Genomic DNA, 54,833 nt, shown 5'->3' on the forward strand with positions numbered 1-54,833 from the left:
TGATCGTCACCGACAGCTACGGCGCGAGCCTGCAAATGACGCTGCTCAACAAGCTGGCCGGGATGGAGAACCAGTTTGTCGCGGGCATGGCGGGCGACTTCGCCAACTCGCATTTCACGCAGGCTTCACAAGACGCGCAGTTCACTGACTCACGGGCGACCATAGGCATTGGTCCCTATGAGTCTCAAACCGATGCAAAGACGCGCAACGCCAACTATGGCGTGTATTTCGAAGATACGTTGTCGATCACGCAGCAGTGGTCCATGACACTGGCAGGACGTTATAACTGGTCCAAGTCCGTCATCGGCGATGAAAGCGGTGTACAGCCGCTGCTCGACGGCAGCCATACTTTCTCCCGCTTCAACCCAGCGGTGGGCATTAACTGGAACCCGACCCCCACCTTCACCGCCTACGCCACTTATAACGAAGGCATGCGCTCGCCGACCGCGATCGAACTTGCCTGTGCCGACCCGGCCGCACCCTGTTCCTTGCCGAACGATTTCATTGCGGACCCGTCGTTGCAACCGGTGATCTCGAAGACCTACGAGATCGGCGCGCGAGGCCAGCTTGGACATGGGACCTCATGGAGCGCGGCGCTCTACCGGACCACACTCGACAACGACATCCAGTTCGTCAGCAGCAACGGCGCAGCCAGTACGCTGGGCTTTTTCCAGAACGTGGGCAAGACGCGCCGGCAAGGGGTGGAGCTGGCCGGGCGCACACAGTTCGGACCACTGGGCGTGGCCGCGAGCTATAGCTACGTGGACGCAACGTATCAATCTGCATGGACCGAAAGCAGTTCCAGCAATTCCAGCGCGGATGCCAACGGCAATATCACCGTCAAGCCAGGCGACCGCATTCCCGGCATTCCGCAAAACACGGTCAAGTTGCGGCTTGACTATGCGGCCACGCCGAAATGGAATGTGGGGACCAACCTCACGTATCGCGGCAGCATTTTTGCTCGTGGCGACGAAGACAATCAGGATGTGAACGGTTCAGTAGCGGGTTATTTCCTGATCGATCTCGACACCACCTACAACATCACGAAGCAGCTACAGGTGTTCGCCAGCATCACGAACCTGCTCAACAAGCGTTATGCGAGTTTTGCGATCCTTGGAGAGAATGACTTCGACGGCCCGAACCATACCTTCAACGGCGCCAATCCGGCCAATGAGCAGTTCCTTGGCATCGGCGCGCCGCGGGGAGCGTGGGTGGGACTGAGGTATGCGTGGAAGTAGGTTTTGTTTCGCACCGGGTTCTTGCGACTTGCTCCCGGTGCGAACGAGACTGGCGTGCTACTCAATCGACCCCGCGCTGTGCGGATACGTCACGATGCCCCACGCGAGCGGCAGTCCTTCAATCTGCTTGACCGGCTGGTAGCTGGTGGCGTCGATGACATACACGGCGTTCGACCGGCCGCATGCCAGCATCAGCTTCGAGCCGTCGGGCGTGAAACTGAAGTGCCAGCAACGCTGGCCCACCGGCACATCGGTTACATGATCGAAGGTCTTGGCATCGAATACCTGCAACATCTTGCCGCGCGCCGCCGCGACCATCAGGCGCTTGCCGGCGGGGTCGAACGCGACACCGTAGGGTCCCATCTGCGTATCGACACTCTTGATCACCTTGAAGCTGCGGGCGTCCAGCACGACGAACTTGTTGGTGTTCTCAAGGGTGACCACGTATTGCCTGCCGTCAGGCGAACGCTTGATGCCGCGCGGGCGCGATCCGTGGTCCAGCTTGAGCGTGCGCAGCGGCGCGCCGGTGCCGACGTGATACACCGAGACCGTATCGTCGCCCTCGTTGGTCACCAGCATTTCCCGGCCATCGCCGGAAAACTCCACGCCCTCCGTCTCATGCCCGCTCTTCACCGAACGGATTACCCGGAGACTCTTCAGGTCGACAATCGCGATCTCCGCCGGCGGCTCATTCGCGTTGTCATCGTCCTTTCCCGCGCCCGGAGGACCGCCTTTGTCGGCCCCTGGTGCGGCTCCTGGCGCTCCTCCTGATGCACCGGGCGCTCCCGGTGCTCCTGACACGCCCGGAGGCGGCCCACCGCCCTCGCCCGGCTCGTAGGTCACGTAGGCGTACCCGCCATACACCCGGACAAACTCCGGATTCTCGCCGATCTTCACCCGCCGCAAAACTCGGCCGGTGGCTGTATCGACTTCGGACAGATCACCTGGTTTCTTGTTGGCCAGCAGCAGCCGGCGGCCGTCGGCCGTCAGGCTCAAGCCGCGGGGGCCATCGTCGCCGAACGAGAACGTCTTCGCGAGTGTCATCTGGTCGAGGTCGATCACCCCAACCCCTGCCGTCTCGCTCGTTACGTAAGCCGTCGGCGCCGCCCACGCCGGGCTCGCGCCCAACGTGATGCCAGTCGTCACCACCGATGCGAGCGCCAGATACGCCGTCGCCTTTTTCAGATGCATGTTCGTCTCCGCCTATTGTTCTTTGCATGGTGCACCGGATGTCCTCGGACATCGCGGACCCAAAGGTCAACTTAGCCCATGATGGCGGTACTTGACAACGGCTCGGGGCGGGAGATTCTCCCGAAAGCGTTTTCCAAAAGCGCGTCCGCGGGTCTAGCGAGTCGCGTCGGGGTCGTCGGCGAGACGATCGACCAGCGCCTTGACGCCGCGACGCCACGACAAATCCGTGTTGCCGCGAATATCGACCGAGCGCTCGAACACGGTCTTGCCCGACTCCACCTCTTCCACGCGAAGATTGATGTTGATGATCAAGTTGCTGACTTTTTGCACCCAGCACACGCCGACACGCTCAACGCCAAGCTTGCGTCCGACTTGCCGCTCGCAGCCGTTGCACGCGTTCATATTCTGCGCCGCAGTAAGTTGCGTAATCATGGCGCTCGCAGGCGCGTTATCGACGACACGAAAAAGCTGGCGGTCACGCAACCGGGCTCGCAGATCATCGCTGATCAGGCTAATGCGAGCCTGCTGCGTGCGGTTGGTATCGGCGTCGTTGTAAGAGGCGTTATCGTCGATGAGCGTGCAGTCGATAACAGCAATCGACCGCGGCGCAGCCATCGCCTGCGATCCGGCAGTTACAACGGCAAGACATAGTGCGACATTGCGCAGAACACACAATGTGCGCCGCGGCCCATGATGTAAAACGCTTCGCAACTGCAGCATGGCTGTAGATATCCACGAGTCGATGATGCGATCCTCCATGGAGCGGCCCTTTACATAGTTATCCGGATCACATGGTCTAGCCAGTCACCGCTCGTTTCGCGCCAGCATGTGAAGCCGAACTGCTCACAGTCTGACGCCGCCTTAAACTTAAGCCCCGTAAACTCCGCAAACCCCACACAGGAAGAAACCGCCAGGTCAGCAGCAGCAACGCAAGCAACGCTGGACACCAATTAAGATTGGTCGCCGCGGGCTCCCGGTGCATCAACTGTGGATCGAGCATGGCATGGGTCAATGCTTCGGCCCCAAACAGCCGCTGATACTTGAAGCCGATCCGTGATGCGACCGACGCAAGGTACTCGCCCCGCAGTTGCGACAACTCTTCGTGGCTTTCCGCTGTGGTCGGCTTGCCTGGTATGGTCGGGACCTGGATCACGTCATCGGCGTGCCAGAATCCCACCCTGTTGCCGTTGGCATCGGTCTTTGGAATGTTGGCGGGCTGGTCCCCGCCCACGCCAATTAGCCAGCCATGAACCTTTCCGCTAGCCAATTCACGCACCCGGTCATTTGATGGCAACACGGGTGGCGCTTCCTGACCATCGGTCACGAAGATCACTGCGGTATCCGGCCCGACTTCCTGCGCTGTGCGCACCGCCGAGTAAATCCCACCCTCAGCCACGCGGCTCCAGTTTGTCCAGCGCATGCGCCCATCAATTTCATTTAACGATGACAGCAGCGTGTCGAAATTGCTGCACACCTCAACGGGCGGCAACAGCAGTAAAGTGCGCTGTCCGGTAAACACGCTCCATCCGACCTTCGATCCGCAAGGCAATTTCCCCAACGTTTCGCGCGTGGCGGCACGGGCGAATTCAAGCCGGCTAGATGGCGCATCGTTCGACCCCACGTCCTCGGTGTCCATACTTTGCGTAATATCGAAGGTGACGATGTAACGCGCGGTATCGCGCGGCAAAATGACGGGTGGCATCACAAGCGCGGCGACCAGCAACAGCAGCGCGAGCACGACCGGCCACTGTTGCGGGCTGAAGAGACTTCGCGCAAGGCTTCGCCCATGTGGAGCGGTTTTCACGGCAGATCCTCAGCCTGAGCCCCGCGCAACTTGACGTCGTGTTGCTCCTTGACATCCGGCTCGTCGGCGCTCCCGGTCTCTTCCGGAGCGCGCCACAACGCGCGTTCGAGGTTGTAGCGCGCGTCCCAGTCACCGGGCGTCGCGCGCAGCAACTGGCGGTATCGTTGCTTCGCCTGTTCCAGTAAAGGCAACGATTTGACAGGACCGGGATTTCCCTCGCCGGTCGCCTGACGTAGATACATATTGCCCAGGTCGAAAACCGCGGCATGCGCCAGGTCGCTGCTGGCGTCGTCTTGTATCAGTGCCTCATAGAGCCTCTGTGCGTCCGCGTAAGCGCCCGCTTTCGACAGCGCCATCGCACGGGCCAATCGAGCTTCGGGGAGATCGGCTAGATGGGAAGACGCGCTGGTCATGGCATCTGCTTGGGCAACAGCCTGGCGCACATCTTCAGCATGCTTCATGCGTAATCCTCCATCCGCCACTACGGCCGCACAAGCCAGCGCGACAAGTCCGAACGCGATGTGAGTCCAGGAGCGTCTCATGCCCAACTCCTGACCTGAACCAGATGCAACGCGAGCAGGAAAGCGCAGAAGACCAGCGCGGCCGCAAAGCAATAAGGACTGCGGTCCTGTCGCGGCAACTGCTCGACAAACGACACCTGATATTTTTGCTGCCGGTTGATATCGGTCATCGCGGCGGCCATCGCATCGGCATCGTTTGCTTGATAGAGGTGATACGGGGACTTCAACGTGAGAAAAAAACGGTGCAGCTCGGCCTCGGCGGAGGTATCGTTGGCGGCGACCGCCCGCAGATCAGGGCTGTATACGCCACTGCGCAAGTAGATGAAATACAGGTCGACTTGATTGCGCGCGAGGCCTTCTTCTATATCGCGACGCGCTTGCGCGTCGAGTCTTGCGCCGCCGTCCGAGACAAGGACGATCGCCCGGTGGCCGTCGTAACGACGTCCGTCAAATTGTCCGATCGCTGCGCGCAAACCGCGATCGAGCTGCGTGTCTGCCATGCCGCGGCCAATGCCCGTGCCGGCTATCGCATCCTGAATAATCGCATGATTCGCCGTGAAGCGAATGACCGGTATAGGGCTGATGCCGAACATCATGAACGCGAACCGGTCGTTCGGACGGTCATCGACGAAACGGGTTATCGCCCGGCGAGCGACTTCATTCTTCGACATGCCCCGCGAGTCGATGGGCTGCCGCCCCATCGTGTCATCCATGCTGGAACTGCGGTCCATCAGGATGAGAATTTCGGCACCGGTGCCGGTGTGCAGAACATGCATATTGGAACGGCCCGGGCCTGCAAGACCGATGACAATGGCAAGTATCGCCAGCACCGCGCAGCCTCGCCATACCATCCCGACGGCACGTCCGAGCCGGTCGACCGGCAGCCATCCGATATATGAAAAGCTCAGCGCATCACCGCGTCGACGCAGCAACGGAAGGCATGCGAGCGGCATTAGGGCAAGCACGTAAGGATGAGCGAAGTCGATAGGTGAAGTCATTGCTGCTGACGCCTCTCCACGCGATAGAGCGCGCGGCTCAAGTCGAGCAGGGGGAAGCTTTCATCAGCTGAACGCGAAGCAAAGAAACGCTCGCCCGAGTGCTGGTAGAAGCGTTCGAGCTGCGGCTGCAGCGCTTGCAAATGCGGCGCTCTTGCAAGCAGGCTCGGCAGTGAACCGGCGTGCACGACCTGACCCGCCGTCTCGTTTAATGCACGATGCAGACACAGCCATCCGCGCGCATTTTTATCGGACTGAGATGACTCCAGGCGCTGCATCTCCATGTACGCCCGGGCAAACGGCAAGCGCGCCGCTTCGCGTGTGTTACGCCATTTCCACCAGCCGAACCAGGCGGCAAGCGTCAATGCAAGGAACCCAAGCGCCCACATGGCCTGCCTGCGCAGCGGCGCAATGGCGGGTAACGGCGCTGGCCGGTCGGGACGCAGTGGTAGAAGGTCGCCTGTGCCAAATGCCGTATTTGGCGTGAGCGGACTCACGCTTACCGGCCATTCCGGCACCTGCACCGACCCCAGTGTCAGCGCGGGCAGAGAAATAGTGGTGAGCGTTTGCGGCGCGTTCACGATCTGATAGTCGATGACCATCCATCGCCGCCCTTCCCCATCCGTTTCAATGCGCGGATGGTGGCGCTCGAACCAAATGCCGATGCGCCCCGTCGATGGCGTCGCGGCGGCGCTAGAACCGTCGTTGCCCAAAGGGAGCAGGATGCGTTGCGAAAGCACATCGCCGACCGTGTAGCCGAACGCGCGCGGTTGCTCCACGATGACCGGCGCAGGCGCCGCCCTGGCAGCATGCGTCATGCTTAGGATTACTGCCGTGATGACCAGGAATAGCGGACGCGCGAATGGGCTCATGCGACCGCTTCCAGGAAGTATCGCGACAACGCTTCGGCATCGAATGCGCCCTGAACGTAAAACGGCCGTATCCCGCGCTTATCGAAGAGCCGCTCGATTTCGGCACGCCGTCGCGCGACGGCATCGCGCCAATCCCGACGCGTTTTACCGAGCAGCCACACTGTTCGGCGCTCTCCCGTTTCGGCATCATCAACGGCCAGCAGCGCGCCATGCTCCGGCGGCTCCACTTCCGCGCGGTCCCATACAACCATCGGGATGACGTAGGCATGGGTCAGTGTATCGAGTATCTTCGGCAGCCGTTTCAGCGGCCAATGAAAGTCCGAGACAATGAAGACAATCCCCTGCCGCCCGGCAAGTTTCGCGACCGATTGTTCCAGCCCATCGATACCGCCTGCCACGCCGGGCGATTGCGCGGCACGGCGCACCGTGGCCGCCATTACGTCGCCAACACCCTGACCATAGCGCGCTGGTGAATAGAGTTCTTCACGCTCGGCGGCATCGAACACGAGCATGCCGACCTGATCGCCCGCTCGGAACGCGCTGTAACCCAGCGCGGCTACAAAATCCGCTGCAACGTCGAGCTTGGATTTGATCTGCCCGAAGTGCATCGACGCTGATACGTCGATCACGACATATATCGGTACGGCCACGCGTTGCAGATGAACGCGAACGAGCCACTCGGCGGGAATAGCCCGCAAGCTCGCGCGTAAATCAATACGGCGTGGATCCGGATGATCGAAAAGACGCGCGTGCATGGCGAACGCCTGACCCGCACCGAAGCTCGAACCGGGATGCGATCCAGGTCGCGAGCCACCGGCGCGCATTGGCAACCGGTAGTGAAATTCTGGCATTGCGCTGATCGTATTCATGATGTCTTCATGACGTTACGGCACCGCGACTCTCGCCATGATCTGCGCAATCAGCGCTTCCGCAAGTTCCTGTCGGCGCAGTTCGTAGATTGGCGTGAAGAACACGCGATGCCCGAGCGCGGGCAATAACACTGCGTGAATATCCTCCGGTATCAAATGCGAGCGCCCGGCCAGCCACGCGACCACACGCGCCGCCCGCAAGAGCGCGCTCATGCCGCGCGGACTCGCGCCAACGAGGATGAGCCGCTCCATGTCAACGCCGTCCAGCGCAATATCGAATTGCTGCGGGTTCTCGGTCGCGCGCCAGATGTCGAGCACGTAACGCTCGATCGTCGCGCTGGCGCTCACGTTGCGTTGAATGCTGGCGCCGATGTCGTTCAACTCTGCCCATCGGACCACGCCAGGCGTCACCCGTTCGAGCAACGCGTCGACATCGTGGAAAACAGGATCGAAAACCAGCGCGCGTCTTACTTCGGAATCTGACGGCGTCGGCATGTTCAGTTCGAAGAGAAACCGGTCCCGAGCAGCCGATGCCAGCTCGAACGTCTCCTCACGTTCAACCTTGTTACGATCCGCGAATACCGTCATATGAGGAAATTGATATTCACGGTCAAACGCGGAAACGGTACGCTCGGCCATCGCGCGCAGCAGGAGCGACTGGACCTGCGGCCGCGCCCGGTTGATCTCGTTGAAGAAGAACGTCGTCAGGTTTTCGCCGTGGCGCAGCAAGGGACCGGGATCAATCCGAGGTCTTCCCTCCGCGTCAACATATGTGTGATAGATGAGGTCGCCAGGCATCATGTCGATGGTGCCTTCCACGCGCCCGAAACCTCCGCCAATGGCCCGCGAAAATGCGCGCAGCACGGTCGTTTTGCCGACCCCTACGCCACCTTCCAGCAATACGTGACCGCGCGCAAACAGCGCAACATTGATCAAGCGGATGATTTCATGCTGGCCAGCGACGGCCTCTGCGACGCTCTGCTCCACCCGTAATGCATTCTCGCGCCAGTCCTGAAGTTGCTCCTCGAAAGCCATCGGCCAGGTCTCCTGTTGCATCGCGGCACTATGTAGGAAACAACGCGCCGGATCGAGAGGATGCAAAAGTCGTACCGAGTTTAAGCACCCGATGAATTATTGTTGAGAGCCTTGCCAGCGAGGGTTTTAATCGGCCACGCCGGGAGCGACTGAGAAACACACTGTCACAGCCGGCGGTACACGTTGTGCCTGCGATTCAACGTCGCTGATCGAGCGGGCTGTTATGGTCCGGACACAACGGAAACTTGGTGCCGCCATGCTTTTCCTGCTGTGCAAGATTGGCGCTCACTCCGTTCCGGGCTCAGCGCGTGCCCGAACCTGCATCGCTGTCAACGTTGCTTCCATAAACTGCCGGAAGTCATGGTGGACGAATGCAGAAATAAACAAACCGTCGGGCACACCCCTGCGGTGGAACGAATACTCCCAACGAATGTGCGTGACACGGTCGCCTCCCGAGAAGCGGAAATCCGAGAACGCGTGCGTAATATATCGGCCGGTATCGTTTGTGAGATTCCATACTTCATACTGAAACCGCTGCGGCAATTGATCGGCCGTGATCTCCTCAAGCGCGCTGGAACCATCGGCAAAGACGACTCGTCGACGGTCGCCCACGTTTCTCCACGCGCCAATCAACGCGTTGCTGCGCAGCGGGCCAGGCTCTGCAGCGGATGGTGACCGAAGAGATGGGAGAGGAAAATAAGAATATTTTCCATTCAGGAACACCGAGAATTCGGGAGCACCTTTCTCCGCAAACCATCTGGAAAATTTGGCAAATGGAACTTGTAGATCGAATTCGACGATCACGGTCTCGTAAGGCCCGTTCGGCTCGTTCGGCTCGTTCGGTTCGGCAGCCGGGCGCCTGGCCTCCCGTTGTGCCTGGTCACGTTGTGCGACCGTGAGTGATGGATCACTACCAACTGGGGCCGAACTACATCCGGTCAGTCCAATGACGAGACCAGTCAGCGCTGCAATGGAAGAATATCTTGCCGTGTTGCCAATCATTTAAAGCCTGGTTTTTGGATTGCGCTTGCATGTTTTTGAATTGCCATGAAAAGGCAATGCTAATAAATACAGGGTGGTGCTCGTTGGTCGACCTCTCTGAAGGCTCATGACAACCGGCAGGCCGGCGATGAGTCAAACTGGAATACCAAGCACTGTCTACATGGATGGTTTTTCATCGACCTATACCCGGCAACCATTTGATTCGCTTTCCTAACAAGAACTCGCGCCGGACAAAAAAGATCTGACCATGCGTGCGCTGTCGCTCCAAAGGCCGTTCATCGCGACATCCTGGCGCGCAAGCTCCGACGGATCGGGCCATGTGAGCTGACGTTTGACAAGCGAGGCATACAGACGTCCGGTGGGTGGCGTTATCCGGCCAAGTGCCAGGTCTGCGAGGTTTTGCCCGGCCTGTTCCACGGTTGCAAGACGCGCCATCGGCCGGATCAGACCGACGGTACCCATTGCCAGTCGGGCCCAAAGCGGCCACGCCCGAAATAAAGATGTTCCGACGGTAAGGCCTGGATTGTATGCAACAACAGTCAAGCCCTTTTCCTTCGCCTCGTTGGATCCGGCCAACCCGCGGGCCATAAGCAGGTCACAGAGCTTCGATGCTGCATACGCGCGAAATCCTGCCGAAAATCCGGTCGAGCCGCCCTGTCCTTGAGGATAAGCCAACAACTCCGGATCGAGTTTCTTAGGCGCCATTGGATTCTTGTCCGGGTCGTGTGTATCGCTGGTAGTGATGACGACCGTCGCACCTTGCGCAAGCTTCGGCAGCAGCAACTGCAGCAACAGGTAATGCGCCAGATAGTTGACGGCGAACGTAGTCTCAAAACCATCTTCCGTCCGCTGGTTAATATTTGGAAACTGCGTCCCTGCATTCAGCACGAGCCCGGCGATCAACTCATCCCCAAGCTCCTGAATGACGCCCTGCGCAAACACGCAGACACTGGCAAGGCTAGTGAGATCGAGCGGCAATGTCTTAACGGCAAACTGGCTCGCAGAACGGGCTCCAAGCAAAATACGCATGCCGGGCGTCTCGGCAATCTGCTGCGCGGCCACTTTGCCCAGACCCGATGTACCGCCCGTCATCACTATGGTTTTCAATGAATCACCTTCGTCCGTGTGTTAGAGGGTCAGGCCGGCGAAAGCCTCTGCGCGTTCGCGGTCAACGTCCCTTGTGATGGCCGCTTTCTTAGTCGCTTTTCCTTGAGTTTCGCCCGGCATGTCGTGCCTCGTGAGTTGCTTGTGCATGCCAGGAAGTATCGGCTGAGGGACTGAGGTTCGCATGCCTGAATCCTCAAATATTTTGCACAATCCTCCAAATCCAATTTCTATTTGGAGATTCAGCGCTAAAATTGCCCACCCTTTAGCCCGTCATGAACTCGTCTCATCCCCTCTGGAGACATCGCATGTCGCCGACCTTGATAGCCGCCCTGAATCATTACCTGGATAGCAACGGCGGAGACGACGGAGCGCTCGTCACTCCGATCGACGGATTGTTTCTTATGCGTTCGACGTGTGAGAGGCTGCCCTACCATGTCATGTACAAACCCGCGCTGTGCATTACCTTGCAGGGAGCGAAACAGGTATTGTTCGGCGACAAGCTGTTTGACTACGGCGAGATGCAAGCCCTCGCGGTCAGCGTAGAACTTCCTGGTGTTGGTCGAGTGACGCGAGCGAGCAAAAGCGAGCCCTATCTGGGCATGGTCCTGCAGCTTGACCTCGGCATATTGCGGGAAGTCAGTGCACAACTCTCCCCGCCTCCAAAACACGATGGAAATGCTCGCATGGGGGTCTTCGCGATGGATGTTGAAGGGCCACTGGCCGATTGCATCGGCCGGATAATCCAGATGCTTGGGACGCCGCAGGCTGCGCCGATCCTTTTCCCTTCAATCATGCGGGAAGTATCCTATTGGCTGCTGACCGGCGAGAGTGCGGGCGAAATCTGCAAGCTCGCGTCACCTAATGGCCGCACGCAACGCATTACCGAAGCGATCTCTCTTTTGCGCGGTGAAATCGCTCGTCCTATTCGCATCGAGCAACTTGCTGATAAGGCTCAAATGAGTCCATCGTCCTTTTACCAGCATTTCAAGTTACTCACTTCCCTGACGCCTATCCAGTATCAAAAGCAGCTGCGACTGCTTGAGGCCCGCCGTCTGATGGTAGAAGACGGAACCAACGTAACGGGCGCCGCTTATAGAGTGGGTTATGAAAGCGTCTCGCAGTTCAGTCGCGAGTACGCGAGGATGTTCGGAACACCGCCAAAACGCGACATCGCCGAGCTACAGGCGCCCTTGGCTTAGCAGATGCGGCGGGAAGACCGCGATTAGTCACGCAGTCACGCGCGCGAGCGTAGCTGAGTCTTACCCGACTCTTACCCGAGTATTACTTCGTCGTGCGTTTCGCCGGCGCCCCGTGCAACGGAGTCGCGTCGTGTCTTAAACTGCGATTCAGAACCATGGCTCAAAAGTCACGAATGAAATACATCAAATACCTGGCGATTTTTGCGGTTTGTTTTGTCGCTGTGTGCTACCTGGTCCCCGAGTTCCCGGAACACCCTCAGATGAGCAGCGAATCTATTGACGAGATGAAACTCGACAGCGCAGGAGACAGGCTGCTCGTACGCACAGAACATTACGACTACGATTTCGCTCTTCCCACCAAGGCCTTGAGCCTGGCCTTGGCGCCTCTGAAGCACTCCAGCCCCATGAAGAGTTCCGACACGCCATGGTTCGCCCACGGAGATCTGTCCACTCTGCAACTCAACACTGACGGCAGCTTTAGCTCGCGTCTGACGGTCACCTTCATAGGCTATGATTCAGAACTGCGCGCTCTTGATATCAGGCTCCCGGGCAAGGAAATCGCCCGGCTGGAGAAATACGGTTTTACGCAGTCCGGGAACAACAACACCGGTGATTTTAATGCGACGTGGTCCACGGACATCGCTGGCCACCGGCATGACCATAACAGCCTGAGCGGCTATTCCGGCGCAGACCTATTAACCTGCTGCGACAATAATCTCAGGGTGATTCTGGACACTCAGGAGAAGACAGAGCACAACCGCCGCCTCAACGGCATGCTGAGGCCATTGACCGTGGTCACCGGCGCTGTAAAGCGCGCGATTTCGCTTTGTTTCTTGCTCATCTTTTTATTGTTCGGCGGTAAGCTTGGGCTGCCCAGTGGCTGAGACACATGTCCATTGCTCCGCATGATCTGGAGGCGTCCGATTCATGCACCATGCCCTCGTGATTCGTATTGTTTATCTATCGGATGGCTGGTCATCGAGCCTTGGACAATCCGCGCAGTAGTATATGACGCTCTAATGCGATCCATCAGGATGGCTTATGAAATCCGATATCATGTTCCACATCTCAACCGGATTTGAGTACATCGGGAAATGTCCGCAGGAACGAATCCTCGCGACCCTCACACCGTTTTCCCGGAGGCTGGAGAGGTAGGATAAACCGTCGTTTTCCTCACCATGCATGAACATTCTCGGACACGGGAGTGACAGAAAGCGCCTCATCAGGTCTCCGTGGTCAGAAAGCTCGACCATCGACTTAAAGATGCCTGGAACAGCTGCTGCCCGTACTTTATGCCGAAGGCTCGCTGCGTAAAGCGCAGAGGAGTGGTAATGCGAATGCCATGTCCTTTCGACGAAGTTCTCGAAGAATGCCTCAGCGCTTTCGGAAGGAAAATCCATGATCTGGCGACTTAGAAAACAATCTTCTGGAGCGACGTTCCCTTCAATGTCCGTAAAGCTTAGAACGCGGGTGGGTTCTGCATCTGCCAACAGCAACGCCGTCAGCCCACCCATCGAGTGTCCGACCAAATGGAAGTCAGCCACGGAGAAGTGCGCGAGCAGGCGGCGTGCCGTTTCAACAAGGAATGGAATGGACACGGCGTTCAGATCGTCGCATTCAGTTTCACCACAGCCGGGGGCGTCGTAAGCGATGATAGGATGCCCGTCAAACGCCTGATTTAGAACGACATCCGCGTAATCTTCCTTGGTTGACCCGAAGCCGTGCAGAAATAAAATTGGCGCCCCTTCCCCGGCTCGATACATGGTCGCAAGCTTCAGCCTGACACCGGGCACGTCCAGCTCAATCGTTGTCTTCGTGAGTTCTGTGTTTGATGACATTGTTAGCGCGTCCTTTTACAACGAGTGACAGAAGCGCTTGATCGCCCGGCATGCGTCGATCAACGCATCGTCGTCCAAGGCATACGCGATGCGGATATACGGAGCAAGACCAAACGCACTGCCCTGCACGACGGCCACGTTGGCCTCATCCAGCAGCGCACCCGCCACGTCGTCGTCGGTATTTAATTTTGTACCCGCAGCCGTCGTTCGTCCGATCAGCTCCTCGCACGATACAAACGCGTAGAACGCGCCACCTGGCGTAGGGCATGACAATCCTGGCGTCTCATTGAGCAATCGCACCATCAGGTCGCGCCGCTGCTCGAACACAGAACATGTTTCACCGATGAATTGCTGCGGACCTGTGAGCGCAGCGAGTGCTGCATGCTGTGAGATCGAACTGGCACCGGAGGTCTGCTGTCCTTGAAGCTTCTCCATGGCATCGAGCAGCCAACGCGGTCCGGTCCCAAATCCGATGCGCCAGCCTGTCATGGCATACGCCTTGGACACGCCGTTCATCGTCAGCGTGCGGGACATCAGACGCGGCTCGACCTGGGCGATCGTGTGGAAGACAGCGCCGTCGAAGATCAGGTGCTCGTAGATATCATCTGAAAGCACCTGCACATGCGGGTGAGCAAGGAGTACTTCGGCGAGCGCCGCAAGCTCGTCCCGGGTGTAGACCGCGCCCGTTGGATTAGAAGGTGAGTTAAGAATCACCCAGCGCGTGCGTGATCCGATTGCATCGGCTAACGCCTGTGGCGTGAGTTTGAATCCACTCTCGCTCCCGCAGGTCACGATGACCGGGCGCGCGCCGCACAGCTGGACCATCTCCGGGTAGCTCACCCAGTACGGTGCGGGCACGATCACCTCATCCCCTTCGTTGAGGGTCACCGCCAGCGCGTTGTATATCACCTGTTTACCGCCGCTGCAGACGATAGTGTCCTGCCAGCCAACCTCGAGGCCGTTCTCGTTGCGGAACTTCGCAGCTACTGCCTCGCGAAGCGCGCGCATGCCGGCAACCTGCGTATAGCGGGTGTGCCCTGCACGAATCGCCTCGATTGCAGCCTCGCGTATGTGCGCGGGCGTGTCGAAATCGGGTTCACCGGCGCTCAGCGAGATGACCTTGGTGCCGGAAGCACGGCGAACCGCGACGCGGTCCATCATGCGGTAAGTGGCAGAGGGTTGTGCCCGGGCCAGGTGAATGTTCAGAATGTGCTGGTCCCTGTTCATGCGATTCTCCAGCGTGTCAGGCCCAGAAATTCAAGCGTGCTCGCCCCTTGCGTGAGCTGCTGCATCATCAGTTGTTTCCTTCTTCGATAGCTTCGAATTCGTTGTCGAGCATCACGTCGGCAACGGGCGTCCCGTGCACGTCTAGTCATGGCAGTGCCGTGATCTGGTTGCGATGACGTACATTCCCGCATACAGTCCGATATGTAAATTCCGAATAATTGAAGCATCTGATACGCCAAACCTATCGAACGACCATGATCAACTTTCGGCTTATCCGTCATTTGTGGCTCTTCCTGGCGGTCGCCGAGGAGCAGCACTTCGGACGCGCTGCCAAGCGCCTGGACATGTCCCAGCCCCCGTTGACCGAGCAGATCCAGGCACTGGAACAGGCGCTGAAGGTAAAGCTCTTCGAACGCTCCCGGCGCGGCACCTATCTCACCCCGGTGGGCGCGGCCATCCTGCCGGCCGTGCGCAAGTTCGCGGAGCAGCTCCAGCGGCTCGAACTCGCGGTACACGAGGCCGTTGCCGGGCGCAGCGGCGTGCTGACCATCGGCGCGATCTCGTCGGCCATGCTCGATGTCCTGCCGCCGCTTGTCGAACGGCTGAAGGCCGACTACCCGCAGCTCACGGTATCGGTAAAAGAGATCGACAGCGCCGAAGCCATTCCAGCGCTTGAAGCCGGCGACATTGACCTGGCCTTTGCCAGGCTGGAGGGGGAACTGGGAGGGACGATCCAGTCACTTGCGCTGGCGCAGGATCGCCTCGCGGTGGCGATGCCACGCGAGCATGCGATGGCAGCTACTTCCCGCATTCGGCTAGCGTCCCTCGCGGGCGAAGATTTCGTGATGTTTTCGCGCCAGGTGAGTCCGGTGTACTTTGACAGTCTGGTGGCGTCGTGCCGCGCAAATGGGTTTTCACCCCGGATACTTCACGAGGTGCGCTCCGTCGCGTCTCAGGTCGCGTTCGTAGGCTGCGGCCAGGGCATCGCGCTGGTGCCGGCTTCGCTGAAGAAGCTCGCGCCTGAGAACGTCGTGTTCCGCCCGCTGAGGGAGAACGTGCGTGTGGTGACAACGGCAATGGCCTGGAGCACGGCGCGGGAAAACCCGCTAGTGGACGCGGTAGTCACCATGCTGAAGCTTGGAAAACGTCCATCCTGATTCACCCTTTCCTGATAGCCTCAACGTATCAATCTATTCCGTAATTCGAAATAGTCATATCGAACTACAGATGTGAGACTGGCCTCCTCACCACCACATTGAGGCTTGTCATGGCAGAGCGTTCGTTACTCGACCGCCTCGCGGCACTCGACACCAACACGGTGTCGGACGCGCTGGATTTTCTCGGTCTGGCCGGAGCGACATTCGGCATTCAGCCGCTATGGGACTGTCCGAAAATCGTTGGCCGCGCCAGCACCATCCAGTTGGGACCCAAGGCTGACGGACAGCAAAAGGCCCATATCATCACGCCAGTGATTGCCGAGATTGATACCGATGACCGCGTGCTGGTTATTGGCGGCGGGACGCAAGGGATCTCCTGCTGGGGCGACATCATCGCGAACGCTGCGCAGTTCAAGCGCGTGCGTGGCACCGTGATCGATGGTGTCAGCCGGGATATTGAAGGTAGCGAGTCGATTGGCTATCCCGTTTACGGACGAGGGATCACGATGATCAGCGCGCGCAACCGGTTGGCACAACTGTCGTCGGCCAAGCCAATCCGCTTCGCTGGTGTTCTTGTGCGACAAGATGATTTCGTCATTGCCGACCGATGCGGAACAGTATTCGTCCCAAGTGAAAGGATCGAAGAAGTCATCGAGCTTGGCGAGCGTATCGCGCGCCGACAGGATGCCATGGTGGAGGCAGTGCGTGCCGGCCGCTCGGTCGCAAATGTAATGCATGACAAGGAGTTTGACGCGATCAAGTAGAAATAGACGTGATGAGCGACGAAGATCGGGAACTGGGTGAGGAACTCGCTCGGTGATCAGCGGGGCATCGATTCAGATACTTTCCTGACGAAATTCCGTTCCTGGCGGGCTGGAGTCCTTCATGTCGACTCCGACTGAGCCCCGGCAAGCGCCCGACTGAACCCCGTGCCATACTTGGCGATCTTCTCCCCTCTATGTCAACGACCGTGATGACTGCTTCTTCTGCGTCCATCGGCTTTAACTTCAACCCGCTCGAGCGTCACTCCGACAAGCGGGACGACCACGCCTTTCTCGAGCTTCTACGCAGCGACCCGGCCGCGCGCTTTATCGTCTTCGACGGCGACGTCCCCTTGCTCAAGCGAGGCAGCGAGTACGAACCGTGGTTCCTCGCCAGCGAGACCGCTGCCTTCGGCCAGCCGCTTCATACCGTCTTCCTCGGGGAAGACACCGACGGCGGCGGACGCTTTGCGCTCGCTATCACGCTTAACCCTGCGCTTAACTCTGCGCCGGAGGACCCATTGCCAGACGCGGGCTATGACCGCATCGACCTTCGCTCGCTCGCGCTGCGAGACCTCGTCGCGGCACGATCGCTCGGAATGCTGGCCGAGGCGAAGTCAATGCTCGACTGGCATCGACGCCACTCCTTCTGCGCGAATTGCGGCTCCGCCAGCCGCGTCACGACCGCCGGCTGGCAACGCGTCTGCGATGTGTGCGGCACACGCCATTTCCCGCGGGTGGATCCAGTCGTGATCATGCTGGTGATAGACGGCGAACGGTGTCTGCTCGGACGCCAGCGCCAATTCGTCCCTGGAATGTACTCGGCGCTGGCTGGTTTCGTTGAACCGGGCGAGACCGCGGAAGACGCCGTGCGCCGCGAAGTGATGGAGGAAGCTCACGTGAAGTGTGCGCAGGTTGCCTACTTCGCGTCGCAGCCGTGGCCGTTTCCTTCGTCGCTGATGATCGGCTGCTTTGCGCAGGCGAGCGATACCGACATTGTCGTCGATACGAACGAACTCGAAGACGCCCGCTGGTTCTCGCGCCAGGAGGTTGCAGCGATGCTCGCGGGAACGCATGCGGACGGACTGTCGGCGCCCAAGCCGTTCGCCATTGCACATCATTTGCTGCGGGCCTACGTCGAGAAGGGTAGCTCGGTATTGCTCGGCTAAGCGTCCCGCGAAAGAAGCGCAGTTTCAAGTACGAGCACTGCAAGAACATATTTGAGGACGCACAATATCAAGAGCTAACCAAGCGTTTGATTTTTTTTAGCCAGGGTAGTCCCAACCAGGTGTTCATTGCGTCCAGAAGACCATCCTGCGTCCTGTCGCGCGCCCACGCCACATTCGTAGCGGCGCTGAGATGAATGACCAGGCGTATCGACAGCAGACGACCATCAGGCCTGCTAAGCAAGATAGTGACGCCGGGTGTCTTTGTTCATTGAAATAACCTCGCGGTGCGCAAATACATCAGTCACCTCAACTCATCGTGATGCTGGCGGACAAGGGTATTACGCTCCAGGCGCTCTCAGTCACCGGTCCTTCGCGAGATCGGGAAGCATCCTCCGTTGAGCAGCAACGAACCCGCTGATCTCCGCCAGCAAGTCTTCCGGTGCCGAGGACTTGCGCAATAGCACGAACGGTTGGGGGAAGTCGCAAAGCACGCGATCGGACAGCAGCTCGCCGGTGATAAATGCGACGGGAATGGTTCCCGCCCACGCGAAGTGGCGCCTGATCCGATCAGCCACTTCCTTGCCGGTGACTCCGTTACGCAGCCGGATATCGGTGACGATGAGATCGGGAATGCGGCTGTCGTCGGCGAGGATGGCTTCAAAGCCAGCCATCGATTCCGCGGCCTGCACAAGCGCGCCCGCGCTCGATAAAAGACGCCGCAGGCCTTCAAGGACGGTCGGTTCGTCGTCGCACAGGAGCATGAACACGCCGTTGAGAACCGGCGTGTAGACGTCGCCATTCTGACCCTTCGCCCCGATAGCCGGGGTCGATGCCGAAATCGTCGCGTAGAGCGAAAAGCGCGATCCGTGCCCTTCCACCGACGTAAAACTCATGCCGTGTCCCGGCAGAATGCGGATCACACGATGCACGATCGATAACCCCAGTCCCAGCCCTTTCGAACGGTCACGCCCCGGATTGTTGATCTGATAGTACTCGGTGAAAATCGCCTCCCGATGGGCGGACCCAATGCCGGCTCCGGTATCCCATACATCGACGCGCACTCGTCCATCGAGCCGCACCCAGCCAAGCACGACGCCGCCCGACGACGTGTTCTTGATCGCGTTCGATACAAGATTGGAAACGGCCCTCTTAAAGAGCGATCGGTCGGTCTCGATAGACGACGGAGGACTCCGCCGCCTGGCGATTCTAAAATCGATTCCCTGCAAGCGAGCCGTCTCGCGATATTGCTCGAAGACTTCGGTCAATAGGTCATGCGTATTGACTGGCGTAAGACGGGGAACATACGAGCCCAGTTCGCTATAGTCTCGAATGTCTTTGAACATGCCGAGGATGTCCGACGCGGTCCGCTCGATGACATCGAGGTCGCGATCCACCGCGCGTCCCGCTCTGACCCCGGTCCGGACGCTGCGAATGAAGAGGTTGATTGCGGCAAGAGGTTGCTGGATGTCGTGATACGCCGATGAAAAGAATCGCTCTTTTTCCTTGACGAGCTCCTGCATACGTTTGTTCTGCTCACGAACCGCGCGCGACGCCGCTTCGACGCGCTGCTTGGCCGCGCGCAAGGTGCGCCGATACACGAATTCGCGCCTCGCGGCATGCTCCAGCGGAATACTGACGAGCAAGCCGACGATATACATCATCGGCACCATCGTGGCATGCGCAATCACCGACTCCATGCGCGTGTTGACGCTCTGGCCGCTGGGTTTGAAATAGAGCATGACCAGGTAACTGACAACGCATAGCCCGATCAGCCAGGCCGCCGTGATCGCCCGAAGCCGAAAGGCCATGAATATCATGAAGAGAGTAAACGTGAGAATCGGGTACGCCTCCCGCCAGGCCAGGTCGCCTGGATAGATTTGCACCATTCTGAGCACGGCGATCCAACAACTTAGCGTCCACACACCGAGCAGCCGGACGGCCCATCGCTCGTCCGACCCGTGTGGGGTCCACAACAGCACGGGCACCAGCATGCCGATCGTTCCGGCGATTCGCAGGAAAACGAGTTCACTGCGGTGCAGATGAATGGGGTCCAGCACGTCGAGCCGCGAAAAGTCGCGGATGGAAAAGATCACCCATAACGCAGTGAAGATTGCGATAGCGAGCCTGCGCTGCCCAAAGAAGCGCCGCGCGTAGTCCATCCGGAACGCACGTTCCTGAGCCGCCGCTCTGAACCTGTGCACTCTGAGGCCCGACAATCTCATGGCCATGCCCGATCAGGAAATTCGCTGTCCGCGGACAGGGCAGCGTGTAATCATGCAGAATAGCAGGACGCGATTCCGAAGTGATATACACAAATGTAGCCGCATTAACGCACCTGCTACATCGGCGATAAAGATGGCGTTACGGCCCACTTCACATGAAACATGACGCTGGCCAAGATTTTCCATCTGCACATAACAAGCCCTGCGCTATCACGGCGCCTTTTTTCCAGCCGCGACCCGCGGCGCCGTCCTGGACTTGCCCGTTACCGGTAAAGTGGCGATGAAGGCATCGATCGCCGAATTCAGCTTCGCGCGGCCGGCTCCATCATGGGCGTGGACTGCCAGGCCGGTAAACAGCACCGCGCACATCATTGACAAACCATCTATGTCCACCGACTGTGCGATTTCACCATCATCGACCGCCAGCTTCATGCGCTTGCAGATCATGTCGAAAATCTGCCTCTGCCGCTTGTGCAGCAGCGCGCGCAGCTCCTTCTGGTCGGCACTGACGTTCAGCGCGCCAAGCATCACCATGCAGCCGCGTGGCTGCGGACCGCGCGTGAACATTTCGACACTACGCTTGAGCATCGCACCGAGCGCATCCCGGATGTTGCGTGGCCCCGCCAACGCACACCGGGTCGCCTCCCCCTCAAGCGTCCCGTAGAGGTCGACCGCCTCGCGAAACAGGTCTTCCTTACTGCCGAACGCGGCGTAGAGACTTGGCGAGTTGATGTTCATGGCGACAGTCAGGTCGCTGATCGCGCAGCCGTCGAAACCCTTCAGCCAGAACATCTCCATCGCGCATATCAGCGCGGCGTGCCGGTCGAAATTTCGCGGCCTGCCCCGCCGTTTCGAAGCGGCGGCATCAACTGGGTCATTCATCATATTTCTCCGCGTCGCCGATCAGGTCCTGACCTCGATGCCCTATTTTGTAACGAGCATAACAAAAGTCTGGATTTGGGTCAATTTTTGAGGTTTAATATTTTGTATCGATCGACACATATATAGAGAATTTGTGTGTCGACCGGGTGGTGCCGTCGTCGGCATCGCCCTTCCTCAATTGAAATGGAGCTCAAAATGAAACCCGTACTTCGCACCTTGATTGCTGCCGCAATCGTAACGGCGTCATCCACAGTCTTCGCACAGGCGGTTCCCGGAACCAGCCAAGGGGCTGTTGCGGCGACGGCGAAAAACTTCGACGTCTTCGTCGACAGGCCGACCGGCTTCACCTTCGTCAAGCTGCCCGGTGGTTGGAAGTTCGCCGGCAAGGTCAGCCCGAGCGATATGCGGCATCTGCCTTCGACGGTGTTGACGTCGGTCGTCGCCGACGAACCTGTGCAGATAGCGGACGATCAGGCCCGCAAGTAGGCGATAGCCAATGCTGCGCCTCGCCGCCTGGAGCTTCAGGCGATTGGCAGGGGTGCGCGATAAACACCTGGACGGCTGGATTGCTCAGTCGCCGCGTCGGCCATGTCGCACGTTGGGCTAATCATCGAACGCCCAACGTGCTACTTTGAGCTCCATGAAACCTTCCGATCGGCGCGCACTTGACGGGACACATCCGGGATCAGCTCAAGCTGTCGAGAGTGCAGCCGCGGGTAACGTCTGGGTATTGATTGCCGCAATTCTCGGCTCCAGCCTGGCGTTTATCGACGGTACGGTTGTCAACATCGCGCTGCCTGCAATACAGAGCGGGCTTCACGCGACCTCGGGAGAACTCCAGTGGGTGGTTGAATCTTATGCCCTGTCGCTAGCGTCGCTGCTGCTCGTCGGAGGTTCGTTCGGCGACAGCTACGGCAGAAAAATGATCTTCCTGTTCGGTACCGTTTTATTCGCAATCGGATCGGCATGGTGCGCGTTCGCTGGATCTATCGAAGGACTCATAGCTGCCCGGACGGTTCAGGGAATCGGTGCCGCTTTCCTTGTGCCAGGCAGCCTGTCGCTGATCAGTTCGGCCTACCCGCCCAGCACGCGCGGGCGCGCAATTGGTACCTGGTCGGGATTCACAGCAATGATGGGCGCAGGCGGACCCGTGCTTGGAGGCTGGCTGGTCGAACACTTTTCGTGGCGCTCGGTATTCATGCTCAATCTGCCGTTAGCGGCAGTCGTTGTGGGCATCACGCTGTGGCGGGTCAATGAGAGCAAAAATGAAAAACTTGATAAAGCGCTGGACTGGCCAGGCGCGTTATTGGCGTCGGTAGGACTCGGCGGAATTACGTACGCACTGATCGAAGCTTCTGAAAAAGCGTCAGGCGTTCTGCTTCTGCTAGCTGCGTCGGTTGGCGTCATCGCACTCATCGCCTTTCTGGTTCGCGAGGCTCGATGCCCCGCTCCGATGGTGCCACTGGCGCTCTTCAAGTCGCGCACATTTGCGGGCGCAAACCTGATTACGTTCTTTCTCTATTCCGGACTGGGGGGAATACTTTATTTCCTGCCGTTCACCCTTATTCAGATCCATCATTATTCTGCGGCTGAGGCCGGAGCCGCGCTATTGCCGTTGATCTTGATTATCTTCGTGCTTTCACGATGGACCGGCGGACTGGTCGCAACCTATGGCGCCAGAGCGCCACTCACCGTGGGCTCCGTCATCGTCGCTGCGGGTTTTGCGCTTTTGGCATGGCCCGGGGTTGGCGGTTCGTACTTAAAAACCTTCTTCGCGCCAGTCGTCGTGCTTGGACTGGGCATGGCGATTTGCGTTGCCCCGCTAACCACGTCGGTCATGAACGCCGTTCCGGAAAATCAGTCGGGGGTCGCATCCGGGGTGAACAACGCGGTATCCCGAGTCGCAGGACTTCTCGCCGTAGCAGTCTTCGGCCTTGTTCTATCGGTGCTATTTAATAAATCCCTCGACCTGCACCTTTTGCCACTCGGCCTTTCTCAAGCCGCGCAGAGCCAGGTGAACGAACAGCGCGCGCTTCTTGGTGCAGCAGTCAATCCGGACGCTCGCGTCATGGAGGCCACGCGCGTGTCATTTGTTTTCGGGTTCCGCGTGATAGTGCTAATCGCATCCAGCCTCGCGCTTGCGAGCGCCATCACCGCATGGCTTCTGCTTGACCATGACAAGACGCGTCGCCAACCTTGAAAACGTGATGACCGTGGACCCGAGAGGTATCGGCGAGCGCCGGACGGAAAAAGGCCCGGACAATGCCGGGCCTTTAAATCGAAGTGGAAACCCCCGTTACCGCTTCGATGATGTTTCTCTCGTAACTGACCTGTTGCCTCTGAATATTGGTTTTATCGTTGGGCGCTTTTTGTCGGTCAGCAAGGCCATAGTAGAGGGTGAGCGCCGCATTGCTATGTGGGCAACCCCACATAGCGCTTACGAATCGTTACATTTGTGGCATCGCGACCACATTGGGATTCGGAATTGGAAAGCGTCGCTGCGTCGGTCAGCGCCCATCGCTCTGAACCCCTCCTCATGAAGAGCGATGAATAGACGCAGTGGCCAGGCCCTTGCTGACCCGATGCGACCAACCGAGCATCATCGAAAATCCCGCGATGAACACGAACACGATCGAGACGTTGATGAACAACCTGTCGATGGGCAGGTGCATCGCGAGCAGCACGCCACCGAGCATTGAGCCCGCGACCGAGCCGAACTTGCCTATGCCTATCGCCGTTCCTACCCCGGCCGAACGCAGCGAAGTTGGATAGATGATGCCGGCGAGCGCATACAGACCGAATTGAGTGCCGATCACACACACGCCGCTCATGAACACGAAAACCATCAACAACGGTTGCGGCATGGAATGCCCGAGCGATGCAGCGACAGGACACCCTAGCGCGGCCAGCGCCACGATAGCCACCATGCCGTGACGGTCAACAAAACGGCTGAGGACGAGCGCGCCAATGGTCCCGCCCACCGGAAACATCATCGCGACAATAGCGGCCTGTTGAGGCGCAATCCCCGCAATACCGAAAATCAGCGGTAGCCAGTTCTGCAGGAAATGCAACGCCAGCGAGTTAAGGATGAAAACCACCCACAGCAGAGGCGTCACATAACGCAGCGGTCCGCTGAAAAGAGCGCACGGTCCGGCACGCCCCACAGGTTCATCGTCCAGAACGAAAGTCGTGATCTGCGACACGTCGAGATTCGGGTCCATCCGGCGCACGAGTCGCCTGATCAGGACCGGGTCTCGCTGATTGAGCACTAGAAATCGAATCGATTCGGGCAGCGCAAAGATTGATGCCAGCGCGACCAGCACCGCGGCCGCACCGCCGAACCAGAAAATAACGCTCCACCCAAAATGCGGCAACAACCACGAGGAGACTGCGCCCCCTCCTCCTGCGCCGACTGAAAATCCCGAGAACATCAATGTCACCCAGGTGGCGCGGCGCTGCTTCGGTGCGTATTCGGCCACCAGCGCGACCGTGTTCGGCACGACGCCGCCCATCCCGATGCCGGCGAGAAACCGCAAGACGATAAGCTGATCGATTGATCGGGTCCATGCACACGCCATAGTTAGCAATCCAAACCATATGGAACCATAGATTATGGTCCGCTTTCGGCCGAACCGGTCACCGGCGAATCCCAACGCCAGCGAGCCGATCAGCACGCCGAACAAGCCCGCACCGAACACCTGCGCGAAGCTGCCTGCCTTGACGTGCCACGCTTGGGCGATGGCGGGCGCTGCAAACGCAATCGCGATCTGATCATAGCCGTCCAGGAGTACGATCAGAAAGCACCATGCCAGTAACGCAATCGAAAAACGACCGAGTTTTTGTTCCTCTACGAGTTGAGAAACATTTAACATGAACTCACCGGCCAAAGCGGACGTGCGTGGATTAGCGGCATTTCGTCTCCTGAATATTTTACTGATTATTTTATTTAGTCACGCCTGACTTGGCGGGGCGCGAGGCGCCTGCAACAATGCTGTTCGAGTGTAACGGACGCAATCCGCACACTGAATCACCATTTTTTTATCAAGCCATCGAACAAGCTGATAAGTGGGTACGGCGGACAGCCGGGACCGGCTTTGCTTTGTCCCGACTCCCCGGTGCAACTCAACTATTCGACGATTGCTATGGATTAACGCGAATAATTTGATTCTCGTTATATACGGCCAGATATAACATTCCGGTCTGCCTTGACGAATTACACGCCAATACTGAGAAGGAGACGTAAGATGATTAATCTGCGAGTCGGTGATCTTGTTGTTCGCAACGCGAAGATCTCGCCCGACGCAGTAGCCCTCATTGAAGACGACCGGGTGCTTACCTGGAGCGAGTTCGATCGAAGCACCAACCGTCTGGCCGACGGACTGGCAGCCATCGGACTCGTCAAGAACGACCGCATCGCAACAGTTATTCGGAACGGCGCGGCAGCGGTTCAGATGATATTTTCCATCGCCAAGGCGGGCATGCTGGCCGTGCCGATCAACTACGGATTGACGGCCGGTGAGATCGAGGTCCTGCTCGACGATTCAAAGCCGAACGCCATTATTATCGATGCGGAATTCGTCGACAACCTGGCGGGTATTCTTACGCGCCCCGGCGTGACGGTGGTTGTCCGCGGTGAGGCGGCCGTGCCGGCGGGATGGCTGACTTATCGGAGTATTGAGGAACGCGGCGACGAGAATACGGTAACCGTCCATATTGATCCCGACGAAATCCGCACGATCCGCTATACCAGCGGCACGACTGCCGCGCCCAAAGGATGTCTCGGCACACATCGCCAGATCCTCTCCAGTATCGACAATTTTTTCTCGCAAATCCCGGTGCCGAACACCGGGCCGTTCCTGCAGATGCTGCCGCTCTTTTCGGGCGCTGGAATCTGGATGGCCATCGCTGCGGCTTACCACGGCGTCGCCAACGTGCTGACGCGCGAATTCGACCCGCAGGATGCGCTCCACAAGATCGAGGCCCACGGCGTGACCCATACCTGCGGCGTGCCGACCATGATGAGCCGCCTTGCCGATGAACTAAGAATAGGCAACTACGCGTTGCGCCTGTTGTTGATTACGCCCAGGCCCTGCGGCATCCACATGTGCGCGAACGGGGCATGCTGCTCGCCGACCACAACGGCGACCCGCACCTTAATACGCCGATCCGTTTCTTGCGCGAACCCGGCAAACCCGACCTTCGGATTCCGGCGCTAGGCGAACACACGATAGCCGTACTGGCCGAAGCTGATCACGACTCGCGGATAAAGGCGCGCGCGTTTAAAGCCAGTCAAGCGCCTCACGGTTGGGTCAAAGTGTAATCTTCCGCAATTATTTAATTTTCAAGAAATGCCAATTGGTAGTTATACTAATAACATGCCGCATCGCAAAAAATGCCTGCTAGCAAAGATGCTTTCTACTACCACCGCCGCACGCAGGAACACGAAATGACCCGGTTATTTTTTTCGTCGGCAGTGCTTGCCGTCGCACTAGTATTCCCCGCTCTCGCCATCGCTCAAGACAACGGCACTCCCACTCGCGCAGAGGTAAAGGCCGAGTTCATCCAGTTCAAACAGGCAGGATTCGATCCAACCGCGAACGACCAGGTTGATTACCCGGAAAGTCTGCAAAAGGCTCAACAAAAATTGGCCATGCAAAGGCGAACTGAATCCACGTCTTACGGTGCTTCAACAAGCGGCACATCAACATCCTGTGAATAGCGCGCGTGTCGGCATCACCCGGGCAACGTCCGTCCAGAGCCACGCCAAAGTCTCACAACCATGGCCTCTCGTTTAGTCTTCGGTCCTCGAACGCCTTGATTTCCGATGCCAGCAACAAGGTGTCGTCCACGTCGTCGGTGCCGTCAAGAAGCCGCGCCTTGACCGAGGCCGCAATATCGAAACGCAAGGTCGTGTCATCTGGCGTGGTCACTGTCTGAGCCGGCAGGTCGACCTTCAGCGCGTAACCCGGAACCGCACTGACTTGCACCAGTAACATTTCTATATCCTGAGCATGCAACACAATGGGCAGCATCTTGTTCTTGCAGCAGTTGTTATAGAAAATATCGGCAAAACTTTCGGCGATCAGCACGCGAAAACCGTATTGAAACAACGCCCACGGCGCGTGCTCGCGTGAACTGCCACAACCAAAGTTTCGTCGTGTCAGCAGGACCGACGCGCCGGCGTAACGCGGTTGATTCATCACAAAACCAGCAGCTTTGACCCGCTCGCTCGACGGTTTGCCGTAATAGCCCACATCCTCATGACGCCATTCGTCGAAGACATACGGACCGAATCCCAACCGTGCGATCGACTTCATGTATTGCTTGGGCATGATCGCGTCGGTGTCCACGTTATCGCGATCCAGCGGCACCACCACGCCAGTGTGGCAAGAAAAAGCTTCGATCATTGCAGCGTCCCATCCGCGGCGAAAGTACGGACATCGGTGAAATACCCGCGCAGTGCAGCCGCGGCTGCCATCGCGGGGCTGACGAGGTGCGAGCGCCCACCCGCGCCTTGGCGCCCTTCGAAGTTACGGTTGGACGTGGACGCAACCCGTTCTCCCGGCTCAAGGCGGTCAGCGTTCATCGCGAGACACATCGAACAACCGGGGTCGCGCCATTCGAAGCCGGCAGCCATGAAGACAGCGTGCAGTCCTTCTGCTTCAGCCTGACGCTTGACCGCTCCTGAACCCGGGACCGCGAGCGCCAGTCTGATGGTGGAAGCAACACGACCACCGGCCGCGCTCAACACGCTCGCCGCAGCCCTCAAATCTTCGATCCGGCCATTCGTGCATGAGCCGATAAATACTTTGTCAAGCGCGATACTTTCGATCAGTGTGCCTGCCGTCAACCCCATGTACTCGAGTGCCCGCACACAGGACGCGCGCCGCCCAGGCTCGCTGACAAGATCAGGATCGGGCACCACGCCGGTGATATCCACAACCATGTCCGGCGATGTGCCCCAGGTAACCTGCGGCGACAGTCCAGACACATTCATCACGACTTCGGCATCGAATCGAGCATCCGGGTCCGACTGCAACGCCGTCCATTCGAACGCCGCGCGATCCCAGTCGCTACCCTGGGGTGCGTAGAGGCGTTCCCGGCAGTACTGCAGGGTGGTCGCATCAACGGCGATCAGCCCGGCGACGGCGCCCGCTTCTATCGACATATTGCAGAGTGTCATGCGCCCTTCCATCGACAGGTCGCGCACCACCGCGCCGGCATACTCGATCGCATGGCCCGTCGCGCCGGCCGTGCCAATACGACCGATCACCGCCAGCGCGAGATCTTTCGCGCTGCAGCCTGCCGGTAAACGGCCATCGATTGTCACGCGCAGATTCTTGCTGCGCCGGACCAGCAGCGCTTGCGTACTGAGGACGTGCTCGATCTCCGAGGTCCCTATTCCGAAGGCGAGTGCGCCAAGCGCGCCGTGAGTGCTGGTATGCGAATCACCACACACGATCGTCATGCCGGGCAAGGTGATGCCCAACTCAGGACCGACGACATGGACGATACCCTGCCGTTCGTCATCCATTCCTAGATGCACGATCTCACTCGCCGCGCAGTTTGCGCGCAACGCATCGACCTGAATCCGCGAGATTTCGTCGGTGATCCCCTCCTCGCGGCGGGTGGTCGGCACGTTGTGATCGGCGACCGCGAAGTTCCCGCGCGGACGCCATACCATGCGCCGTTCAAGGCGCAACGACTCGAACGCCTGCGGGCTCGTCACCTCATTGATCAGATGCCGGTCGATGTACAACAGGCACATGCCGTCCGCCTGGGTGCGGATCGTGTGGGCCTCGAAGATCTTGTCATAGAGAGTACGGCCCATCAACTTCCCTTCTGGGTCAATTAAAAAAAGCCATTACCGACTTACCGACAGACACTCACGACGGCTTGACTGAGTGCTCAACCGGCTCGACCCGCTCGGACGACGCGGCACCCGCGGCATGATCGGCGCCGAAACGGGCGCGATACAGGATTGCCAGCACGGCCGAAAAACCCGCGACGATGACGAACGGAACCGCTGCCGCGTAGAACAAATCCGATACCGGCAAATGCATGGAGAGCAGCATTCCACCGATGACCGGCCCCGACACCGAACCGATCTTCCCGATCGAAATTGCGCTGCCGACACCTGCCGAACGAAACGACGTGGGATAGATCATCCCGGCCACCGCATAGAGTCCATACTGCGCGCCGACCACGCAGAAGCCCGTGAAAAACACGGCGATAGTGAGCCAGGTCTCAGACATTCCCGTCCCCAGCAACGCGACAATCGGGCAACCGATGGCGGGCAGCGCGATCACGGCCAACACGCCATGACGATCGACATAGCGGCAGAGAATCAGGCCGCCGATCACGCCGCCGACCGAAAACATCGCCGTAATCAGGCTTGCGTGCTGGGCACCGACACCGACGCCCTCCATCAGGATCGGCAGCCAGTTCTGGAGAAAATAGAGCGCCATCGAATTGGCGATGAACACAATCCACAGCAACGGCGTGATGGCGCGCAAGCCGTCCGAGAAAATCAGCTTCAACACGAAACGCTTTTTGACTTGCGCCACTTCATCGGCGATGAAAAGCGCGTCGGCCGGGACGCTCAGCTCCGGGCGCAGACGGGCAACGAGCCGCGCCACGACCTCCGGGCTGCGCTTCTTGACCACCAGCAATTTTGCGGACTCCGGTAGCACGAACATCAACAACGTGCCAACCAGCAGAGAGCCGACGCCGCCGACGACGAACATGACCGGCCAACCGAAGCGGCCGATCAACGCCGACGACACCAACCCGCCCGATCCAGCGCCGATAGAGAACCCCGAGAACATCAGCGTGACCCACGTCGCGCGTAACCGTTTGGGCGCGTACTCCGCCACCAGCGCCACCGAGTTTGGTATCACGCCGCCCATCCCGAGTCCCGCGAGAAAGCGCAGCAGCATTAACTGGTCGAGCGAACGGCTCCATACCGACGCCACCGTCAGCGCACCGAAAAACAGCGTGCCAATCACAATGGCCTTCTTGCGCCCGAGACGATCGCCGAGGTATCCAAACAGGAACGAGCCGATGAGCGTACCGAACAGACCGGCGCCGAACACAGACCCGAATCCGCCGCGGCTGACATGCCATTCCTTGATGAGCGCGGGCGCCGCGAATGAAACGGCGGTCTGGTCGTAGCCGTCCATCAGCATGACGAGAAAGCACCAGAACAACAGGCCCACGGCAAACCGGCCGATCTTCTGTTCTTCCACCAGATTCGCGATATTGAAAGTTCGATCTGCTTGCATGTCTTCCATGAACCTCATTGTCAAATGCACCTCGGCTGCCCCGGCACACGCTCGTTTTTCTTCTCCGGGGCTCGACCATCGGGCCGAGGTGAATATAAAGCGCCTTGCGTTACGACAGAATCAAAAATTTGTGATCAAGCAATCGAAAACAGTGAACAAAGCCTCGAACGAAATTGCATACCCCTTCGAGCTGCACGCTACATCCGGCCACATCCGGCTTGGCGCCCTCAGAACAAATGATTGATACCGATGCGCGCCACGGTCTGGCTTCCCGTGCTGGAGGGCAGGTAGCCGAACTGTTCCGCTTGAGCGTTCGGCCCCGACGCACGCTGTAACCCCGCGCCCGCGTACACCTGCGTACTCTTCGACAGGTAGTAGGTGAGGAAGAGGTTGTACTGATTGAAAGTAAGGTCTTCAAAGAGCGAACGATTGTAGGAAATACCCAGCACGTAGATTCGTTCGCCGGTCAGGTCGATGTTTACACCAGCCTGATAGTTGCGCTCCGAGGCGCTTCCCTTCGCATTCTGCAGCTTGACGTCGGTGAACGTCAGATGCGGCGTGAACGGGCCTATCACGTACGAGCCGGCCACAGCGATCGTGCTATAGCGTGCCGCGTTAAACATGGTTCCCTGCTGCAACGGCTGTCCCAGCAGCGACCGAAGACTGAAGACACCAAACACGTCCGCGGTACGGTTGTGCGACATGGTGTAGGCCACACCGAACTTCAGACTCCCTTGCGCGTATTTCGCACCAATACTGTACTGCCGCCCCGCGCTGAAGTTGCCCGCCTGGCCGCCGAAACTGTTCATCGCACCGGCCTGGAAACCATAGAAAATCGGGGTATCGTATTTCACCGAGTTGACCAGTGCATGCGTGTTCGCGAGGCCATCCAGGTTCCCCACGGTGTAGAACGATGAAATGCCGGGAACCGAGTTGTTGATCGCACCAATGTACTCGTAGATGTAGTCGGGAATATTGCCTAAACTCACCGTCCCAAAGCTGTTGTTCGTCAGGCCCACCAGCGCCATCCGGTTGAAGAAACTGGTGGGATTGATCTGCGCACCCGTGTTGGTCAGGAAGCCCGACTCCAACCGCGCGACCACCGAATTGCCGCCGCCCAGATCTTCAACGACGCGGAACCCAAAACGATCCGGCGTGCGCTTGCCCGCCGACTCCTGGAACAGGTGGCTGCCGCGAGAGTTGGAGACATAGTCCAGCCCCACGTCGACGCTCCCATAGAGCGTGGCCGAGGACTGCGCCCATACGGGCGCGCCAAACACGGCGACGCTGCAGCCGATCAAAAATCGCTTATTCAAAGACGTCTCCAATTGTTATTTACGTTATTCCGCTCTGATGTCGGATGAACCTGAACGCACAAGACATTTTGCAATCTGGACAAGACGGCTTGTACGCAGATCGGAGTGTAGCGAAGACAGATCCGCATTTGAATCACGAATTATCGATGGATTCATCAAAGAATCCGATTACTTGACAAGGGTTTTTACCAATTAACCGCTTGAAATCAATTAAGGATCTTCCGCTTTGACTCCGGCATGCTACTATCCGCCGAAAATGTGAATGCAGATCGAAAAAGCATTGACAGTGGAATCGGAGAACGCAATGCAATCCAGAGTAATTCCTCCACGGCGCATGGTAGTCGGTATCAGCGGTGCGTCAGGCGTCGTGTACGGCGTGCGCTTGCTCCAGTTGTTGAGACAACTGGAAATCGAGTCGCATCTCGTCATGAGCCGGTCGGCACAGGTCACGCTTGCACACGAGTCGGACTACAGCGTGGCCGACGTGCGCGCAATGGCCAGCGTCGCTTACACGAACTCTGACATTGGCGCGGCAATCTCGAGCGGATCCTATCCGGTGATGGGCATGATCGTCGCTCCGTGTTCGGTCAAGACGCTCTCCGAAATCGCGACAGGCATTACGGGCGCCCTTCTCCCACGGGCCGCCGACGTCATGCTCAAGGAGCGCAGGCGGCTCGTACTGATGGTGCGCGAGACGCCCTTGCACCTTGGCCACATCCGCAGCATGGCGGCGGTTACGGAAGCTGGCGCCATCGTTTATCCGCCCGTGCCGGCTTTTTATGCGAACCCGGAATCGATCGAGGATATGGTCGATCACACGCTCGGCCGTGTGCTTGACCTGTTCGGCCTGGACGCAAGCACCGTGCGTCGCTGGGGCGTTTAAACGCAATGCCCGGACTTCCAGGCTGTTAAATCCCGAATTAAATCTTGCTTGTACTTCCGACCATCCGGCTTTATCCGCGGACGTCATCGTCATGCCGGGACCAATCACGCCTATTCCACGATTATCAAATTTCAGTGATAACTCATTCAGTTTAATTTGCTTCATCCAGACAGACGGTTGTTTTAAAGTAACCGAATCAGGCATCGAGTGAGTGAACGATTGATCGGAATTATCGATTGATTCATAAATAATCTCGATTAACCGACTTCCACGATAAACAAATCGGTAGACGAATGAAAATAATTATTGCTGGAGCAGGTATTGGCGGATTGACGGCTGCACTCGCGTTGTTAAAGAAGGGCTTTGACGTCACGATTCTCGAACAGGCGCAGGCACTAAAGGAAATCGGTGCAGGCGTCCAATTAAGTCCGAATGCAACGCGGGTTTTGTATCAGCTCGGCCTGGGCGGCACGCTCGAGCACGATGCGTGCGAACCCCTTGGCAAGCGGGTAAGGCTGTGGAACACCGGACAGTCATGGCGCCTGTTCGACCTTGGCACCCAGTCGCGCGAAATCTACGGCTACCCGTACTTCACGCTGCATCGCGCGGATCTGCACCGGGCGCTCGCCGAAGGCGTGGCCGCGTTGAGCCCGGATACCATCAAGCTGGGCGAGAAAGTGGCGTCGGTGCACCAGGAAGCAGGATCAGACAAAGTTACCGTGCATACCGTGAGCGGTGCGACCTACGAAGCGGACCTCCTGATCGGTGCCGACGGCGTTCACTCCACCGTACGGCGCGCGTTGTTCGGCCCCGATGAGCCCGTATTCTCCGGCGTCATGGCATGGCGCGGCGTGATCGACGCGAGCCGCTTGCCGGACCATCTGCGCGCGCCCTATGGCGTGAACTGGGTTGGCCCGGGCGCTCACGTCATCCACTATCCGTTGCGCGCAAGCACGCTGATCAACTTCGTCGGTGCAGTCGAAAAGTCCGGCTGGGAAGTCGAATCCTGGTCCGAACAAGGCACGCTCGAAGAATGTCACCGCGACTTCGCAGGATGGCATGAGGACATTCACACGCTGATTTCCGCTATCGATATTCCGTACAAGTGGGCGCTCATGGTCCGTGAGCCGATGAACAACTGGACTTCCGGCAACATTACGCTGCTCGGCGACGCGTGCCATCCAACGCTGCCGTTCCTCGCGCAGGGCGCGGGCATGGCCATAGAAGATGGCTACCTGCTTGCACGGTGCCTCGAGCGCTACGGAGCAGATCGTGCTCGGGCGCTGGCGCGCTATGCGGAGTTGCGGCTGGAGCGAACAGCACGTGTTGTGCGCGGGTCAGCCGCCAATGCCACGCGCTTTCATAATCCTCAACTCGCGGACGCCGAAGGTGCCGCTGCGTATGTGGATCGGGAATGGACCGAGGAGCGCGTGAAGGAACGGTACAACTGGCTGTTCGAATACAACGTGGACACGGTCGAGATCTAACGCACTTTCCCGGTCATCAAGGAGACAAACAATGTCCAAGCTTCCGCCCGTCCTGGGCCTGCATCATTTCGCATGGCGTTGCCGTAACGCTGAAGAGACGCGCAAGTTTTACGAAGACTTGCTCGGTCTGCCGCTGGTCCATGTCATTCGTCTGGACCACGTGCCAAGCACCGGCGAGTATTGCCCGTACGTGCATCTCTTCTTTGAAATGGCGGACGGGTCGAACATCGCGTTCTTCGATCTCGGCGACAACACCGCCGCGCTGCCGTCGCCGAATACGCCGCCCTGGGTCAACCACATCGCGTTGCGGCTCAGCGCACTCGATGAACTCGAATTCATGAAGAAGCGGCTCCTGGACGCAGGCATTGAGGTGCTTGGCGCGACCGATCATCACTTCGTACAGTCCATCTATTTCTTCGATCCCAACGGCATCCGCCTCGAACTGACCGTGCCGACTGCACCCGCCGAGCAACTGGCGGGCTTTAGAGCCGATGCCCGTCTCACGCTCGACGCATGGACCGAGGAAACCGCACACACGCAGAAGCGCCCGGCATGATTTCACTGAATCAGACACATGATCCCGAGCGCCGTAGCTGGATCGAATCAGCCAACGCGCCCGGCAGCCACTTCCCGATCCAGAATCTGCCCTTCGGCGCATTCACCCGCGACGGCGAAGCGCGCACGGGCGTGGCAATCGGCGAGCAGATTGTCGACCTGCGCGCATTGGCCGACGCACAACTCGTGGACGGCGATGCGCTGACTGCTTGCACGGCGGCATCAGGGAGCAGCACGCTCAACGATCTGATGGCGCTCGAACCGCGCTATCCGTCGGCGCTGCGCCACGCACTGTCTGGCCTGCTAAGCCGCGATACACCACTGCTTGGCCGTCTGCGCGAGCTTGAAGAACTCATCCTGCCGCGCATGGCCGATGTCGAGATGCGGCTCGCATGCGATATCGGTGATTACACGGACTTCCTGACATCGCTGCATCACACAGAGCGGCATGGACGCTTCAAGGGTCTGGCCGAGCCCCTGCCAGCCGCGTTCAAGTGGCTGCCTATTGCATATCATGGCCGGGCTTCGTCAATTCGTGTGAGCGGCGGCAATGTGCGGCGCCCGCACGGCCAGTATCGCGACGCGGAGGGTCAAGTGCGTTTCGGTCCCGCGCCGGCGCTCGACTTCGAGCTGGAACTGGCAGCGCTCATCGGGCGCGGCAATGATCCCGAACAACCGATCGACACCGGTCACGCTCTCGATCACGTGTTCGGCTACTGCCTGCTAAACGACTGGTCCGCGAAAAGCATTCAATGGTTCGAGCAGGTTTTGGGGCCCTTCCTTGGCAAGAGCTTTCATTCCAGCGTGTCGCCGTGGATCGTGACTGAGGAGGCGCTCGCGCCGTTTCGTATTGCGGCGCCGGCGCGCGCTGCCGGCGACCCCGCCGTGCTGCCGCATCTCGACAGCGCGGCGGACCGCCGCGCGGGCGGTATCGATATCGAACTGGAAGCGTATCTGAGCACTGCGCGCATGCGCTCAGCCGGTACGCCGCCGGAACGCATCACGCAGACGCATCTGGGCAACCTGTACTGGACTTTCGCGCAAATGATCGCGCATCACACCAGCAACGGCTGCAACTTGCGCACCGGCGACCTGCTCGGCAGCGGCACCATTTCAGGCGAGTCAGCGGTGTCGCGGGCTTGCCTCACGGAGCTGACGAACGCAGGCAAGGACCCATTGCAACTGCCTGGCGGCGAGACCCGTATTGCCCTCGAAGACGGTGATGAAATCACGCTGACCGCGCGTGCCAGCCATCCGGGCGCCGTATCGATCGGATTCGGTGAATGTCGAGGCCGCATTGTCGCGGCGCACGCGCTGCATGCAGGCGAACAATGACACCACTCAACGGTTTTTTAAAAGTAGGCAACGGTCCGCGCAAAGTGCTCGCGATGAACGGCTGGTTCGGCAGTTCCGCCGACTGGGCGCCAATACTGCCAGCGCTCGACCTGGACGCATTCACTTACGTCTTCTTCGACTATCGCGGCTACGGCCGTTCAATCGAGCGCAATGGCGACCACACATTCGCTGAAGCGGCAGCCGACGTAATCGCGCTGGCCGATCACCTGAACTGGCAGCGTTTCAGCCTGCTAGGCCATTCGATGGGCGGCATGGCGATGCAGAAAGTGCTGCTCGCCGCGCCTGGACGTATTGAGCGGATGGTGGGAATCGCGGCAGTGCCCGCATGCGGATCACGGATGGATGCAGCGCGGCTGGCTGCGTTCGAACGCGCGGTCAATGACGTTGCCGCGCGCGCGGCCATCATCGACTTTTCAACTGGCAAGCGTCTATCACCGGCGTGGAGCGCACGCCTCGCGCAGGAATCGGCTCAGCTATCGCGGCCCGAGGCCTTCGCGGGTTATCTGCCGCAATGGGCCGCAAGCGACATGTCAGCGGACGTGGTGGGGCACCCCGTACCGGTAAAAGTGTTCATAGGAGAGCATGATCCGACGTTGACTCCTGAGTTGATGCGCAGCACGTGGCTTGCGTGGTATCGCAACGCGGAGATGGAAGTCCTGCGGAATGCGGCACACTATCCTGTGCACGAAGTACCGGTCGCCCTCGCAACGGCGCTGGAAAATTATTTGAAGCGGGCGCAAGACTGGACGGCGCATCAGTAGTCCGGCGCCGCAATCCGCAGGAGACAAGCATGTACGAGACTATCTATATCCGGCCGCAATCCCTGAGCGAGGCCACGGCGCTTCTTGGCGAGCACGAGGAAGCGCGGCCGTTGTCCGGCGGCATGACCCTGATTCCCACGCTGAAGCAACGCCTTGCGGCGCCAACGCATCTGGTGGATCTCGTGCGGCTGCCGGAACTGCGCGGCGTGCAGACAGCGAATGGCGTGCTGCGCATTGGCGCAAGTACGACTCACGCATGCGTCGCTGCATCGCCTGAGGTGAGCCAGGCGATCCCGGCGCTGGCGCAACTGGCGGGAATCATCGCCGACCCGCAAGTGCGCAATCGCGGCACGCTGGGCGGCTCCGTCGCGAATAACGATCCGGCAGCCGATTATCCGAGCGCTGTGCTCGCGCTCGGCGCGACCGTCGTGACATCGGCAAGACGGATTGCCGCCGATGATTTCTTTATCGATACCTTCGATACCGCGCTCGAAGCGGGTGAGTTGATCACCGCCATCGAGTTCCCTGTTCCCGAGCGCGCGGCGTATGCGAAGTATCGGCATCCGGCGTCGGGCTATGCCGTGGTCGGCGTGTTCATCGCGCGCTTTCACACGGACATTCGCGTTGCTGTGACGGGCGCGGGAGCGTCGGTCTTCCGCTGGCGCGACGCGGAAAGCGCGCTTGCGACGGACTGCTCCGATGCAGCAATCGCTGCGCTCGAAGTCGATTCGTCGAACCTTCCCGACGATGCAAACGGTTCTGCCGCCTATCGCGCGCACCTTATAAAAACCTACACCCGCCGCGCGCTTCAGGCGCTTTTGCAACCGCGCGACGGGCAGTCAAACTAATCAGGAGACGAACATGGAATTTACCGGATCGCAGACTATTGCGGCGCCCCGCGAACTGGTGTGGAAAGGCTTGAACGACGCCGCTGTTTTACAGGCGTGCGTGCCCGGATGCGAAGCCTTCACGCCCGTCAGCGAGGACGAATATGCGGCGGTCGTGGTGGCATCGGTCGGTCCCGTCAAAGCGCGCTTCAAGGGTACGCTGGTGCTGTCGGAACGAATCGAACTCGAGGGCTACAAGATCGTTGGCGGTGGCGAAGGCGGGATTGCCGGCTTCGGCAAGATGACTGCCACGGTCACGCTCGCGGACGCGGACGAAGGCACCCTGCTCACCTATGTTGCCGACGCGCAAGTCGGCGGCAAGCTCGCCCAGATCGGTTCCAGGCTCGTGACATCAGTCGCCAACAAGCTGGCCGCCGAGTTCTTCAAACGGTTCAATGCCAACATAAGTGAAGCCGTCGTCAAGTAACGCTTTGCGGTGCATAAGCTGGTGCGTAAGTTGGTGTACCAAGTCAGCTCACCGCGTTCGTTCAAGGAACACAAACACATCATGATTGAAGTTCAATTGCAGGTGAACGGCGCCGACGTTCAATACACGGTACCGGACCAAACCTTGCTCGTAGAATTTCTACGCCAGAATTGCCGGCTGACCGGCACGCACGTTGGCTGTGACACGAGCCAGTGCGGCGCGTGCACGGTCAATCTCGATGGCGTTGCGGTGAAGTCCTGCACCATCCTCGCGGCTCAGGCGAGCGGCGGCAGCGTGATAACGGTCGAGGGTCTCGCCGCGCCGGAAGGCAAGACATTGCATCCTGTGCAGGACGCGTTCGTGCAGTGTCACGGGTTGCAATGCGGCTTCTGCACACCCGGCATGATCATGGCAGTCGACTTCTACCTTCGAAAGCCGCCTTCGCTCAGCGAAGCCAGTATTTGCCATGCCCTGGAAGGCAATATCTGCCGCTGTACAGGCTATGTGAACATCATCGAATCGGTACGGCACGCAGCGCGGGAAATGTATCCGGAACTGGACTCGGCGGGGAGCGACAAGTCATGATCGGCAAACCCATTCCACGCGTGGAGGACAGGCGATTCGTCACGGGCCAAGGTAACTACACCGACGATATCAACGTCGACGGCCAGGCACATGCCGCGTTCCTGCGCTCGCCGCATGCCCATGCACACTTGCGCTCGATCGACATCAAGGCGGCCGCCGAAGCGCCCGGCGTTCTTGCCGTGCTGCTCGGTCAGGATTATCTGGACGCGGGCTTTAGAGGCGTCGATCACATCCCCAACCCGGCCGATGCCGTGATCTCGTCGCAGCCAGCCTTCCTTACGTCCACCACGGGCGCGGTCTTCAACCAGCGCCACATCCCGCTGCCGATCGACAAGGTGCGCTATGTGGGTGAAGCGATCGCGATGGTCATCGCCGAGACGCCGCTTCAGGCACGCAACGCGACCGAGCTGATCGACGTGGATTACGACGTGATCGACGCAGTCGTGCACGCCGCCGATGCCATGCAACCGCAAGCGCCACAGCTTTGGGACGGAGCGCCGGGAAACCTGTGCTTGCAGACCCAGATCGGCGATCGTGAAGCTGCGCAAAAAATTATCGCTGAAGCATTTCTCGTCGTGCGGCGAGAATTTCATAACAGCCGCCTCGTCAACTGCCAGATGGAACCGCGCAGTGCTATCGGCTGCTACGACGCAACAGCCGGAACGTACACGCTGATCTCTGGCAGCCAGGGCGCGGTGCGCCAGAAACTGTGCATTGCGGCCGCGCTCAACGTGCCGCCCGCAAGCTTGCGCGTAGTGTGTCCGGACACCGGCGGCGGTTTCGGACCGCGCTCCTTTGTCTACGTCGAGCAGATTGCGGTGGTCTGGGCGGCGCGTCACGTCGCGCGTCCAGTCAAATGGACAAGCGATCGCAGCGAAGCGTTTCTGTCCGACTATCAGGGGCGCGACCAGATCATTCGTTCCGCGATCGGCTTCTCGAAGGAAGGACGCATTCTCGCCATTGATAACGAATGGATTGGCAACGTCGGCGCCCACACCGTTTCCTATGTGCCGATGTCCAACGGCACGCGCATCATGACAACGGTCTACGATGTGCCCGTGGCCGCTGTCCATGTCAGCGCCGTCCTGACCAATACGGTGCCCACGGCGCCGTATCGCGGGGCTGGCCGGCCGGAGGCCACGCATGTGATCGAGCGCATGCTTGACCTGGCAGCGCTTGAGCTAGGCATCGAACGCGCCGAGCTGCGCCGGCGCAATCTTGTTACGCGCGACAAGCTGCCGTATCGGAGTCCGATGGGCCTCACCTACGACAGCGGCGATTTCGTCAGGAACATGGAACGCGCGCTCGAACTCGCTGACTGGATCGGTTTTCCGGCACGACGCGACCTGTCCAGCGCGAGTGGGCGCTTACGGGGAATCGGCATGGCGAATTACATCGAGTCACCCGTGGGCGCGCCGCGTGAGCGCATAGAGATGACCGTCTTGCCGGAAGGCATTGTCGATCTCGTGTCGGGCACGCAATCCACCGGACAAGGTCACGAAACCACCTTCGCACAGGTAGTCGCGCAATACCTCGGCGTACCCATGTCGGCCGTACGACTGCGCACTGGCGACACGGCATTCGTGAGCATTGGCGGCGGCAGTCATTCGGACCGGACCATGCGGCTGGGCGGCATGCTGCTCGTCGATACCTCCACGCAAATCATCGCTCATGGCAAGCGCATCGCGGCTGCGCTCTTCCATACGACGCCGGAATGCATCGACTTCGCCGAGGGTAAATTCAGCCACTCCGCTTCAGGCCAGCAAGTGAGTCTCTTCGATCTCGCCGGCCACGTGGCGTCCGACGGCATGCCCGACAATCCGTCGATGAAAAAGCTCTTTGCTGAAGCCGAGTTCAACGGACGTGTACCCGCGCATCCAACCGGCGCGGCGATCTGCGAACTGGAGGTGGACCCGGACACCGGCATTGTCACGTTGCTCAACTACACGTCGGTCGACGATGTTGGCCAGCCGATCAATCCGCTGATCGTCGAAGGCCAGGTGCATGGCGGACTAGCACAAGGCATTGGCCAGGCTTTGTCTGAAGGCTGCTATCTCGATCGCGACAGTGGTCAGGTGCTCACCGGTTCATACATGGACTACGGCATGCCGCGCGCCGGCAGTGTCCCGCCGCTGCGCGTCGAGCTCACCGAAGACCCGACGAGCGGTAATCCTCTACGGGTCAAAGGTGGCGGCGAGAGCGGCATCACGCCCGCCACGGCGACCATCTTCAACGCGCTCGCCGATGCCCTGAGGCCATTCGGCAACGACGAACTCGCCATGCCCGCCACGCCTGTCGTCGTGTGGGAATTCATTCATCGCAAGCAAGGAAGCGCTCATGTCATCTGAACTCGTTTCAATCCAGCGCCATGGCGACGTGCTCGACGTCGTGCTCGATCGTCCCGACAATGGCAACCGGCTCAACGCCGCCATGAGCACGGCGATCATAGACGCCATCAGCCATCTCGACGACGCGGTGAAGCTTGTGCGCATCCGCAGCAGCAGCGCCGATTTCTGCACCGGCCGCGAGTCGCCGATGCCCGCTGCCGACTCCAGACCCTCCGCCGAGACGCTGCGGCGGATCGTGGCCGCGCCGCCGCTCGAACTCTACGACGCACTCAAGGCAGTGCGCGTGCCGGTGTTGGCCATCGTGCGCGGCCGGGCGATTGGCGTAGGCTGCGCGCTGGCGGGCGTGTGCGATCTCACGCTGAGCGCCGACAATGCGATTTACCAGATTCCCGAAATGGAACGCGACATTCCGCCGACGCTGGTCATGTCCGCCCTGATTGGCCGCGTGCCGTTGAAAACGGTCGCGCACATGGTGCTTAGCCGCGCCTCGCTGAGCGCAACGCAAGCGCTGCAGGCGGGGTTGATCAGCCACGTGGTGGCGTCGGCCGATCTGGATGCCGAAGCCGACGCGCTTACCGCGACCCTTCTGACGTGCAGCGCCGTGACACTGCGTGCCGTGAAGCAATTCCTGCATCTGGCGCCGGAAATGCCAGCCGCGAGCGCTAGCGGTTTTGCAGCCCACTTGGCCGCCACGGCTTTATCGGCACGTTTCTGAATGACCCGTCACGTACTCGACATTGAACTAAAGGACTACGACATTGAAATCCAGCGCTGAGATTCCACACACCGCAACCGGCGCGAACCTGCCCGATCTGGAACAGTTCGGACTACGCCGCTTTCTTGAATCGCTCGATGGCGATGAACTCGAGCGTCACGACAACCGGGTCGAACTAGCCGACATAGCAGCGCTCATGGAGGGCAACGCGCGCGCGGTGTGGATCAGGCAGCCATCGGGTGACAGCATCTCGCTCGCAGGCAATGTGACCGCGAGCCGATCGCGCCTCGCCAAGGCATTCGGCACCACGCCTGACAAGTTGCTCGACGTCGTGCGCGAGCGTTTGCGCTCCAAGGGGCAACTCGTGGAAGTCAGCCGCGAGCAAGCGCCGGTTCAACAAGTCGTGCTCACCGGCGAAGAATGTGATTTCACCAAGCTGCCGGTTCACCTTCAACACGATCTCGATGGCGCACCGTATGTGTCCGCATCGATCGATTTTGTCGTTGATCCGGAGTCCGGATGGACCAATGTCGGAGTGCGGCGCCTGATGCTGCGCGGCCGCCGAACCGCGGGGATCGATCTGGTCGCACCGTCGGACCTGCGCGCCATTGCCATCGCGCACGCCAAACGCGGCGAACGCTTGCCGATTGCATTCGCCGTCGGCACGCATCCGATCGATCACGTGGGCGCCACCATGCGAATTCCCGCCGATGAACTGGAACTCGTTGCCGCGCTCCGGGGCGCGCCAATGGGCGTCGTCAAATGCGTGACCAACGACCTGCGTGTGCCCGCCGATGCCGAGTTCATCCTCGAAGGCTATCTCGACGAACGCGGCCATTCAGAGCCTGAAGGTCCATACGGCGAATTTCTCGGCTACTACGGCGGCATCAAAACGAATCCGGTGTTTCACCTCACCGCTATTACGCATCGTCGCGACGCGATATTCCAGACCTGCACCATCGGTGGCCGCAGCATGGCACGCACGGACACCGCGCAGCTTGCGGCGTTGCGCACCGAAGTCACCGTCTGGCGCGCACTCGAGACCGCCGTGCGAGAAGTCAAGGCGGTCTATGCCGGACCCGCAACCGGCGGCATGTTCAACGTGCGCGTCGCCATGCAGCAACGTGTGCCGGGCGAGGCACGAAACGCGATCGCCGCGGTGTTCGCGTCGCTAGCAAACGTGAAGCACGTGTTCGTCGTGGATCCGGATATCGATATTTTCTCTGACGAACAAATGGACTGGGCGCTCGCTACGCGTTTCCAGGCGGACCGTGATCTGGTGTTGCAAACCGGCCTGCGGGCCATGCCGCTCGATCCTTCGCTCAACGGCGCCACGCAGACCGCGAAAGCCGGCTTCGATCTGACCTTACCGTTGCTCAAGCCCGGCACCCAACGTTCGCTTGAACACCGCGTGCCGACGCCGCCGGCCTACGCCGGCGCGCAGTTCGAAACACTGGAGGCCGCGCTCGAAGATGGACCCAAGCGCTTCGTCGATTTAATGTCCGCAACCGGCACACGGGATGGCCGCGAAATCGTCCGCTGGCTAGAAGATGTTGCAGCGAAGCGTCCGCTCAATCGCGATGAAGAAGGGCGTTACGGGTTCGCGTGAAGTTCACATGAAGGCAGTGCACCTGTAAGGAGGTGATGCCCAAGGATGGGGCGCATTGACTGCGCCCCGCCTGAGTGGTTCGTGTGCGGGCGGGACGAGTAGAATTCACCTACGCTCGGATTGTCCGATATACGAAGGAAAAGTCGCAGATGAATTTGTCCCTCAAGCAGCTCAAGGTTTTTCTCGGTGTTGCCAACGCATCCAGCTTCACCAAGACCGCGCAGAGCATGCACCTGAGCCAGGCCGCGCTCAGCGCCATCATCCGCGAGCTTGAAACGCAATTGCAGTGCCGCTTGCTCGAACGGACCACGCGCACGGTGGCGCTGACCGATGCGGGCCGGATGTTTTTTCCGACCGCGGTCAAGATCGTGGAGACCCTCGAAAAATCGGTGATCGAGTTGAACGAACTGGGCCGCCAGAAGCAGGCTTCCCTGCTGCTCGGATGCACCCCGATGATCGCCGCGAGCTTGATGCCCCCAGTTCTGGCCCGCTTCGCACAAGCGCATCCTCAATCGCAGATCGAACTCGTCGACCGGCCACCGTCAGAATTGCACCGGATGGTGGAGGAAGGCGACCTGGATGCGGCGTTTGGCATCTTCTTCTCCCAGCTCTCGGGAATCGACCGTGTTCCGCTGTTTCCCGTGCAGCTGGTGGCGGTTTCGGCGCTGGACAACGCCAAGCTGGGCCATGCCACTCAGGGTAACTGGCGTGCGCTGGAGGGGCTGCCGCTGATTACGTTGCCGAAGGACAACCCCTTGCAAAGACTGATCGAGGCGACCCTTGCCAAGGAAGAGGTGACCTCTGGAAAGCGCATCGTGGTCGCTCATATGCAGACGGCGATCGCCATGGCGCACGCAGGGCTCGGCGTCGCCGTCATGCCCTCGTTCTGCGAACATATTTGTCAGCACTATCAAGTGCGCGTCGACCAGATGCATCCCCCAGTCGAATTCTCGTTTTATCGCATCACGCGCGCCGGCCGCGGTGAGCTCACCGTGCTCGATCAATTCAGCGAAATGTTCGCTCAAGCCGCACAAAAGCGCCCCGTTGGTGATGCTTAAGGGCGGTGTCAACGTACCGGCAGCGGCCGTCCGACCGTCGCGCCAAGCGACAAATCTGGCAGCGAGCTGTTTGCGATAAAGCGAAGCGCGCAGCAGACGCCTCGTGAGCGCGAAATGCTGTCGGATCGACCCGAAGCACGAGCGACTTTGTCCGGCATCCCGGCTTTGGCCACTGGCTAGCTTCCCAACCGGCATGCATTCGACGCTATTCAACGCGAGGCGGAGTTTCGAATGAATGAAATGGCACAGGGCTAGGCAATGTCCACTCCAGACCTTCGGCGCCGTCCCACGGCTTCACCCCGGCCCGCACGTGCCCGGTCCCGCGGTAGGTCGGCAACGCCACCCAAAACAGAAAGTAAACCTGCAGAAGGCCGAAACCAAATGCGCCGATCGTAGCGATCTGATTGAAGTCCGTGAACTGCGCCGGATAGTCGGCATAGCGTCGAGGCATGCCGGCCAGTCCCAGGAAATGCATCGGGAAAAACGCGACGTTGAAGAAGATCAGCGATCCCCAGAAGTGAATCTTGCCGCGCAACTCGTTATACATGTAGCCGGTCCATTTCGGCGCCCAGTAGTACCAGCCGGCAAAGATACTAAAGAGCGACCCGGCCACCATCACGTAATGAAAATGCGCGACGATGTAATAGGTGCCGTGCAACGCAACGTTCAACGGCGCCATGGCGAGCGTCACGCCTGTCAGACCCCCTACGACAAACACAAAGATGAACCCCATTGCGAAGAGCATGGGCGTTTCAAACGTGAGCGAACCTTGCCACATGGTCGCAATCCAGTTGAACACTTTCACGCCGGTCGGCACGGCGATGATCATCGTTGCGTACATGAAAAACAGCTGTCCGGTCACAGGCATGCCGGTAACGAACATGTGATGCGCCCAGACCATGAAAGAGAGGATGCCAATGGACGACGTTGCGTACACCATCGATGCATAACCAAATAATGGCTTGCGGGAAAATGCCGGTATCACCTGTGAAATCATCCCGAAGCCCGGCAGGATCATGACGTAGACCTCGGGGTGACCGAAGAACCAGAATATGTGCTGGTACAGGACCGGATCGCCACCGCCCGACGCATTGAAAAACGACGTGCCGAAGTGCCGGTCAAACAGGAGCATGGTTACCGCGCCGGCCAGCACGGGCATGATTGCGATCAGCAAAAATGAGGTAATGAGCCAGGTCCACGCGAACATGGGCATCTTCATCAACGTCATGCCGGGCGCGCGCATGTTGAGGATGGTTACGATGATATTGATCGCGCCCATGATGGAAGAAGCGCCGGCCAGGTGAATCGCGAAGATCGACAGGTCCATTCCAGGGCCCATCTGCGTGGACAGCGGCGCATACATGGTCCAGCCCGCGGCCGGCGCGCCGCCGGGTACCCAGAACGAGCCGATCAATAACACGCTGGACACGGGCAGGAGCCAGAAGCTCAAATTGTTCATCCGGGCGAACGCCATATCGGAAGCACCGATCTGCAGCGGAATCATCCAGTTGGCAAGGCCAACGAAAGCAGGCATGACCGCCCCGAAGATCATGATGAGCCCATGCTCGGTGGACAACTGGTTGAAGAACTCCGGCCGCATGATCTGGAGCCCGGGCTCGAACAATTCCGCTCGAATCATCAGCGCCATCACGCCGCCAATCATCAGGTTGGTGATCGAGAACAGCAGATACAGCGTGCCGATGTCCTTGTGATTTGTTGCCAGCAACCATCGACGCCAGCCGGCTGGAATAGCGTGTGCATCATGGTGTTCGACATCAGGGTGTGAAGTGACATCACTCATTTTTATACATGATCCGAAGTTGGCGAAACAATCGAGAGAGCGCGCGCTTCAAACGAGCGTGTTGATCTGGGTGTTTGCGCTAGCGGCCAAGCAACGCTGCGCAGGCGACAAGGGCGTCATTGGCTGACAGACGGCGAGCGAGTTCCGGCGGAATGACGAGCGGCAAGCGCAGCGTCGCGTTCACCCATCCGATCCGGTGCGCGAGCCACTTTGCGGGAAGAGGATTCGTGTCGGCCACGAGGAAAGCATAGAGCGGCCGCAAGCTGTCATCGATCCGCGCAGCGTCTCTCGTGTCGCCTCGACGGAGCGCGTCGCACATGGCGCGAACCGCGGAGGGCGCAACATTCGCCGCCACCGAAATGACACCCGCGCCGCCCGCGGCCATCAGGGCGAAGGCCGTCGAATCATCGCCGCTGACAATCTGGAATCCAACGTCGACAGCATGCAGGAGGCGCTCTGCGCGACGCAGGTCGCCCGTGGCGTCCTTCAGGCCAATGATGTTCGGATGCGCGGCCAACTCCACGATCAGACTCTCGCCAAGCGTGACACCCGTACGCTGTGGGACGTCATAGAGGATGACCGGCGTGTCGGTCGCTTCAGCCACTGCAACGAAATGACGCTGCAACCCTGCAGGATTGGGCCGGTTGTAGTAAGGCGTCAGGCAGAGAATGGCGTCGACCTGCTCGTTCGCGGCCTCTTTCGCCAATTCACAGGCGACCTGCGTGGACGGTGACCCAACGCCGGCAATCACCGGAATCCTGCCTTCGGAACAAAGGACTGCAGCGCGATACAACCGCACATGTTCTTTGATTGAGAGCGTGGGTCCTTCCCCTGTAGTCGATGCAACCACGATCGCGCTGGTGCCGGCGTTCACATGCAGGTCGACGAGCCGTTCGAACGCAGGAAAATCGATCTTCTCATCAGGGGTCATTGGCGTGAGCAACGCGACGATTGATCCCTGCAGCAAGGGCGAATCTGTCATGGCAATTGCTCCTGCCGCGGAATCTGATTTGATGCGTGAGTTGATGCGTGAGTTGATGCGTGATTTGATGCACCAAGGCTCTCCCATCGAATACAGCGCGCCAGGCGCCGGATGCCCTCCCCGATCTGCTCGGCGGATGCGCTGGCAAACGACAACCGCAAACGCGTGTGCGCTGGCTGCCCGGTATAAAACGCTGCTCCGGGGACGTAAGCCACGCCGTGTTCATCTATCGCGTTGCGCAAGATTGCCGCTGTGTCCACGAACGGAAGGTCGGCCCAATAGAACATGCCGCCCTCGGGATGCATCGCGTTGAACGGCGTGCCGCTTAGTTCCGCTTTGATCGCGCGCTGCATCGCACGCGCCTGGTTTTCATAGAAGCTTCGCATGCGGTTAAGGGCCGGTTCGAGAGAACCCGCCCTGAGGTAATGAAACGCCGTAAGCTGCGACAACGTCGACGTGTGCGTGTCGCTCAATTGCTTGGCGACGACCACATGACGCAAGAATTCTGCCGGAGCCGACAGCCATGCGAGCCGAAGCCCGGGCGCGAGTATTTTCGAAAAGCTCGCCAGATGAACCACCCACTGGCGCTCTTCATCATTGGCCAATGCCAACAGCGTCGGCGGAGGCGGTTCGCGGAAATAGAGTTCCCCGTATGCATCGTCTTCGACAATGTAGAAACGGTGGATCCTCGCCAGCGCCAGCACCTGCTTTCGACGCCGCAAAGACATCACATAGCCCGTCGGATTCGCAAAGTTCGGAATCAGATACAACAACTTCGGCCGATGCCGAACGATCATTTCTTCCAGTTCTTCGACCTTCACGCCTTCATGATCCGTCGGCACGGGCAGCACGTCAGCGCCTTGAAACTGGAAGGTTTGCAGCGCACCCAAATACGTCGGCGTCTCGACCGCAACGCGGTCGCCCGGATCGACCAGCACGCGTGTGATCAGATCGATTGCCTGCTGAGATCCCGTTGTAATGAGAAGATCTGATGCGTCGAGCTTCATGCCCTTTGTCCTGGCACGCTGGGCAATCAATTCCCTTAGCGGCTCATAACCTTCGCTATTGCCGTACTGAAACGAAGTCGCCAGCGAAGAGATAAGTGCGCGCTCTGTCGCTCCTCGCACACCGTTCAAATCGAGGGCGGCCGCGCTCGGGAAACCACCGGCAAGTGAAATGACGTCAGGCCGGGACAACAGTGAAAACAACTCACGAATAGCCGACGGTTGAACGCGATTCACCGCGTTCGCGTAATGTGAAGTTTGGATAGTCAATTCGAGAAATTTTCCGATAATCACGTACAGATGATCTGGAGAGCGGACAATCCGTCCCGGTGCGCTTACACGACGACGCTTTCCTTCTGATACGAAGCATAAGAAAATAGCTGGCGTTGCCATAGCAGCAGATGACGAGTTTTTAACGAAGCAGTTGTGCTGCGAGGGACATTGAAAAGCGATGAACAGATACGAAACACTTGCCAACGCCATGGCCGCGGAAATTCGCTCGGGCAGCATTGCGGTCGGCTCGCGCATGCCCTCGTTGCGCCAGATCATCGCGCAACATGGCGTGAGTCAATCAACCGTGTTTCGCGCCTACTATCTGCTCGAAGAATGGGGTCTGGTCCGTGCTCAGGAACGCTCCGGTTACTACGTTGCGCCGGGTGCACGCGTTACTGCTGCACGAGCGCCTCGTACACCTTCGCTTGCTGAATCGAGTAAGGTCGACATCAGCGACCTGGTTTTTTCCGTGCTGGACGCGGCAAAAACGCCGGGCATTGTGCCGCTGGGCTCGGCCTTCCCCTCGCCGCTTCTTTTCCCGCTGCCCCGTCTTGCGAAGTCCCTCGCGCAGGCTGCACGGCTGATGAGCCCGTGGAGCACAGTCGTCGATCTGCCGCCGGGGAATGAACATCTGCGCCGCCAGATCGCCTTGCGTTACATGGGCATGGGCATATCGCAGCCCATGGAGGAGATCGTCGTCACCAACGGCGCGCTGGAGGCGTTGAACCTGTGCCTGATGGCGGTCACCCGGCCCGGCGACGTGGTCGCCGTCGAATCACCCGGCTTTTACGCCGCGCTCCAGGCTATTGAACGGCTCGATTTGCGGGCCGTTGAAATTCCGGTTGATCCTGTCACCGGTCTCGACCTTGACGCGCTCGCCGACGCGTTGAAGAAACATCCAATCCGCGCCTGCTGGTTCATGACGAATTTTCAGAATCCGACAGGGGTGACGCTCTCGCTTGAGAAGAAAAAAGCCCTTGTCGAATTGCTCGCAGAGCACGAGGTGCCGTTGATCGAAGACGATGTGTATGGCGAGTTGCACTTTCAGCCCGAGTATCCGTTGCCTGCGCTGGCATTCGATAAAAAAGGGCTCGTCATGCACTGCAGCTCGTTTTCGAAGACGCTCGCACCGGGCTACAGGATCGGGTGGACATCCGCGGGACGATTCACGGACAAGGTTCAGCGGTTAAAGTTGATGACGACGCTATCGGCCAGCATTCCGGTCCAGGCCGGCATTGCCGATTATCTTCAGCATGGGGGTTACGACAAGCACCTTCGCAAGCTACGCGGCGCATTGAACCTGCAACTAGGCGAGATGGACAACGCTATCCGGCGCTGGCTACCCGAAGGAGTTCGGCGCACGCATCCGATCGGTGGGTACTTTCTTTGGCTCGAACTTCCCGAAGCGATCGACGCTATGGAGTTGCATCGACTTGCAATTGAACAAGGCATCAGCCTTGCCCCAGGCCCGATCTTTTCTGCCACGCATGCATTCGAGCACTATGTGCGGATCAACTTCGGTCATCCGTGGAGTCCCAAGATTGACGACGCGATTCGCGTGCTGGGCGAGTTAATCACGCGCCCGTCGGTACGTGCCAAGCGATGACGCTGCGCCATGAAACCACGTGGTGAAAACTCAGTGCGCCACTGTTGACGCAAGCTGCGCGAGACCGAACAGGAGCGCACCAAATCCTCCAGCCAGTCCGATTGCAACCAGCGGTAAAAATGGCAGCTTTACCGCCGCCATATCGGCCTGATGCGACGCGCTTCTGCGGACGCCAAAAAAGCTCCACAGTACGATTCTCAGCATTCTCAGAAAAGCCATGACTCACCTCTCCCGGTTGACCAATGACAAAACATTTTCATTGATCCCATCATAGAAGGGCTAAGGCGCGCATAACAGCAGCAGTTGAATGAAGTTTCGTAGCAGCAGAAAGACGAATCAATCCCTCAGGTCCATTTGCTGGGATTGAGAATCTGCTACCCCGGATTCAACGCCATCTGCTTCTTGAACCCGACGCATAGCTCCCTTACCTTAAGCCACCGGCTCATGAGCATTCGCTCACCCATCTAAAACAACACGCTACCCCAATCGACAGGGTCGCAGGATAGTCCTGACCATGTATCAATACACCGAATTCGACCGAGCTTTCGTGCGCAGTCGCGCTGCGCAATTCCGCGACCAGATCGAGCGGTGGCAAAGCGGCAAGCTGAGCGAAGACGACTTCCGGCCGCTTCGCCTGCAGAACGGCTGGTATGTTCAACGCCATGCGCCCATGCTGCGCGTGGCGGTGCCATACGGCGAGTTATCAAGCGCTCAGCTTCGCGTGCTGGCACGGGTAGCGCGTGAGTACGATGAACCCGAAGCGGAGGTATATAGGCTCGCGTCGGAGGCACAACGCAAGCTCGGCACCGTTCACCTTCCCACCCACTACGCCCATTTCACCACGCGCACGAATGTCCAGTTCAACTGGATCCCGCTGTCGAAGGCGGCCGACGTGATGGACCTCCTGGCGAGCGCGGACATGCACGGCATCCAGACCAGCGGCAATTGCATTCGCAACATCTCCTGCGATGAACGCGCAGGTGTCGCGCCCGATGAAGTCGCCGATCCACGGCCCTTCGCGGAAATCATGCGCCAATGGACGACGCTGCACCCTGAATTCGCCTTCCTGCCGCGCAAGTTCAAGATCGCCATGACTGGCGCGCCCGAGGACCGTGCTGCCACGGATTGGCACGACGTGGGCCTCCATTTGCTGCGCAACGACGCGGGCGAGCTGGGCTTTCGTGTGTCCGTCGGAGGAGGTATGGGCCGCACGCCCGTCATTGGAACCGTGATGCGAGAGTTCCTGCCGTGGAACCAGATCATGAATTACATCGAGGCGGTCGTGCGCGTCTACAACCAGTTCGGCCGTCGCGACAACAAGTACAAGGCACGCATCAAGATCCTGGTGAAGGCCGAGGGCCAGCGTTACATCGAGGAAGTCGAGGAGGAGTTCCGTCAGATCGTGGAACACGATGGCGGCCCGCATACGATCCCACGAGCCGAACTGGACCGCGTGAGCGCGTCCTTTCTTCCGCCAGCGCTGCCAGAGCGGCTCGAACATGCCACATCCGCGGATGCACTTGCCACGCTAAAGGAGCAAGCCGCGCTGCACCCGCTGTTTGAACGCTGGCTGCAGCGCAACGTCGCTCTGCATAAAGATCCGTCGATGCGGATTGTCACGCTCTCGTTCAAGCGGCTCCTCCAGGCGCCAGGCGACGCGTCAGCCGATCAGCTCGATCTGGTCGCCGGACTTAGCGACCGTTTTTCGGCGGGCGAAGCGCGCGTGACGCATACGCAGAATCTGGTGCTTCCTTGGGTGCACGTGGACGACCTGTTTCCGCTTTGGGAAGCAGCTCGTGACGCCGGTCTTGCAAGTGCGAATGTGCATCTTCTGACCGACATGATCGCGTGTCCGGGAGGCGACTTTTGCGCGTTGGCGAATGCACGCTCGATTCCGGTCGCCGAAGCTATTACCCAGCTCTACCAGGATCTCGACGAACTCAATGACATCGGAGAAATCGATCTCCATATCAGCGGCTGCATCAACTCGTGCGGCCACCACCATAGCGGTCATATAGGTATTCTCGGCGTCGATAAGGACGGCAAGGAGTGGTATCAGATCACGCTCGGAGGATCGGACGGTTCGACCACGAGCGGCGCCGCGCAACCGGGCAAAGTAATCGGCCCCTCCTTCTCAGCACATGAAGTGCCCGAAGTGATCGACGCGGTCCTGTTGACGTACCTGTCCATCAGGCAAAGTATGGGCAGCAGGCGAGAACGCTTCATCGAGACGGTACGTCGCGTCGGACTAGATCCTTTCAAGGCGGCCGCGAACGATGTGCGCAAGAGTGAGGAGCGAGTCGCATGACGAATGCCGCGCACATCAGGCTCCTTACAACACTTGAGCATTCACTGGACGCGGGTCAACAGGTTGTATCGCTCGCCAATGTTGAAGATCCGCTGACGTTGAAAGACAGGATTGACACTATCGAGCGCATTGAACTGCACTTCCCTCACTTCACTGACGGGCGCGCCTACAGTCAAGCTTATCTGCTACGCCGCCGGCTTGGTTTCAAAGGTGATTTGAGAGCGAAAGGCGACGTGCTGATCGACCAACTCGTCCAGATGGAACGTACGGGGTTCTCCAGCGCCGTATTAAAAGAAGGCGTGGATCCGTCTGATGCCCAGCGGCAGTTCGAACGGTTTCTGGCGTTCTACCAGAGTGATGCTGTGAATGAATCGCCGGTGCTGCATCGTCGTGCCTTGGGACCGCTGAAGTAGACGAGACGGAGCAAAGACCAGCTTTCTGAGAACTGCAAGCGGAGCGGCGACAAGCGATCATCTAAACTAACTTGCGCCGCTTCGTTACCGAACGGCGCCAATACCGGGGTGATCGTCCACTATGCAAAGAGACGCAGATCGCCAAGCAGGCTGCCCCGCCCGGCAATCGCGCCTCCGACAAGAACCCTCCCTGTCATCAGGCTCCTTACGCGACGATTTCCGAAGGGGCATCGAACTGCTCGACCTTGCCGCCCGTGTATAGCTCCCGGGTCGCCGGATCGTTGATCACCGTATAGGGAAAACCTGAGGGGATCGCGCTCACTTCGTCAAGGCGTGCAATTTGCTCGCGTGACAGCGTCACGTTTGCCGCAGCGAGATTGTTTTCGAGCTGGGCCAGCGTGCGCGGCCCGATGATCGGCAGCGAGCCCTTGGCCGCCACCCAGGCGATAGCGATTTCGCTCGGCGTGACACCCGCGTCCTGGGCGATCGCAATCAGTGTGTCGAGGACGGCGGTGCGCTGCGGGGAGTTTTCGGCCTGGAATACTTTGCCGCCGAAGCCCTCCGCGCGGCCCCTCTCACCCTGTCGGTATTTACCGGTCAGCATGCCGCCGCCAAGCGGCGACCAGGCCACGATGCCCAGGCCAAGCCCGTGGCCTGCCGGGAGAAGCTCCTGCTCGGTGCTGCGTTCGACGAGACTGTGCTCGACCTGAAGCCCCGCAATGGGCGCCGCGCCGCGCAATTCGGCGATGGTCGCAGCCCGGGCCACGCGCCATGCGGGAAAATCGGATAGACCTGCGTACAGGATCTTCCCGGCCCGGACGAGGTCGTCGAAGCCCCGCACGATTTCTTCGACCGGTGTGACTCCATCGGATATGTGAGCCCAGTAGAGATCGATCCGGTCGGTCTTGAGCCGCTTGAGACTCGCTTCGACCGACGAAACCATGGCCCTGCGGCTATTTCCCGTGGCGAGGATGCCGGAGTCGGGGTGCGTGCGCATGGTGAACTTCGTGGCCAGCACGAAGTCGTCGCGCCGCCCGGTCAGCAGATCGCCGAGGATCTCCTCGGATTGCCCGAACTGATAGCCGTTGGCGGTATCGATGAAGTTCCCGCCCGCGTCTGCATAGGCATCGAAGATACGGCGGGCTTCGTCGGGTTCAGCGCCATGCCCCCAGCGCGTGCCGAAATTACCAGCACCCAGCACCAGCTCGGAGACCCGCAGGCCAGTATGCTTACCAAAGCGTTTATAGCGCATATATCGTATTCCTAAATGTTAAATGTCGAATTCGACGTGAATTCGAAGGGGGTTGGCGTAGAGTCGCCATGCAACGCTCCATCAAAGGCGGCGGATGTTCTCTGGCTTTGGCGTCAGTCAGAACTGCACCAAGCCGCCGTCAAGCTGGATAATCTAAGGAGCCTCCGCTTTGAGACCGTCATGACGATTAAGCAGACTGCTGACAGCCGAGTCGAGTATTCGTTTGGAAAGAGTTTCATCCTCGACAAGGCGGGATAACATAAGCGCACCCACCATTGTTGAGAGCACGACGGCGGGATCGTTCTGTACTGCGGGTTCGGAGGAAGTAGAGGAAGCGCGCGCGGCTCGTTCAAATATCTCAAGATACGACTTGATACCTGTTTCGAAACTCCGGATCAATTCCGGGCTTTGTCGGGCAGCATCCGGCCCGAGCGCTGCAAAGAGGCAACCCTCGCCAACATTGTCCCGGTGGGCACAAGACAGATACTGGCCGACTATTGTGGCGAGTGGATCATCGCCGCCGCTTTCGACTATGTGCGTCAACCTTTCGGCACTGTCAGCCAGCACACGGTCGCAGGCTTGAACCGCCAGGTCGTCTTTAGAGCGGAACTGTTTGTAGAACCCTCCTTGCGTAAGGCCTGCCGCGCCCATCAAGTCATTCAAGCCTATTCCGTCGAAACCATGTTCGCGGAACAGCCGGCCGGCCGCCTCGATAACGATGCGCCGATTCTCTTCCGCCTGTGCACGACTGACTCTCATGAGACTTCCCATTGATTCGATCGGCTTTATTATATGGTGATCACAATCTATCTGCAATGAGGCAGTTTCCCCCCT

The 54,833-nt window shown here is 59.4% G+C and carries 50 protein-coding genes and 1 pseudogene; 26 read left to right on the forward strand and 25 right to left on the reverse strand.

The features are described from left to right. A partial coding sequence (locus JWR14_RS30080) for a TonB-dependent receptor (protein WP_299716602.1) occupies window positions 1-1,238 on the forward strand: 1,238 nt, incomplete at its 5' end. Window positions 1,239-1,295: 57 nt separating this feature from the next. Here the strand turns inward: JWR14_RS30080 and JWR14_RS30085 are convergent. The 10 genes from JWR14_RS30085 to JWR14_RS30130 all read right to left on the reverse strand — a co-directional run bounded on the left by JWR14_RS30085 (window position 1,296) and on the right by JWR14_RS30130 (window position 10,619). Next, entirely contained in the window at window positions 1,296-2,429 is a 1,134-nt protein-coding gene (locus tag JWR14_RS30085) for a cytochrome D1 domain-containing protein (protein ID WP_299716605.1), read from the reverse strand. A gap of 153 nt (window positions 2,430-2,582) precedes the next feature. After that, a complete protein-coding gene (locus JWR14_RS30090; RefSeq protein ID WP_299716608.1) occupies window positions 2,583-3,044 on the reverse strand; it encodes a DUF3280 domain-containing protein in 462 nt (153 codons plus the stop codon). Between the two features lie 181 nt (window positions 3,045-3,225). Next, window positions 3,226-4,131 carry a vWA domain-containing protein gene (locus JWR14_RS30095; RefSeq protein WP_299716734.1) on the reverse strand — a complete coding sequence of 302 codons (906 nt, stop codon included), beginning with the start codon at window positions 4,129-4,131 and terminating at the stop codon, window positions 3,226-3,228. Between the two features lie 98 nt (window positions 4,132-4,229). Beyond that, the gene (locus JWR14_RS30100; protein WP_299716610.1) at window positions 4,230-4,775 is read right to left on the reverse strand and encodes a hypothetical protein; all 546 of its coding nucleotides are present in this window, start codon (window positions 4,773-4,775) and stop codon (window positions 4,230-4,232) included. After that, window positions 4,772-5,752, reverse strand: coding sequence for a vWA domain-containing protein (locus JWR14_RS30105; RefSeq protein ID WP_299716613.1), 981 nt, complete (start codon window positions 5,750-5,752; stop codon window positions 4,772-4,774). Before JWR14_RS30105 ends, JWR14_RS30100 begins: the two co-directional genes overlap by 4 nt. Then, on the reverse strand, window positions 5,749-6,621 hold the full coding sequence (locus JWR14_RS30110) for a calcium incorporation protein MxaA (RefSeq protein ID WP_299716616.1): 873 nt from the start codon (window positions 6,619-6,621) through the stop codon (window positions 5,749-5,751). The genes JWR14_RS30105 and JWR14_RS30110 overlap by 4 nt, the downstream gene beginning before the upstream one ends. After that, the gene (locus JWR14_RS30115; RefSeq protein WP_299716737.1) at window positions 6,618-7,481 is read right to left on the reverse strand and encodes a DUF58 domain-containing protein; all 864 of its coding nucleotides are present in this window, start codon (window positions 7,479-7,481) and stop codon (window positions 6,618-6,620) included. The genes JWR14_RS30110 and JWR14_RS30115 overlap by 4 nt, the downstream gene beginning before the upstream one ends. 24 nt (window positions 7,482-7,505) lie before the next feature. Next, complete coding sequence (locus tag JWR14_RS30120) at window positions 7,506-8,525, reverse strand: MoxR family ATPase (protein ID WP_299716619.1); 1,020 nt, start codon at window positions 8,523-8,525, stop codon at window positions 7,506-7,508. Window positions 8,526-8,810: 285 nt separating this feature from the next. Continuing rightward, window positions 8,811-9,527, reverse strand: a complete 717-nt coding sequence (locus JWR14_RS30125) for a hypothetical protein (RefSeq protein WP_299716622.1) — start codon at window positions 9,525-9,527, stop codon at window positions 8,811-8,813. A 210-nt stretch (window positions 9,528-9,737) separates the two neighbouring features. Next, a complete protein-coding gene (locus tag JWR14_RS30130; protein ID WP_299716740.1) occupies window positions 9,738-10,619 on the reverse strand; it encodes an SDR family NAD(P)-dependent oxidoreductase in 882 nt (293 codons plus the stop codon). Between the two features lie 320 nt (window positions 10,620-10,939). On the opposite strand from JWR14_RS30130, the gene JWR14_RS30135 reads away from it, so the two are divergent. Both JWR14_RS30135 and JWR14_RS30140 read left to right on the forward strand, forming a co-directional pair. After that, window positions 10,940-11,833 carry an AraC family transcriptional regulator gene (locus JWR14_RS30135; protein WP_299716625.1) on the forward strand — a complete coding sequence of 298 codons (894 nt, stop codon included), beginning with the start codon at window positions 10,940-10,942 and terminating at the stop codon, window positions 11,831-11,833. Window positions 11,834-12,006: 173 nt separating this feature from the next. Further along, on the forward strand, window positions 12,007-12,717 hold the full coding sequence (locus JWR14_RS30140) for a hypothetical protein (protein WP_299716628.1): 711 nt from the start codon (window positions 12,007-12,009) through the stop codon (window positions 12,715-12,717). Window positions 12,718-12,849: 132 nt separating this feature from the next. Here the strand turns inward: JWR14_RS30140 and JWR14_RS30145 are convergent, their stop codons facing one another. Together JWR14_RS30145 and JWR14_RS30150 are read right to left on the reverse strand one after the other, a co-directional pair. Beyond that, window positions 12,850-13,671: an alpha/beta hydrolase gene (locus tag JWR14_RS30145; RefSeq protein WP_299716631.1), complete on the reverse strand. Its 822-nt coding sequence runs from the start codon at window positions 13,669-13,671 to the stop codon at window positions 12,850-12,852. Between the two features lie 15 nt (window positions 13,672-13,686). Beyond that, complete coding sequence (locus JWR14_RS30150) at window positions 13,687-14,898, reverse strand: pyridoxal phosphate-dependent aminotransferase (protein WP_299716633.1); 1,212 nt, start codon at window positions 14,896-14,898, stop codon at window positions 13,687-13,689. Between the two features lie 254 nt (window positions 14,899-15,152). Between JWR14_RS30150 and JWR14_RS30155 the strand changes: the two genes are divergently transcribed. The 3 genes from JWR14_RS30155 to nudC all read left to right on the forward strand — a co-directional run bounded on the left by JWR14_RS30155 (window position 15,153) and on the right by nudC (window position 17,985). Then, the gene (locus JWR14_RS30155) at window positions 15,153-16,055 is read left to right on the forward strand and encodes a LysR family transcriptional regulator (RefSeq protein WP_299716636.1); all 903 of its coding nucleotides are present in this window, start codon (window positions 15,153-15,155) and stop codon (window positions 16,053-16,055) included. Between the two features lie 110 nt (window positions 16,056-16,165). Then, the gene (locus tag JWR14_RS30160) at window positions 16,166-16,819 is read left to right on the forward strand and encodes an RraA family protein (RefSeq protein WP_299716640.1); all 654 of its coding nucleotides are present in this window, start codon (window positions 16,166-16,168) and stop codon (window positions 16,817-16,819) included. A 209-nt stretch (window positions 16,820-17,028) separates the two neighbouring features. Beyond that, a complete protein-coding gene (nudC, locus tag JWR14_RS30165; RefSeq protein ID WP_299716643.1) occupies window positions 17,029-17,985 on the forward strand; it encodes an NAD(+) diphosphatase in 957 nt (318 codons plus the stop codon). A gap of 359 nt (window positions 17,986-18,344) precedes the next feature. Here the strand turns inward: nudC and JWR14_RS30170 are convergent, their stop codons facing one another. Beyond that, window positions 18,345-20,144, reverse strand: coding sequence for a hybrid sensor histidine kinase/response regulator (locus tag JWR14_RS30170; protein ID WP_299716646.1), 1,800 nt, complete (start codon window positions 20,142-20,144; stop codon window positions 18,345-18,347). A 273-nt stretch (window positions 20,145-20,417) separates the two neighbouring features. Beyond that, window positions 20,418-21,092: a TetR/AcrR family transcriptional regulator gene (locus JWR14_RS30175; RefSeq protein WP_366144617.1), complete on the reverse strand. Its 675-nt coding sequence runs from the start codon at window positions 21,090-21,092 to the stop codon at window positions 20,418-20,420. 192 nt (window positions 21,093-21,284) lie between these two features. On the opposite strand from JWR14_RS30175, the gene JWR14_RS30180 reads away from it, so the two are divergent. Both JWR14_RS30180 and JWR14_RS30185 read left to right on the forward strand, forming a co-directional pair. Then, the gene (locus JWR14_RS30180; RefSeq protein WP_299716652.1) at window positions 21,285-21,575 is read left to right on the forward strand and encodes a hypothetical protein; all 291 of its coding nucleotides are present in this window, start codon (window positions 21,285-21,287) and stop codon (window positions 21,573-21,575) included. A 244-nt stretch (window positions 21,576-21,819) separates the two neighbouring features. Then, the gene (locus JWR14_RS30185; protein WP_299716655.1) at window positions 21,820-23,289 is read left to right on the forward strand and encodes an MFS transporter; all 1,470 of its coding nucleotides are present in this window, start codon (window positions 21,820-21,822) and stop codon (window positions 23,287-23,289) included. Window positions 23,290-23,623: 334 nt separating this feature from the next. On the opposite strand, the gene JWR14_RS30190 is transcribed toward JWR14_RS30185, so the two are convergent. Then, complete coding sequence (locus JWR14_RS30190; RefSeq protein WP_299716658.1) at window positions 23,624-24,961, reverse strand: MFS transporter; 1,338 nt, start codon at window positions 24,959-24,961, stop codon at window positions 23,624-23,626. A 372-nt stretch (window positions 24,962-25,333) separates the two neighbouring features. Here JWR14_RS30190 and JWR14_RS30195 point away from each other — a divergent pair. The 3 genes and pseudogenes from JWR14_RS30195 to JWR14_RS30200 form a co-directional block, all read left to right on the forward strand. Further along, window positions 25,334-26,128: pseudogene (locus JWR14_RS30195) on the forward strand (AMP-binding protein); the annotation flags it as partial. Window positions 26,129-26,193: 65 nt separating this feature from the next. Beyond that, a complete protein-coding gene (locus JWR14_RS38655; protein WP_366144618.1) occupies window positions 26,194-26,409 on the forward strand; it encodes a hypothetical protein in 216 nt (71 codons plus the stop codon). A gap of 126 nt (window positions 26,410-26,535) precedes the next feature. Continuing rightward, a complete protein-coding gene (locus JWR14_RS30200; RefSeq protein WP_299716664.1) occupies window positions 26,536-26,808 on the forward strand; it encodes a DUF4148 domain-containing protein in 273 nt (90 codons plus the stop codon). Between the two features lie 52 nt (window positions 26,809-26,860). Here JWR14_RS30200 and leuD read toward each other — a convergent pair whose 3' ends face one another. From leuD to JWR14_RS30220, 4 genes are all read right to left on the reverse strand, one after another. Continuing rightward, the gene (gene leuD, locus JWR14_RS30205) at window positions 26,861-27,493 is read right to left on the reverse strand and encodes a 3-isopropylmalate dehydratase small subunit (protein ID WP_299716743.1); all 633 of its coding nucleotides are present in this window, start codon (window positions 27,491-27,493) and stop codon (window positions 26,861-26,863) included. Continuing rightward, window positions 27,493-28,920, reverse strand: a complete 1,428-nt coding sequence (gene leuC, locus JWR14_RS30210; RefSeq protein WP_299716667.1) for a 3-isopropylmalate dehydratase large subunit — start codon at window positions 28,918-28,920, stop codon at window positions 27,493-27,495. The genes leuD and leuC overlap by 1 nt, the downstream gene beginning before the upstream one ends. 55 nt (window positions 28,921-28,975) lie before the next feature. Beyond that, window positions 28,976-30,373 (reverse strand): MFS transporter, encoded by a 1,398-nt coding sequence (locus JWR14_RS30215; RefSeq protein WP_299716746.1) that lies wholly within the window; start codon window positions 30,371-30,373, stop codon window positions 28,976-28,978. A 227-nt stretch (window positions 30,374-30,600) separates the two neighbouring features. Next, window positions 30,601-31,689 (reverse strand): porin, encoded by a 1,089-nt coding sequence (locus tag JWR14_RS30220; RefSeq protein WP_299716670.1) that lies wholly within the window; start codon window positions 31,687-31,689, stop codon window positions 30,601-30,603. Window positions 31,690-31,993: 304 nt separating this feature from the next. Here JWR14_RS30220 and JWR14_RS30225 point away from each other — a divergent pair, with 304 nt between their 5' ends. The 12 genes from JWR14_RS30225 (at window position 31,994) to JWR14_RS30280 (ending at window position 44,360) form a co-directional block, all read left to right on the forward strand. After that, on the forward strand, window positions 31,994-32,572 hold the full coding sequence (locus JWR14_RS30225; RefSeq protein WP_299716673.1) for a UbiX family flavin prenyltransferase: 579 nt from the start codon (window positions 31,994-31,996) through the stop codon (window positions 32,570-32,572). A 293-nt stretch (window positions 32,573-32,865) separates the two neighbouring features. Further along, window positions 32,866-34,059 (forward strand): FAD-dependent monooxygenase, encoded by a 1,194-nt coding sequence (locus JWR14_RS30230; RefSeq protein WP_299716676.1) that lies wholly within the window; start codon window positions 32,866-32,868, stop codon window positions 34,057-34,059. Window positions 34,060-34,090: 31 nt separating this feature from the next. Further along, complete coding sequence (locus JWR14_RS30235; RefSeq protein WP_299716679.1) at window positions 34,091-34,615, forward strand: VOC family protein; 525 nt, start codon at window positions 34,091-34,093, stop codon at window positions 34,613-34,615. Next, window positions 34,612-35,949 (forward strand): fumarylacetoacetase, encoded by a 1,338-nt coding sequence (gene fahA / locus JWR14_RS30240; RefSeq protein ID WP_299716682.1) that lies wholly within the window; start codon window positions 34,612-34,614, stop codon window positions 35,947-35,949. Before JWR14_RS30235 ends, fahA begins: the two co-directional genes overlap by 4 nt. Beyond that, a complete protein-coding gene (locus tag JWR14_RS30245; RefSeq protein ID WP_299716685.1) occupies window positions 35,946-36,731 on the forward strand; it encodes an alpha/beta fold hydrolase in 786 nt (261 codons plus the stop codon). Before fahA ends, JWR14_RS30245 begins: the two co-directional genes overlap by 4 nt. 29 nt (window positions 36,732-36,760) lie before the next feature. Further along, a complete protein-coding gene (locus JWR14_RS30250) occupies window positions 36,761-37,579 on the forward strand; it encodes a xanthine dehydrogenase family protein subunit M (protein WP_299716688.1) in 819 nt (272 codons plus the stop codon). A gap of 13 nt (window positions 37,580-37,592) precedes the next feature. Continuing rightward, a complete protein-coding gene (locus tag JWR14_RS30255; RefSeq protein ID WP_299716691.1) occupies window positions 37,593-38,045 on the forward strand; it encodes a carbon monoxide dehydrogenase subunit G in 453 nt (150 codons plus the stop codon). 81 nt (window positions 38,046-38,126) lie between these two features. After that, on the forward strand, window positions 38,127-38,630 hold the full coding sequence (locus tag JWR14_RS30260; protein WP_299716694.1) for a (2Fe-2S)-binding protein: 504 nt from the start codon (window positions 38,127-38,129) through the stop codon (window positions 38,628-38,630). After that, entirely contained in the window at window positions 38,627-40,978 is a 2,352-nt protein-coding gene (locus tag JWR14_RS30265; protein ID WP_299716697.1) for a xanthine dehydrogenase family protein molybdopterin-binding subunit, read from the forward strand. The genes JWR14_RS30260 and JWR14_RS30265 overlap by 4 nt, the downstream gene beginning before the upstream one ends. Further along, entirely contained in the window at window positions 40,968-41,693 is a 726-nt protein-coding gene (locus JWR14_RS30270) for an enoyl-CoA hydratase/isomerase family protein (protein ID WP_299716700.1), read from the forward strand. Before JWR14_RS30265 ends, JWR14_RS30270 begins: the two co-directional genes overlap by 11 nt. 43 nt (window positions 41,694-41,736) lie before the next feature. Beyond that, window positions 41,737-43,302 carry a UbiD family decarboxylase gene (locus JWR14_RS30275; protein WP_299716703.1) on the forward strand — a complete coding sequence of 522 codons (1,566 nt, stop codon included), beginning with the start codon at window positions 41,737-41,739 and terminating at the stop codon, window positions 43,300-43,302. A 149-nt stretch (window positions 43,303-43,451) separates the two neighbouring features. Continuing rightward, entirely contained in the window at window positions 43,452-44,360 is a 909-nt protein-coding gene (locus JWR14_RS30280; RefSeq protein ID WP_299716706.1) for a LysR family transcriptional regulator, read from the forward strand. 205 nt (window positions 44,361-44,565) lie between these two features. Here the strand turns inward: JWR14_RS30280 and ctaD are convergent, their stop codons facing one another. The 3 genes from ctaD to JWR14_RS30295 all read right to left on the reverse strand — a co-directional run bounded on the left by ctaD (window position 44,566) and on the right by JWR14_RS30295 (window position 48,384). Next, on the reverse strand, window positions 44,566-46,161 hold the full coding sequence (gene ctaD, locus JWR14_RS30285; protein ID WP_299716709.1) for a cytochrome c oxidase subunit I: 1,596 nt from the start codon (window positions 46,159-46,161) through the stop codon (window positions 44,566-44,568). A 79-nt stretch (window positions 46,162-46,240) separates the two neighbouring features. Further along, entirely contained in the window at window positions 46,241-47,143 is a 903-nt protein-coding gene (gene dapA / locus JWR14_RS30290; protein ID WP_299716712.1) for a 4-hydroxy-tetrahydrodipicolinate synthase, read from the reverse strand. Further along, window positions 47,140-48,384 carry a PLP-dependent aminotransferase family protein gene (locus JWR14_RS30295; protein ID WP_299716714.1) on the reverse strand — a complete coding sequence of 415 codons (1,245 nt, stop codon included), beginning with the start codon at window positions 48,382-48,384 and terminating at the stop codon, window positions 47,140-47,142. The genes dapA and JWR14_RS30295 overlap by 4 nt, the downstream gene beginning before the upstream one ends. A gap of 214 nt (window positions 48,385-48,598) precedes the next feature. Between JWR14_RS30295 and JWR14_RS30300 the strand changes: the two genes are divergently transcribed. Next, complete coding sequence (locus tag JWR14_RS30300; protein ID WP_299716717.1) at window positions 48,599-50,026, forward strand: PLP-dependent aminotransferase family protein; 1,428 nt, start codon at window positions 48,599-48,601, stop codon at window positions 50,024-50,026. A 30-nt stretch (window positions 50,027-50,056) separates the two neighbouring features. On the opposite strand, the gene JWR14_RS30305 is transcribed toward JWR14_RS30300, so the two are convergent. After that, window positions 50,057-50,245 carry a DUF2970 domain-containing protein gene (locus JWR14_RS30305; protein WP_299716720.1) on the reverse strand — a complete coding sequence of 63 codons (189 nt, stop codon included), beginning with the start codon at window positions 50,243-50,245 and terminating at the stop codon, window positions 50,057-50,059. 295 nt (window positions 50,246-50,540) lie between these two features. On the opposite strand from JWR14_RS30305, the gene JWR14_RS30310 reads away from it, so the two are divergent. Continuing rightward, window positions 50,541-52,334: a nitrite/sulfite reductase gene (locus JWR14_RS30310; protein ID WP_299716723.1), complete on the forward strand. Its 1,794-nt coding sequence runs from the start codon at window positions 50,541-50,543 to the stop codon at window positions 52,332-52,334. Continuing rightward, complete coding sequence (locus JWR14_RS30315; RefSeq protein ID WP_299716726.1) at window positions 52,331-52,747, forward strand: DUF934 domain-containing protein; 417 nt, start codon at window positions 52,331-52,333, stop codon at window positions 52,745-52,747. The genes JWR14_RS30310 and JWR14_RS30315 overlap by 4 nt, the downstream gene beginning before the upstream one ends. Window positions 52,748-52,952: 205 nt before the next feature. Here JWR14_RS30315 and JWR14_RS30320 read toward each other — a convergent pair whose 3' ends face one another. Next, window positions 52,953-53,999 carry an aldo/keto reductase gene (locus tag JWR14_RS30320; protein WP_299716729.1) on the reverse strand — a complete coding sequence of 349 codons (1,047 nt, stop codon included), beginning with the start codon at window positions 53,997-53,999 and terminating at the stop codon, window positions 52,953-52,955. A 153-nt stretch (window positions 54,000-54,152) separates the two neighbouring features. Next, window positions 54,153-54,833 (reverse strand): TetR/AcrR family transcriptional regulator (locus tag JWR14_RS30325; protein WP_299716731.1); only part of this gene is annotated, 681 nt, incomplete at its 5' end.

The sequence above is a fragment of the Caballeronia sp. genome (genome assembly GCF_028292365.1).
Classification (GTDB): domain Bacteria; phylum Pseudomonadota; class Gammaproteobacteria; order Burkholderiales; family Burkholderiaceae; genus Caballeronia.

What these genes read in the sequence shown, in the direction of transcription:
- JWR14_RS30095 (WP_299716734.1), bottom strand. Translation starts at nt 4,131, where the DNA reads ATGCCACCCGTCATTTTGCCGCGCGATACCGCGCGTTACATCGTCACC.
- JWR14_RS30215 (WP_299716746.1), bottom strand. Translation starts at nt 30,373, where the DNA reads ATGCAAGCAGATCGAACTTTCAATATCGCGAATCTGGTGGAAGAACAG.
- JWR14_RS30130 (WP_299716740.1), bottom strand. Translation starts at nt 10,619, where the DNA reads ATGACGGGCGGTACATCGGGTCTGGGCAAAGTGGCCGCGCAGCAGATT.
- JWR14_RS30265 (WP_299716697.1), top strand. Translation starts at nt 38,627, where the DNA reads ATGATCGGCAAACCCATTCCACGCGTGGAGGACAGGCGATTCGTCACG.
- JWR14_RS30270 (WP_299716700.1), top strand. Translation starts at nt 40,968, where the DNA reads ATGTCATCTGAACTCGTTTCAATCCAGCGCCATGGCGACGTGCTCGAC.
- JWR14_RS30320 (WP_299716729.1), bottom strand. Translation starts at nt 53,999, where the DNA reads ATGCGCTATAAACGCTTTGGTAAGCATACTGGCCTGCGGGTCTCCGAG.
- JWR14_RS30145 (WP_299716631.1), bottom strand. Translation starts at nt 13,671, where the DNA reads ATGTCATCAAACACAGAACTCACGAAGACAACGATTGAGCTGGACGTG.
- fahA (WP_299716682.1), top strand. Translation starts at nt 34,612, where the DNA reads ATGATTTCACTGAATCAGACACATGATCCCGAGCGCCGTAGCTGGATC.
- JWR14_RS30105 (WP_299716613.1), bottom strand. Translation starts at nt 5,752, where the DNA reads ATGACTTCACCTATCGACTTCGCTCATCCTTACGTGCTTGCCCTAATG.
- ctaD (WP_299716709.1), bottom strand. Translation starts at nt 46,161, where the DNA reads ATGAGTGATGTCACTTCACACCCTGATGTCGAACACCATGATGCACAC.
- JWR14_RS30280 (WP_299716706.1), top strand. Translation starts at nt 43,452, where the DNA reads ATGAATTTGTCCCTCAAGCAGCTCAAGGTTTTTCTCGGTGTTGCCAAC.
- JWR14_RS30085 (WP_299716605.1), bottom strand. Translation starts at nt 2,429, where the DNA reads ATGCATCTGAAAAAGGCGACGGCGTATCTGGCGCTCGCATCGGTGGTG.
- JWR14_RS30235 (WP_299716679.1), top strand. Translation starts at nt 34,091, where the DNA reads ATGTCCAAGCTTCCGCCCGTCCTGGGCCTGCATCATTTCGCATGGCGT.
- JWR14_RS30230 (WP_299716676.1), top strand. Translation starts at nt 32,866, where the DNA reads ATGAAAATAATTATTGCTGGAGCAGGTATTGGCGGATTGACGGCTGCA.
- dapA (WP_299716712.1), bottom strand. Translation starts at nt 47,143, where the DNA reads ATGACAGATTCGCCCTTGCTGCAGGGATCAATCGTCGCGTTGCTCACG.
- JWR14_RS30310 (WP_299716723.1), top strand. Translation starts at nt 50,541, where the DNA reads ATGTATCAATACACCGAATTCGACCGAGCTTTCGTGCGCAGTCGCGCT.
- nudC (WP_299716643.1), top strand. Translation starts at nt 17,029, where the DNA reads ATGACTGCTTCTTCTGCGTCCATCGGCTTTAACTTCAACCCGCTCGAG.
- JWR14_RS30300 (WP_299716717.1), top strand. Translation starts at nt 48,599, where the DNA reads ATGAACAGATACGAAACACTTGCCAACGCCATGGCCGCGGAAATTCGC.
- JWR14_RS30090 (WP_299716608.1), bottom strand. Translation starts at nt 3,044, where the DNA reads ATGGCTGCGCCGCGGTCGATTGCTGTTATCGACTGCACGCTCATCGAC.
- JWR14_RS30140 (WP_299716628.1), top strand. Translation starts at nt 12,007, where the DNA reads ATGAAATACATCAAATACCTGGCGATTTTTGCGGTTTGTTTTGTCGCT.
- JWR14_RS30190 (WP_299716658.1), bottom strand. Translation starts at nt 24,961, where the DNA reads ATGTTAAATGTTTCTCAACTCGTAGAGGAACAAAAACTCGGTCGTTTT.
- JWR14_RS30245 (WP_299716685.1), top strand. Translation starts at nt 35,946, where the DNA reads ATGACACCACTCAACGGTTTTTTAAAAGTAGGCAACGGTCCGCGCAAA.
- JWR14_RS30255 (WP_299716691.1), top strand. Translation starts at nt 37,593, where the DNA reads ATGGAATTTACCGGATCGCAGACTATTGCGGCGCCCCGCGAACTGGTG.
- JWR14_RS30260 (WP_299716694.1), top strand. Translation starts at nt 38,127, where the DNA reads ATGATTGAAGTTCAATTGCAGGTGAACGGCGCCGACGTTCAATACACG.
- JWR14_RS30110 (WP_299716616.1), bottom strand. Translation starts at nt 6,621, where the DNA reads ATGAGCCCATTCGCGCGTCCGCTATTCCTGGTCATCACGGCAGTAATC.
- JWR14_RS30160 (WP_299716640.1), top strand. Translation starts at nt 16,166, where the DNA reads ATGGCAGAGCGTTCGTTACTCGACCGCCTCGCGGCACTCGACACCAAC.
- JWR14_RS30225 (WP_299716673.1), top strand. Translation starts at nt 31,994, where the DNA reads ATGCAATCCAGAGTAATTCCTCCACGGCGCATGGTAGTCGGTATCAGC.
- JWR14_RS30200 (WP_299716664.1), top strand. Translation starts at nt 26,536, where the DNA reads ATGACCCGGTTATTTTTTTCGTCGGCAGTGCTTGCCGTCGCACTAGTA.
- JWR14_RS30250 (WP_299716688.1), top strand. Translation starts at nt 36,761, where the DNA reads ATGTACGAGACTATCTATATCCGGCCGCAATCCCTGAGCGAGGCCACG.
- JWR14_RS30305 (WP_299716720.1), bottom strand. Translation starts at nt 50,245, where the DNA reads ATGGCTTTTCTGAGAATGCTGAGAATCGTACTGTGGAGCTTTTTTGGC.
- JWR14_RS30135 (WP_299716625.1), top strand. Translation starts at nt 10,940, where the DNA reads ATGTCGCCGACCTTGATAGCCGCCCTGAATCATTACCTGGATAGCAAC.
- JWR14_RS30180 (WP_299716652.1), top strand. Translation starts at nt 21,285, where the DNA reads ATGAAACCCGTACTTCGCACCTTGATTGCTGCCGCAATCGTAACGGCG.
- JWR14_RS30175 (WP_366144617.1), bottom strand. Translation starts at nt 21,092, where the DNA reads ATGATGAATGACCCAGTTGATGCCGCCGCTTCGAAACGGCGGGGCAGG.
- JWR14_RS30120 (WP_299716619.1), bottom strand. Translation starts at nt 8,525, where the DNA reads ATGGCTTTCGAGGAGCAACTTCAGGACTGGCGCGAGAATGCATTACGG.
- JWR14_RS30155 (WP_299716636.1), top strand. Translation starts at nt 15,153, where the DNA reads ATGATCAACTTTCGGCTTATCCGTCATTTGTGGCTCTTCCTGGCGGTC.
- JWR14_RS30125 (WP_299716622.1), bottom strand. Translation starts at nt 9,527, where the DNA reads ATGATTGGCAACACGGCAAGATATTCTTCCATTGCAGCGCTGACTGGT.
- JWR14_RS30315 (WP_299716726.1), top strand. Translation starts at nt 52,331, where the DNA reads ATGACGAATGCCGCGCACATCAGGCTCCTTACAACACTTGAGCATTCA.
- leuC (WP_299716667.1), bottom strand. Translation starts at nt 28,920, where the DNA reads ATGGGCCGTACTCTCTATGACAAGATCTTCGAGGCCCACACGATCCGC.
- JWR14_RS30100 (WP_299716610.1), bottom strand. Translation starts at nt 4,775, where the DNA reads ATGAGACGCTCCTGGACTCACATCGCGTTCGGACTTGTCGCGCTGGCT.
- JWR14_RS30150 (WP_299716633.1), bottom strand. Translation starts at nt 14,898, where the DNA reads ATGAACAGGGACCAGCACATTCTGAACATTCACCTGGCCCGGGCACAA.
- JWR14_RS30170 (WP_299716646.1), bottom strand. Translation starts at nt 20,144, where the DNA reads ATGGACTACGCGCGGCGCTTCTTTGGGCAGCGCAGGCTCGCTATCGCA.